Origin of the sequence: Reichenbachiella sp. 5M10 (genome assembly GCF_002742335.1) — a bacterium.
GTDB lineage: Bacteria > Bacteroidota > Bacteroidia > Cytophagales > Cyclobacteriaceae > Reichenbachiella.
This window is the reverse complement of sequence record NZ_MDGR01000007.1, coordinates 2,984,700-3,042,370: the sequence shown is the minus strand read 5'-3', so window position 1 is coordinate 3,042,370 and position 57,671 is coordinate 2,984,700. Positions and strand designations below refer to the sequence as shown.

General features: G+C 44.9%; 50 protein-coding genes and 3 tRNA genes (2 of these 53 cut by a window edge). 33 read left to right on the top strand and 20 right to left on the bottom strand.

Going from position 1 to position 57,671, the window contains the following annotated elements; translation table 11 throughout:
- The 3 genes from BFP72_RS12195 to BFP72_RS12185 all read left to right on the top strand — a co-directional run.
- Window positions 1-2,918, top strand: the 3' portion of a protein-coding gene (locus BFP72_RS12195) for a translocation/assembly module TamB domain-containing protein (protein WP_099599399.1). 2,137 nt of this gene lie to the left of the window's left edge; 2,918 of the gene's 5,055 nt are visible here — the last part of the coding sequence; its start codon lies beyond the left edge, outside the window; its stop codon occupies window positions 2,916-2,918.
- Window positions 2,915-5,167 (top strand): BamA/TamA family outer membrane protein, encoded by a 2,253-nt coding sequence (locus BFP72_RS12190; RefSeq protein WP_221406511.1) that lies wholly within the window; start codon window positions 2,915-2,917, stop codon window positions 5,165-5,167. The genes BFP72_RS12195 and BFP72_RS12190 overlap by 4 nt, the downstream gene beginning before the upstream one ends.
- Before the next feature lie 78 nt (window positions 5,168-5,245).
- Window positions 5,246-5,845: a ribonuclease HII gene (locus BFP72_RS12185; RefSeq protein WP_099599398.1), complete on the top strand. Its 600-nt coding sequence runs from the start codon at window positions 5,246-5,248 to the stop codon at window positions 5,843-5,845.
- A 373-nt stretch (window positions 5,846-6,218) separates the two neighbouring features.
- On the opposite strand, the gene hppD is transcribed toward BFP72_RS12185, so the two are convergent.
- Together hppD and BFP72_RS12175 are read right to left on the bottom strand one after the other, a co-directional pair.
- Window positions 6,219-7,346 carry a 4-hydroxyphenylpyruvate dioxygenase gene (gene hppD, locus BFP72_RS12180; RefSeq protein WP_099599397.1) on the bottom strand — a complete coding sequence of 376 codons (1,128 nt, stop codon included), beginning with the start codon at window positions 7,344-7,346 and terminating at the stop codon, window positions 6,219-6,221.
- The gene (locus BFP72_RS12175; RefSeq protein ID WP_099599396.1) at window positions 7,343-8,593 is read right to left on the bottom strand and encodes a Glu/Leu/Phe/Val dehydrogenase dimerization domain-containing protein; all 1,251 of its coding nucleotides are present in this window, start codon (window positions 8,591-8,593) and stop codon (window positions 7,343-7,345) included. The genes hppD and BFP72_RS12175 overlap by 4 nt, the downstream gene beginning before the upstream one ends.
- 170 nt (window positions 8,594-8,763) lie before the next feature.
- Here BFP72_RS12175 and BFP72_RS12170 point away from each other — a divergent pair, with 170 nt between their 5' ends.
- The 3 genes from BFP72_RS12170 (at window position 8,764) to BFP72_RS12160 (ending at window position 11,459) form a co-directional block, all read left to right on the top strand.
- Window positions 8,764-9,228, top strand: coding sequence for an Lrp/AsnC family transcriptional regulator (locus tag BFP72_RS12170; RefSeq protein WP_099599395.1), 465 nt, complete (start codon window positions 8,764-8,766; stop codon window positions 9,226-9,228).
- Between the two features lie 2 nt (window positions 9,229-9,230).
- Window positions 9,231-9,911, top strand: a complete 681-nt coding sequence (locus tag BFP72_RS12165) for a nitroreductase family protein (protein WP_099599394.1) — start codon at window positions 9,231-9,233, stop codon at window positions 9,909-9,911.
- A gap of 96 nt (window positions 9,912-10,007) precedes the next feature.
- Window positions 10,008-11,459: a PAS domain-containing sensor histidine kinase gene (locus BFP72_RS12160; protein ID WP_099599393.1), complete on the top strand. Its 1,452-nt coding sequence runs from the start codon at window positions 10,008-10,010 to the stop codon at window positions 11,457-11,459.
- A gap of 4 nt (window positions 11,460-11,463) precedes the next feature.
- Here BFP72_RS12160 and BFP72_RS12155 read toward each other — a convergent pair whose 3' ends face one another.
- Window positions 11,464-13,509, bottom strand: a complete 2,046-nt coding sequence (locus BFP72_RS12155; protein WP_255397207.1) for an OmpA family protein — start codon at window positions 13,507-13,509, stop codon at window positions 11,464-11,466.
- 216 nt (window positions 13,510-13,725) lie between these two features.
- Here BFP72_RS12155 and lon point away from each other — a divergent pair, with 216 nt between their 5' ends.
- From lon to BFP72_RS12125, 5 genes are all read left to right on the top strand, one after another.
- A complete protein-coding gene (gene lon / locus BFP72_RS12150; RefSeq protein WP_099599392.1) occupies window positions 13,726-16,176 on the top strand; it encodes an endopeptidase La in 2,451 nt (816 codons plus the stop codon).
- A 23-nt stretch (window positions 16,177-16,199) separates the two neighbouring features.
- On the top strand, window positions 16,200-17,213 hold the full coding sequence (porQ, locus tag BFP72_RS12145; RefSeq protein ID WP_099599391.1) for a type IX secretion system protein PorQ: 1,014 nt from the start codon (window positions 16,200-16,202) through the stop codon (window positions 17,211-17,213).
- 1 nt (window position 17,214) lies between these two features.
- A complete protein-coding gene (gene hslU / locus BFP72_RS12140) occupies window positions 17,215-18,603 on the top strand; it encodes an ATP-dependent protease ATPase subunit HslU (RefSeq protein ID WP_099599390.1) in 1,389 nt (462 codons plus the stop codon).
- A 24-nt stretch (window positions 18,604-18,627) separates the two neighbouring features.
- On the top strand, window positions 18,628-19,515 hold the full coding sequence (locus tag BFP72_RS12135) for a bestrophin family protein (protein WP_099599389.1): 888 nt from the start codon (window positions 18,628-18,630) through the stop codon (window positions 19,513-19,515).
- 291 nt (window positions 19,516-19,806) lie between these two features.
- Window positions 19,807-20,352, top strand: coding sequence for a dihydrofolate reductase family protein (locus BFP72_RS12125; protein WP_099599387.1), 546 nt, complete (start codon window positions 19,807-19,809; stop codon window positions 20,350-20,352).
- 6 nt (window positions 20,353-20,358) lie between these two features.
- Here BFP72_RS12125 and rsmG read toward each other — a convergent pair whose 3' ends face one another.
- The 3 genes from rsmG to BFP72_RS12110 are packed head-to-tail and all read right to left on the bottom strand — an operon-like array spanning window position 20,359 to window position 22,683.
- Window positions 20,359-20,985, bottom strand: coding sequence for a 16S rRNA (guanine(527)-N(7))-methyltransferase RsmG (rsmG, locus tag BFP72_RS12120; protein ID WP_099599386.1), 627 nt, complete (start codon window positions 20,983-20,985; stop codon window positions 20,359-20,361).
- A gap of 4 nt (window positions 20,986-20,989) precedes the next feature.
- Window positions 20,990-21,598, bottom strand: a complete 609-nt coding sequence (locus BFP72_RS12115; protein ID WP_099599385.1) for an RNA polymerase sigma factor — start codon at window positions 21,596-21,598, stop codon at window positions 20,990-20,992.
- Window positions 21,589-22,683: a glycosyltransferase gene (locus BFP72_RS12110; RefSeq protein WP_255397206.1), complete on the bottom strand. Its 1,095-nt coding sequence runs from the start codon at window positions 22,681-22,683 to the stop codon at window positions 21,589-21,591. Before BFP72_RS12110 ends, BFP72_RS12115 begins: the two co-directional genes overlap by 10 nt.
- A gap of 81 nt (window positions 22,684-22,764) precedes the next feature.
- Between BFP72_RS12110 and tgt the strand changes: the two genes are divergently transcribed.
- Genes tgt through BFP72_RS12095 form a run of 3 tightly spaced genes read left to right on the top strand, consistent with a single transcriptional unit; the run spans window position 22,765 to window position 25,905 of the window.
- Window positions 22,765-23,895, top strand: coding sequence for a tRNA guanosine(34) transglycosylase Tgt (gene tgt / locus BFP72_RS12105; protein WP_099599384.1), 1,131 nt, complete (start codon window positions 22,765-22,767; stop codon window positions 23,893-23,895).
- 7 nt (window positions 23,896-23,902) lie between these two features.
- The gene (locus tag BFP72_RS12100) at window positions 23,903-24,985 is read left to right on the top strand and encodes an LptF/LptG family permease (protein ID WP_255397205.1); all 1,083 of its coding nucleotides are present in this window, start codon (window positions 23,903-23,905) and stop codon (window positions 24,983-24,985) included.
- Window positions 24,982-25,905, top strand: coding sequence for a DMT family transporter (locus BFP72_RS12095; protein WP_099599383.1), 924 nt, complete (start codon window positions 24,982-24,984; stop codon window positions 25,903-25,905). The genes BFP72_RS12100 and BFP72_RS12095 overlap by 4 nt, the downstream gene beginning before the upstream one ends.
- A gap of 349 nt (window positions 25,906-26,254) precedes the next feature.
- Here BFP72_RS12095 and BFP72_RS12090 read toward each other — a convergent pair whose 3' ends face one another.
- The 4 genes from BFP72_RS12090 to BFP72_RS12075 are packed head-to-tail and all read right to left on the bottom strand — an operon-like array spanning window position 26,255 to window position 29,570.
- Window positions 26,255-28,165: a CocE/NonD family hydrolase gene (locus BFP72_RS12090; RefSeq protein ID WP_099599382.1), complete on the bottom strand. Its 1,911-nt coding sequence runs from the start codon at window positions 28,163-28,165 to the stop codon at window positions 26,255-26,257.
- A 9-nt stretch (window positions 28,166-28,174) separates the two neighbouring features.
- Entirely contained in the window at window positions 28,175-28,549 is a 375-nt protein-coding gene (gene crcB / locus BFP72_RS12085) for a fluoride efflux transporter CrcB (protein WP_185123727.1), read from the bottom strand.
- Entirely contained in the window at window positions 28,546-28,983 is a 438-nt protein-coding gene (locus BFP72_RS12080) for a hypothetical protein (RefSeq protein WP_099599381.1), read from the bottom strand. Before BFP72_RS12080 ends, crcB begins: the two co-directional genes overlap by 4 nt.
- Complete coding sequence (locus tag BFP72_RS12075; protein WP_099599380.1) at window positions 28,980-29,570, bottom strand: ACP phosphodiesterase; 591 nt, start codon at window positions 29,568-29,570, stop codon at window positions 28,980-28,982. Before BFP72_RS12075 ends, BFP72_RS12080 begins: the two co-directional genes overlap by 4 nt.
- Before the next feature lie 67 nt (window positions 29,571-29,637).
- Between BFP72_RS12075 and BFP72_RS12070 the strand changes: the two genes are divergently transcribed.
- Entirely contained in the window at window positions 29,638-30,033 is a 396-nt protein-coding gene (locus BFP72_RS12070) for a hypothetical protein (RefSeq protein ID WP_099599379.1), read from the top strand.
- On the opposite strand, the gene BFP72_RS12065 is transcribed toward BFP72_RS12070, so the two are convergent.
- On the bottom strand, window positions 30,023-32,110 hold the full coding sequence (locus BFP72_RS12065; protein ID WP_099599378.1) for a ComEC/Rec2 family competence protein: 2,088 nt from the start codon (window positions 32,108-32,110) through the stop codon (window positions 30,023-30,025). The genes BFP72_RS12070 and BFP72_RS12065 overlap by 11 nt on opposite strands.
- A gap of 47 nt (window positions 32,111-32,157) precedes the next feature.
- Window positions 32,158-33,102, bottom strand: coding sequence for a PhoH family protein (locus BFP72_RS12060; protein ID WP_099599377.1), 945 nt, complete (start codon window positions 33,100-33,102; stop codon window positions 32,158-32,160).
- A 73-nt stretch (window positions 33,103-33,175) separates the two neighbouring features.
- Here BFP72_RS12060 and BFP72_RS12055 point away from each other — a divergent pair, with 73 nt between their 5' ends.
- The 3 genes from BFP72_RS12055 to BFP72_RS12045 all read left to right on the top strand — a co-directional run bounded on the left by BFP72_RS12055 (window position 33,176) and on the right by BFP72_RS12045 (window position 34,441).
- Complete coding sequence (locus BFP72_RS12055) at window positions 33,176-33,958, top strand: S-adenosyl-l-methionine hydroxide adenosyltransferase family protein (RefSeq protein ID WP_099599376.1); 783 nt, start codon at window positions 33,176-33,178, stop codon at window positions 33,956-33,958.
- Window positions 33,955-34,245, top strand: a complete 291-nt coding sequence (locus BFP72_RS12050) for a putative quinol monooxygenase (protein WP_099599375.1) — start codon at window positions 33,955-33,957, stop codon at window positions 34,243-34,245. The genes BFP72_RS12055 and BFP72_RS12050 overlap by 4 nt, the downstream gene beginning before the upstream one ends.
- A 114-nt stretch (window positions 34,246-34,359) precedes the next feature.
- Window positions 34,360-34,441: transfer RNA gene (locus BFP72_RS12045), tRNA-Leu, on the top strand.
- A gap of 252 nt (window positions 34,442-34,693) precedes the next feature.
- Here BFP72_RS12045 and BFP72_RS12040 read toward each other — a convergent pair.
- From BFP72_RS12040 to BFP72_RS12030, 3 genes are all read right to left on the bottom strand, one after another.
- Entirely contained in the window at window positions 34,694-35,578 is an 885-nt protein-coding gene (locus tag BFP72_RS12040; RefSeq protein ID WP_221406442.1) for a transposase, read from the bottom strand.
- An 80-nt stretch (window positions 35,579-35,658) separates the two neighbouring features.
- Window positions 35,659-36,000, bottom strand: a complete 342-nt coding sequence (locus BFP72_RS12035) for a transposase (RefSeq protein WP_255397137.1) — start codon at window positions 35,998-36,000, stop codon at window positions 35,659-35,661.
- A gap of 217 nt (window positions 36,001-36,217) precedes the next feature.
- On the bottom strand, window positions 36,218-37,264 hold the full coding sequence (locus tag BFP72_RS12030; protein WP_099599374.1) for a sensor histidine kinase KdpD: 1,047 nt from the start codon (window positions 37,262-37,264) through the stop codon (window positions 36,218-36,220).
- A 218-nt stretch (window positions 37,265-37,482) separates the two neighbouring features.
- Between BFP72_RS12030 and BFP72_RS12025 the strand changes: the two genes are divergently transcribed.
- The 4 genes from BFP72_RS12025 (at window position 37,483) to BFP72_RS12010 (ending at window position 42,939) form a co-directional block, all read left to right on the top strand.
- Window positions 37,483-39,279, top strand: coding sequence for a M14 family metallopeptidase (locus BFP72_RS12025; protein ID WP_099599373.1), 1,797 nt, complete (start codon window positions 37,483-37,485; stop codon window positions 39,277-39,279).
- A gap of 73 nt (window positions 39,280-39,352) precedes the next feature.
- Window positions 39,353-39,880 (top strand): glutathione peroxidase, encoded by a 528-nt coding sequence (locus BFP72_RS12020; RefSeq protein WP_099599372.1) that lies wholly within the window; start codon window positions 39,353-39,355, stop codon window positions 39,878-39,880.
- 218 nt (window positions 39,881-40,098) lie between these two features.
- Window positions 40,099-41,994, top strand: coding sequence for a molecular chaperone HtpG (htpG, locus tag BFP72_RS12015; RefSeq protein WP_099599371.1), 1,896 nt, complete (start codon window positions 40,099-40,101; stop codon window positions 41,992-41,994).
- A gap of 105 nt (window positions 41,995-42,099) precedes the next feature.
- Window positions 42,100-42,939 (top strand): toxin-antitoxin system YwqK family antitoxin, encoded by an 840-nt coding sequence (locus BFP72_RS12010; RefSeq protein ID WP_255397204.1) that lies wholly within the window; start codon window positions 42,100-42,102, stop codon window positions 42,937-42,939.
- Between the two features lie 52 nt (window positions 42,940-42,991).
- Here the strand turns inward: BFP72_RS12010 and BFP72_RS12005 are convergent, their stop codons facing one another.
- On the bottom strand, window positions 42,992-44,401 hold the full coding sequence (locus BFP72_RS12005) for an aldehyde dehydrogenase family protein (protein ID WP_099599370.1): 1,410 nt from the start codon (window positions 44,399-44,401) through the stop codon (window positions 42,992-42,994).
- A 192-nt stretch (window positions 44,402-44,593) separates the two neighbouring features.
- On the opposite strand from BFP72_RS12005, the gene BFP72_RS12000 reads away from it, so the two are divergent.
- Complete coding sequence (locus BFP72_RS12000; RefSeq protein ID WP_099599369.1) at window positions 44,594-45,388, top strand: hypothetical protein; 795 nt, start codon at window positions 44,594-44,596, stop codon at window positions 45,386-45,388.
- Window positions 45,389-45,505: 117 nt separating this feature from the next.
- On the opposite strand, the gene BFP72_RS11995 is transcribed toward BFP72_RS12000, so the two are convergent.
- Entirely contained in the window at window positions 45,506-48,436 is a 2,931-nt protein-coding gene (locus tag BFP72_RS11995) for a DEAD/DEAH box helicase (RefSeq protein ID WP_099599368.1), read from the bottom strand.
- Between the two features lie 177 nt (window positions 48,437-48,613).
- Between BFP72_RS11995 and BFP72_RS11990 the strand changes: the two genes are divergently transcribed.
- Window positions 48,614-51,022, top strand: a complete 2,409-nt coding sequence (locus BFP72_RS11990) for a bifunctional UDP-N-acetylmuramoyl-tripeptide:D-alanyl-D-alanine ligase/alanine racemase (protein WP_099599367.1) — start codon at window positions 48,614-48,616, stop codon at window positions 51,020-51,022.
- Here BFP72_RS11990 and BFP72_RS19215 read toward each other — a convergent pair whose 3' ends face one another.
- Both BFP72_RS19215 and BFP72_RS11985 read right to left on the bottom strand, forming a co-directional pair.
- Window positions 51,023-51,178: a hypothetical protein gene (locus BFP72_RS19215; RefSeq protein WP_158233388.1), complete on the bottom strand. Its 156-nt coding sequence runs from the start codon at window positions 51,176-51,178 to the stop codon at window positions 51,023-51,025. It abuts the gene before it with no gap.
- On the bottom strand, window positions 51,175-51,840 hold the full coding sequence (locus BFP72_RS11985) for a tetratricopeptide repeat protein (RefSeq protein ID WP_099599366.1): 666 nt from the start codon (window positions 51,838-51,840) through the stop codon (window positions 51,175-51,177). The genes BFP72_RS19215 and BFP72_RS11985 overlap by 4 nt, the downstream gene beginning before the upstream one ends.
- 58 nt (window positions 51,841-51,898) lie before the next feature.
- Here BFP72_RS11985 and BFP72_RS11980 point away from each other — a divergent pair, with 58 nt between their 5' ends.
- The gene (locus BFP72_RS11980; protein WP_099599365.1) at window positions 51,899-52,396 is read left to right on the top strand and encodes a PaaI family thioesterase; all 498 of its coding nucleotides are present in this window, start codon (window positions 51,899-51,901) and stop codon (window positions 52,394-52,396) included.
- A gap of 239 nt (window positions 52,397-52,635) precedes the next feature.
- On the opposite strand, the gene BFP72_RS11975 is transcribed toward BFP72_RS11980, so the two are convergent.
- A complete protein-coding gene (locus BFP72_RS11975; protein ID WP_143520055.1) occupies window positions 52,636-52,977 on the bottom strand; it encodes a DUF6249 domain-containing protein in 342 nt (113 codons plus the stop codon).
- 76 nt (window positions 52,978-53,053) lie between these two features.
- Here BFP72_RS11975 and BFP72_RS11970 point away from each other — a divergent pair, with 76 nt between their 5' ends.
- From BFP72_RS11970 to BFP72_RS11935, 8 genes are all read left to right on the top strand, one after another.
- On the top strand, window positions 53,054-53,659 hold the full coding sequence (locus tag BFP72_RS11970; RefSeq protein WP_158233387.1) for an RNA polymerase sigma factor: 606 nt from the start codon (window positions 53,054-53,056) through the stop codon (window positions 53,657-53,659).
- A gap of 12 nt (window positions 53,660-53,671) precedes the next feature.
- A complete protein-coding gene (locus BFP72_RS11965) occupies window positions 53,672-54,118 on the top strand; it encodes a hypothetical protein (protein ID WP_099599362.1) in 447 nt (148 codons plus the stop codon).
- A 99-nt stretch (window positions 54,119-54,217) separates the two neighbouring features.
- A tRNA-Gly gene (locus tag BFP72_RS11960) sits at window positions 54,218-54,290 on the top strand.
- A gap of 116 nt (window positions 54,291-54,406) precedes the next feature.
- A tRNA-Leu gene (locus BFP72_RS11955) sits at window positions 54,407-54,490 on the top strand.
- A 407-nt stretch (window positions 54,491-54,897) separates the two neighbouring features.
- Entirely contained in the window at window positions 54,898-55,590 is a 693-nt protein-coding gene (locus BFP72_RS11950) for an NUDIX domain-containing protein (RefSeq protein ID WP_099600769.1), read from the top strand.
- Between the two features lie 105 nt (window positions 55,591-55,695).
- Window positions 55,696-57,150, top strand: a complete 1,455-nt coding sequence (locus tag BFP72_RS11945) for a nicotinate phosphoribosyltransferase (RefSeq protein ID WP_099599361.1) — start codon at window positions 55,696-55,698, stop codon at window positions 57,148-57,150.
- Complete coding sequence (locus tag BFP72_RS11940) at window positions 57,137-57,526, top strand: hypothetical protein (RefSeq protein ID WP_099599360.1); 390 nt, start codon at window positions 57,137-57,139, stop codon at window positions 57,524-57,526. Before BFP72_RS11945 ends, BFP72_RS11940 begins: the two co-directional genes overlap by 14 nt.
- Window positions 57,501-57,671: the beginning of a phosphoribosyltransferase family protein gene (locus BFP72_RS11935; protein WP_099599359.1), read on the top strand. The gene runs 588 nt beyond the window's last position; only the first 171 of its 759 coding nucleotides appear in the window; it begins with the start codon at window positions 57,501-57,503; its stop codon lies beyond the right edge, outside the window. Before BFP72_RS11940 ends, BFP72_RS11935 begins: the two co-directional genes overlap by 26 nt.

Genomic DNA, 57,671 nt, shown 5'->3' with positions numbered 1-57,671 from the left:
AACTCAAAGTCATGGCCGTGCTCGATGCTACAGATATGATGCTGGATGCTTCGATATCCGATGGCTTAGTGGTCCATGAATTAGAGAGTTACCCTTTGGGAGAGTTTGTGATACAGGCTCAGCTCACAGATGACTCGACCAAGCTCAATGTACAAAGTCAAGTACTGCAAGGTAACCTCCAATCCAATGCAAGACCAGAGGATTGGATTGGAGCAGTGCAACGGCATCTTGCCAACTACATGGGCGAAGACCGTGATACGACGGGTGAGCAGGGAAAGGTAGCGCTGACACTGGACCTACGCGTCGAAGAAACTCCGATGCTCTTGAAGGTGCTTTTGACGGATTTGGAAGAGCTAGATCCTGTGGAGATGCACTTGTCGTTTAGCGAAGACTTACAGCAGTTGGATGCTCAGTTTTCGGTACCATATGCGCACTACCAAGAAATATCTATAGATAGCCTGGAGTGGGAGCTGCATTCGGACCAGAGGGGATTGGATTTTCGGCTTGGGTGGAGAGAGATCGCCATGTCCCCCTTGCTTATTGATCGCACGCAATTGGTAGGACATACAGTGGACGGTCGGTTGCTCCTAGAGCTCAATGCCTATACGGAGGATGAGCTGCTGATGCACATCGGTTCAGAACTAACGAGAAATGGAGATACCGTGTCTTATCACATGAACCCAGATGGCCTGCTGGTCAACCAACAGGTATGGTCAGTCCATCCCGACAATGCCATTTTGATGGGAAATGGCTTTGTAGATTTTTCTAACTTTATCCTGACTCAGGATCAGCAGCAGGTAGAGTTGACGTGTGGGTTTGCCGATGTTGAAGAAGAGCATGTGGGGGTTCGGTTGGACGGGTTCAAATTGTCATCTATATCCAGTTATCTCTCGGGAGGAGAAGAAACTCTTGCCCAAGGACTCATGAGTGGTGATGTGGTACTGGTCAATCCATTTGCCGACAAGGCCATGCTGGCAGATCTTCGTATCGATCGATTGCAGTTTTTGGGTGCTGCACTCGGTGTGCTGACCCTGCAAGGAGAATCCAAGACTGCCAAAAACTACGACTTTGCACTAGCTCTCAAGGGAGACAGTGTGGATGTTGGCTTGGTCGGAGATTACCATGCGACGAATCAAGGACCAGAGATGAACCTTGCTTTGGAGATACGAGAGTTTCAGGCGGGCTTGTTGACGCAACTGTCCGGAGGTACATTGACTGATGCGAGTGGGGTTATCACAGGAGAGGCACGGTTTAGAGGGACGGCTCAAGCTCCAGACTATCGGGGCGATCTTCGGTTTGATCAGGTGTCGGTTCGGGTGGATGCTTTAGATGCTCGATTTGAACTAGAGCATGAGTACATTGATTTTGACACGGAGCGCATCAATCTCAACCGACTCACTCTTTTGGACGAAAAGAAAAATGCAATCCAGTTGAGTGGATTTGTTCGGACTGAGGACCTGACCAATCCTCAGTTTGATCTTCGCATACAGGCAAAAGACTTTCATGCTTTGAGTTCCGAAGAAGGGGATCATGACTTGTTTTATGGTCGCGTCAATTTGGATGCCGCCCTGACGGTCAAAGGTGATCTGAAGGTGCCTGTTGTGCGTGGTGAGATTCATGTCAACGAGGGGACCGACCTGACAGTCATTGTGCCAGAGTCCGAAGTAGAGGTCAAGGAGCGCGATGGGGTAGTGCTCTTTGTCAACAAGTCTGATCCGGATGATATACTCACACGTGGAGGTGGCGAAGAGCAAGGAGGAGTGACTGTCAAGGGCTATGATGTCAATGCGACCGTCACCATCAACGAGAAATCTAGCTTCAAAATTGTCGTCAATGAACAGACCAATGACAATCTCGAAATCTCGGGGAGGGGTGACTTTAATCTGTCGCTCTCTCCGAACGGCCGTACGTCGTTTACGGGCAGGTACGAGATCAATGATGGTCGATACAAAGCTAGTTTGTACAATCTGGTGACCAAGGAGTTTGAAATGGCGCCTGGTAGTAGGATCGTATGGAAGGGTAATCCTCTCGATGCGGAAGTTGATATACGAGCCATTTACAAGGTGACAACTTCTGCAGCGCCCCTGATGGCCAACAAGATCTCAGGGATGTCCACGGAGTCTGCGAGTATCTACAATCGTCGCTTGCCATTTTTGGTCTATCTCAATGTCCAAGACGAATTGCTCAAACCTAGGATTTCGTTTGCATTGGACATGCCCAAAGACGAGCAAAGTGCACTTGGAGGCGAGGTGTATGGCCAAGTCAAACAGCTCAATGAACAGGAGGAAGAGTTGAATAAACAGGTGTTTTCGCTGCTGGTATTGGATCGGTTCTTTCCTGCATCGGGAAGTGATGGGAGCAGTGGAGGGTCTGCGGCTATTGCCAGAGAAAATGTATCTAAGGTGCTCTCCAGTCAGCTGAACCAGTTTTCCGACAAGGTGACGGGGGATTCTGGACTCGAACTGGAGTTCAATGTGGATAGCTACAGCTACAATCAAGGCAACGGCACTGAGAGTCGTACAGCCTTGGGGATAGATGCCCAAAAGAAATTTGCGGACGATAGGGTGATAGTCAAAGTAGGAGGAGATGTGAATATTCAAGGCAAGGAGCAGGAAGGGCAAGGCTCTCCTTTGATTGGGGATGCTAGTGTCGAATATCTGCTGACCGAGGATGGGGTCTATCGAATCAAGGGTTTTGGAAAGGATGAGTTTGATACTGTCATCGATGGACAGTACTACGTGACGGGGATTGCCTTTATTTACAACAGAGAGTTCAATGAGTTTAGCGATCTCTGGAAGAAACAGGCCGAAAAGGAAGGGATAGATTTGGAGAATAGGGAGCAAGATGAAGCAGGAACTCAAGAAAAATCTAAGGGCAAGGATGCTACTTCGAAAACCAAGACGAAAAAGAAAAAGTGAAGCACAAGCGATGGATATATATCAGTAGTATGATTGCCGTATGCCTGCTCGGCAGCTGTACTGCACTGCGCTATGTGCCCGATGACGAACAGCTGTATACGGGAGGGGAAGTAAAGCTACACATGGCGGAAGGGGAGAAGAAACCCAAAGGGCTAGATCGTGAGCTAGCAGAGCTTCTACGCCCTCGACCCAACAAGAAGATACTGGGCAGGCGCGTGGGCTTGACCGCTCATTATCTGGTGGAGCAGGACAAGGATGATTTTCTCGTGCGATTCATCAACAAGAAGATTGGAGAGGAGCCTGTCTACCTATCCGATGTGGATGTGTCTCGGACGATAGAGCTGATTGACAACAGACTGGAAAACAGGGGGTACTTTGGCAATGTCATCGATAGTGAAGAGAAAGTGGGCAAACGAAAGGCACGGATGAGCTACACCGTACAGACCCAGAGACCCTATGTGCTCAAGGACTACACCCTGAGTACGGATTGTTTGCCGATTTATGAGGTGATCCAAGAGACAATGGAGGAGACACTGTTGGAGTCGGGTTCGCGCTTTGATCTGTATGTCTTGACGGCAGAGCGAGAACGCATCGATACTTACCTCAAGTCCAAAGGCTATTTCAATTTTAGTCAGAATCTTCTGATTTTCGAGGCGGATACCAATCAAGTTGGAGACAAGGAGTTCAATCTCTATCTGAGATTGAAACGAGACGCTCCCTATGCTTCTTTGGTGCCGTATCAAATCCGTAGCTTGGAAGTCTACCCACAATATGTGATTGATGACAAGAATGCTGAGATGGATACAGTCTTCTTGGATAGTACGTTGTACATTCAAGAAGGAGTGTTTTTCAAGCCCAAACGGTTGAAAGATCATATTGTGCTCCGTGAGGGGCAGTGGTACAATCCTCAAAAGTCTAAGTTTACCAGTCGGAGACTTTCTTCACTCAACACCTACAAGTATGTCAACATTGATTTCATCGAGCAGCCGATAGATAAAACCGACGCTCAGGGCTATCTCGATACGAAAATCTACCTCTCACCTTTGAGCAAGCGATCATTGCGAGCCGAAGTGCAGGCCGTGATGCAGTCCAACAATTTTACCGGTCCGGCGTTGTCTTTGACCTATGGCAACCGAAATCTATTTGGTGGAGGGGAGAAATTGAATGTCTCGGCTTCTGTAGGGTACGAGGCACAGATTCTCAACGGTAGTGACGAAGGGTTGACCAGTGCACAATTAGGGCTCAATGCAGAAGTTATTTTTCCACGCTTGATTTTTCCGGGCAATTTCCAAGGGAGGTTCAGGTATTCGGTACCCAAGACAAAAGTCGCTACGGGCGTGGATTATTTGGATCGGAGTAGCTACTACCGGTTGGTGTCCTATCTCAATACCTTCGGGTATACTTGGAGAGGCAATCGTCGAGTCAGGCATCAGATCAATCCGATCAGTATCAACTATGTCAATTTGATTCATGTCAGTGAGGAATTTCAAGAGATTTTGGATGAGAATGCTTACCTCAAGGGTAGTTTTGAACAGCAGTTCATCGCTGGGTTGACCTATCAGTTTGTGTACAACGAACTCGTAGATTCTGAAGATTCCAATGCCCTCTTGCTCAAGCTAAATGTAGATGTAGCAGGCAATACAATCAATCTATTTGAGCCTGGAGAGGAGTTTATAGGCATTGCTTATGCGCAGTATGCCAAAGCTGATATTGACTTGCAAAATCACTACCGCTGGGGCCGCTCCAATGTCCTAGTGGGGCGTGTCTTTGCAGGGGTGGGCTATGCCTATGGCAACTCGGTGACCTTGCCTTATTCCAAGCAATATTTTTCGGGAGGCCCCTATAGCGTACGTGCATTTAGGATTCGTTCGTTGGGGCCGGGGACCACCAGTCCCGATGATTTCAATACCGACTCTTTTTTTGATCAGACCGGAGATATACGGTTAGAGGCCAATGTAGAGCACCGATTTCCGATTGTGTCCATCCTCAAAGGGGCGTGGTTTGTCGATGCAGGCAATGTCTGGTTGGTCAGAGACAATCCGGATTTGCCTGGGGGCAAATTTACCGCCAAGTTCCTCGATGAGTTGGGAGTCGGGGCTGGTGTAGGACTCAGAGTAGATATACAAGGGTTCGTGATTCGGCTTGACTGGGCCACTCCCCTCAAAGATCCGACGTTACCCGTTGGAGACCGTTGGACTTTTGATCTTCGAGATTCCATTTTGAATTTTGCCATCGGTTATTCCTTCTAAATGAGGGGGGACTGTCGTTCTCCCAATTCATGATTTCTGTTCATCTTTGTCCCTATTCAAAGAATATGCGTTCAATTCATGCTATTAGCTTATCATCAAGAAAATACTATAGAAGCAGGCTGTGACGAAGCGGGACGTGGTTGTCTTGCGGGCCCTGTAGTGGCTGCAGCAGCCATCATGCCAGTGGATTTTAGTCATGCTGTACTCAACGATTCTAAACAGCTCTCGGCCAAGAAGCGCGAAGCACTGGTCGATGTGATCAAGGATGCAGCCATCGCATGGGGAATAGGGGTCGTGGACAATGTAGAGATCGATGAGATCAATATCCTCAACGCATCGTTTTTGGCGATGCATCGGGCGATTGATCAGTTGAGTGTGCGACCTGAACTGCTGCTCATAGATGGCAACCGGTTCAATCGCTATCGGGATATTCCCCACGAGACGATGATCAAGGGAGATGGGCGCTTCTATTCGATAGCTGCTGCATCGGTACTAGCCAAAACTCATCGGGACGACCTGATGACTCAGTATGCGCTACAATATCCGCAGTACGGGTGGGACAGAAATGCAGGATATCCTACCAAGGCACATCGTGCTGCCATCAAAGAATTTGGGTCTACTCCCCTTCATAGACAGAGCTTTAGGTTGCTGCCAGAACAACTCGAAATTTTCGATTAGTACCTAATAGTAGGTAGATTGGTAGTCAATTACTTGTATTTGAACGAAAGGGTTAGAATTAATCAAGTTCTGTACTTATCTTAGTTGGACTTAATGAAAGTAGAATCCTCATGAAGTGTTTATGTGAAGGTCAAAAATTCACGAAAAATGTTGAGAGAAGCCCCTAGCTTCTCTCTTTTTTTGTCTACTTGAGAGATAGTAGACCACTTCGTTGTTCAAAATTCGTGACTGTCTTTATTTACAATAACCACCTATGAGGTAATGTTTAAATAATTGGGATAATGAATACCGAATGCTCAATGTCGAATATTGATTTTTATCTTCGGAAATACCGGCTGAACCCAAAACTTAGCATTCTCCTGAGGGAGATAATTTAGAGTGTACCTCTCAGTTCTTGTTCTCGTTCGATGGCTTCAAAGAGCGCCTTGAAATTGCCTTTGCCAAAGGATTGTGCGCCTTTTCGTTGAATGATCTCGAAAAATACCGTCGGTCTTGGTTCTACAGGCTTGGTGAAAATCTGTAACAAGTAGCCTTCGTCATCTCGATCGATCAAGATGCCCAATTGGCGCAGTGGTTCTAGGTCTTCGTCGATCTCTCCGACGCGTTCGAGTACTGTCTCATAGTAGCTGTTGGGGACCTGTAGGAATTCTACGCCTCGGTCTCGCATGGCAGTGACCGTCTCGATGATGTTGTCGGTGGCTACTGCGATGTGTTGCACGCCAGGTGCGCCATAAAAATCCAGAAACTCTTCGATTTGGGATTTTTTCTTACCTTCAGCTGGTTCGTTGATCGGAAACTTGATACGTCCATTGCCATTGCTCATGACTTTGCTCATCAGAGCGGTGTATTCAGTAGAAATGTCTTTGTCGTCAAAGGAGATCAACTGTGCAAACCCCATCACCTCGGTATAAAAATCAACCCATTGGTTCATTTCTCCCCACCCGACATTGCCTACCATATGGTCGACGTACTTGAGTCCCGTAGTACTTGGCCGATAGGGGCTGTCCCAAGCTTGATACCCTGGCAAGAAAGTGCCTCGATAATTTTTGCGTTCGACGAAGTAGTGTACCGTCTCGCCATAGGTATGGATGCCGGATAGTACTACTTCGCCGTGCTCGTCTCGACGTGTTTCGGGAGGGAGGTAGGGTTTGGCTCCCCTACGGACTGTTTCTTCGAAAGAGTAGGTCGCGTCATCGACCCATAGCGCGACTACTTTGACCCCATCACCATGTGCATCGATGTGTCGTCCGATGGCGGTTCCCTTGACTAGGGGCGAAGTGAGGACGAGTCGAATTTTGTCTTGTACCAGCACGTAGGATTCGCTCTGTTTGTCACCCGAGACGAGCCCACGGTGTGCGAGAGATTGAAAACCAAAAGCCGTCTTGTAAAAGTGTGCAGCCTGTTTGGCATTGCCGACATAAAGTTCGATGTAATCTGTACCGTTGATAGGTAGGAAGTCTTCGGCTTCCGTGAATATTTTTTCGATTGTTTGTGTTTTCATAACATGGGGATTTTGGGTTGAGGGATCAATTGAGCCAGTGAGTTCTCAAAAGCTGTATTTGTAAGACCAATTTTTGTTTTGTTGTGGTGATGGATTTTTTCCAAGGCCTTGTAGATGGTACGGGAAGTGTCTTCGAAGATCGCTTGGTCCGAGAGGTTAGCTTTGCCCTCCATGAAATAAGCAAAGACACGGGCCATACCGCAGTTGGCGATGAAGTCAGGAATCACCGAGAGATTTTGATCGGCATATTCGCTGATTGGACCGTAGAAGATTTCTTCATCGGCAAAGGGGACATTAGCCCCACAGGCGATGAGCTCTAGTCCCGAACCGATGAGCTTGTCTATATGGATACGTTGCAACAGTCGCGATGCGGCTGCCGGAATAAAGATGTCCGTGTCTAGGTGCCATATGCGATTGTCTGTTTCTTCGAACGAGAGCAAGTCAGGGTGTTGTAGTTGATTACCTTTTTTGTTTAGAAATAGCTCTTTGACCTCAGTCTTGCTGAATCCTTGAGGTTGGATGAGTCCGCCTTCTCGGTCTATGATCCCTACGATCTTGGCTCCTTGGTTAGCTAGGTAGAAAGCCGCAGCTGCTCCTACATTGCCCCAGCCTTGGATCGTGACTCGTTTGTTGGCAAGATTGCCACCCCATAGCGCGTAGTAGTGGACGATACTCTCTGCTACGCCAAATCCAGTGATCATGTCTGCGACTGTAAATTTTCGGCTAGGCGAGGGGGAGTATTGTGCTTCATCAATGACTTTGATGACGCCATGACGAAGCTGACCGATTCGGTTGATTTTGTCCGCTTGGTTGGGTTGGAAGTGCCCGTTGAATACCCCCTCTTGTGGGTGCCATAGCCCATTGGTCTCTGTGATAGGGATGACTTCTAGTATCTCATCGATGTTGAGGTCGCCTCCTGTGCCGTAGTAGTGTTTGAGCAGGGGTTTGACCGCTGCGTACCAGCGCTCTAGTACTTGCTGCTTTCGTGGGTCATTGGGGTCAAAGTTGATGCCTGACTTAGCACCTCCTATGGGTGGCCCTGAGATGCTAAATTTGATTTCCATAGTTTTGGCTAGAGATTCTACCTCGTTGCGGTTGAGTCCTTTGCGCATGCGTGTGCCTCCTCCAGCTGCACCACCACGTAGGGAGTTGATGACTACCCAGCCTTCAGCGTCCGTTTCGTCATCGTGCCACTCGAATATCACCTCCGGGCGTTTGCTTTCAAACTGTTTTAGCAATTCTTTCACTGTTCCTTTCTTTTGTAAAGGATAAAAGTATTTATTTGTGTATAATGACAGTGTTTAATTCTTTGTTTATAAGTAGAAATAAGAATTAACACATTCTTTATGTATGTAAAACGAACTAATATTCTTTTACGTGAAATGAAACTGAGGTTTGGGGTAATAAAATTCTAACAATGGCACTTTTAGACGAAGTAGATATCAAAATGCTGGATATTTTGCAGCGAGAGGGTCGCATCACCAACAAGGCATTAGCCGAAAGGCTGGGGCTGTCCACCACACCTGTGTTTGATCGGATGAAGCGATTGGAAAAAGAAGGTGTGATCAAGCAGTATGTAGCCCTGATCGATCAACGAAAGATTGACAAGAAGCTGACTGTTTTTGTGTTCATTTCACTCAAAAACCATACGAGGTCCTATTTGGATAAATTCATTGGGGAGATGAACGAATACCCAGAGGTACAAGAATGCTACCATATAGCGGGGGATTTTGATTACATGCTCAAGATCGTGAGTCGAGATATCGAGTCGTTTCAAGCATTTATTTTGGCCAAACTTTCGGTCAACTCCAATATCGCTCATGTCAAGAGTCAATTTGTATTGTCCAAAAACAAGCATACCACAGCCTTTAAAATAGATTGAATATGAAAACCAAAGACATCAATGGGTTTACACATGTAAAATATGCAGCAGATCACTATACTGAAGAGGAAATGTTGCAGCGCAGTGAGGCTTTCTATCAGTGGATTGATAGAAGACGTAGTGTACGGGAGATTTCAGACCGTTCGTTTCCCAGACAGGTTCTGGATCAGATCATCTTGGCAGCCTCTACAGCTCCCTCAGGAGCACATAAGCAGCCTTGGACATTTTGTGTGGTGAGCAATCCGGAAATTAAAGCCAAGATTAGAGAGGCATCTGAAAAGGAAGAAAGAGAGAGCTACGAGTCCCGGATGAGTGAGCGATGGAAGGATGATCTCAAGCCCATCGGAACGAACTGGCACAAGCCGTTTTTGGAGAAAGCACCGTATTTGGTGATCTTGTTTAAACGGGTCTATGAACTGGACTCGGAAGGCAAGAAAATTAACAACTACTATGTCAACGAATCGGTGGGGATCGCCGCTGGGATGTTCATCTCGGCAGTTCATCATGCTGGCTTGGTGACACTGACGCATACACCGAGCCCGATGAATTTTCTCGCAGACATCTTGGGTCGACCAGCCAACGAACGGGCCTACTTGGTGCTACCTGTAGGCTATCCTGATGCGGACGTGTACGTACCAGACTTCAAACGCAAGCCTTTGGACGAGGTCTGCGTGAACTATTGAGTCGGGAATAGCAAGAGCTGTGGTGGTGTGAAGACTCCCGTATCTTCTTTGATTTATTGATTTAATCCACTAGATTTTGTCTTTTAGGAGACAAGCATGAGTTCGGAAAAGCACCTATTGGATCTAATCAATCATAGTCATGACCGTTTGTGGTCTTATGATCGTGACTTGATTTGTTTGGTAGTCAACGAGGTGATGCGTCAAGATTATCAATTGGCGTTTGGTGAGGCTTTGAAGCCAGGGATGCATGTACTGGACCATGTTCCTGAGCCGCTGTGTTCGCAGTGGGAAGCGAGGTATCGCAAAGTTCTAGACGGAGAAACACAGGTGTTTGTCGAGCGCTTCGATATGGAAGGTATTCCCGAGTATATGCAGGTCACCATCGTGCCGATTATAGAGGGTGGACAAATCATTGGCGGAGCTTGTACTTCTCGCAACATGAGTGAGCAAAGGCGCGCAGAGATCAAAGTTTTGCAGAATGAAGCCTACCTCATCGCGCAAATAGAAAACACGACAAATCCTATCTGGTCCGTAGATCGAAATTATCGACTATTGACCATCAACAGCGCCATGAATCAAGGGTATTTGGAGGCTTTTGATGTGGATCTGAAAGTGGGAGACGATATTGTCAGTTCGATACCAGAGGGGTTAGGTATTCGGGATAGTTGGAAAGAAAGATACCAAAGAGCTTTGACTGGAGAGCGCTTTTCGGTGATCGAAGAGTACGATGTGTATGAAGAGCCTGTTTTTGTGGAAATATCGTACAACCCTATCCGGGTGGGAGATGAAATTTTGGGTGTAGCCTGTTTCAGTCAGGATATCACGGCCATTCGAAACTCTGAATTGGCATTGAAAAAGGAAGTAGAAACCAAAGATAAATTCTTCTCCATAATTGCCCATGACCTGCGTGGGCCAGTGGGTAATATTCGTGAATTGGTCAAGTTGCTGACCTCTACTGATGCTGCGGTTTCGGTAGAGCAAAAGAAGCAGGTTGTTGCTCATCTTGAGAAAACATCGATTCATGTCTATGAATTGTTGGATAAGTTGCTGACTTGGGCTCTGTCTCAGCAGAAAATGGTTCAAGTGAGTCAAGAAAAAGTCAATGTGGCGGAAGTCGTAGAGGAGAGTATCAGAGCCCATCGATCGAGCGCCGTGTCCAAAGGGGTGTCTACTATCGTACACGTCGATCCCAAGGTGGAACTGGTAGCCGACAAGCGGCTCCTGATGAGCACGATCGCTAATATCTACAACAATGCCGTCAAATACACTCAGGAGCAGGGTCGAGTCACGATCGAAATGGAGGATCGTGGAGCTTATTATCAGTTTTGTGTCAAGGATACGGGAGTAGGGATGAATGCAACTCTCTTGAAGACGCTCTTTGATGAGTCAGAAATGCAAACTCAACCAGGAACCAAGAATGAAAAAGGGACTGGGTTAGGTTTGTTGCTCTGTCAGGAGTTTATCAAACTCAATCAAGGAGAGATTTGGGTAGAAAGTGAGCCTGGAATAGGGAGTTCATTTTATTTCACTATCCCCAAATCCGATTGATCCACTAATCAAAGTCTTCGTCCGTCAATTCGTCAACTGTTTTTTCCTGGAGAGGTTTGGCTGGACGGTAGATTTCAAATTCGACGCGTCGGTTGAGATTGTGTTCGTCTTGGTTTTGATCCTCTATGATGGGTTTGTCACTACCAAAGCCTTCTGCAATGACACGATCACCTGCCACCCCTCCGAACACCACGATGTAGTCTCGGATAGTATTGGCTCGATCGATGGAGAGTTGTAGGTTGAAATCATCTGTACCGAACTTGTCCGTATGTCCTGAGATCTTGAGGAAGAAGTCTGGGTTGTCGTACATGAAATTGACGATCTTATTGAGGTCCCCATACATTTCACTTTTGAGGTGAGCGAGTCCTGGGTCAAATTCGATGGATTCGAATTTGACCCGGCTGGCAATGTGGTCTGTCACTTCGTCGAATCTCGCAGGCCCATCGAGGTAAAACATCTCCTCGATTCTGAAAAATTCGTCTCCTTGGATCACAAGCAGATAGTTGCGATTGTTGATCAAGTCAAATTCAAAAGAACCATCAGGTTTGAGGTACTTTGGAGAGACTTCTACTCCTTCGTCTAGGTCAATCACTGATACAATCCCCGTAAAGGGCTTGCCAGTCAAAGAGTCCGTCAAGGAACCTGATACACTAGTCTGTGCTCCGGGTTGTGCTTCCATAGGTAGAGGAAAGGAGTACAGGTCAAGGAGGTTGAGGTCGTTTGTGGCGGAGCGCGCGTAGTAGAGGTCCTTGGATTGTGAATCTATGGTGAAGTAAAATTCACTTCCTCGACCATTGACGAGAGGACCGATGTTGATCGGTTCGCTCCACGCTCCCTCTTTGTGGTACGACTTGTAGATGTCAAATTCTCCGAATTTGTAGAGCTGGCCATTAGAACTAAAGAACAATACTTCAAATTCGGGATGATAGAAAGGGCTTACTTCATTTTTTCGAGTGTTGATGACTGGTCCGAGGTTTTGTGCGGGCATCCATTCTCCGTCATCATTTTTGTACGTGTAGTAGATATCCGAGAGTCCAAACCCGCCGATGCGGTCCGAGGCATAGTAGAGGGTGTCTTCGGTATGGGAGAGTGATGGGTGTGAATCCCAGCTGATGCTGTTGACTTTGGTGCCTAGATTTTGGATATCCGTCCAAACACTGTCCTCGTTGAGCGTAGCGACAAAGAGATCACAGTTGCCCAGCCCCTGTGGGGAGCCACAGCGAGAGAAATAGAGAGTCTTGCCGTCTCGACTCAGACAGGCCGATCCTTCATTGTAGTGGGTGTTGATTTGTGTGAGATCGGTACTGAGCTCCCAGTAGCCATCTTGTTTACGGCTGATGAATAGGTCTTCATTTTTGATGAAATCCAACCCAACACGGCGTTCGTTTCGCTTGGAGGTGAATATTAATACACTGTTGTTGAGTCCGATGGATGGGCCATAGTCTGCATGTCTAGAGTTGATTTTTCTTCCCATGTTGAGCAGTACGCCTCTAGGTGGGCGAATGGTGTCGATGGCTTTGCGATGTTCGACGAGTTTGTAGTAGTAGTCTAGAGGAACAAAGTTTTCAGTTTCTTGCGTGTTGAGTGAGTCATAGTAGAGTTCCAGCTCTTCGATTTTGATGTTGTTGTGATGGTGTCGAAGCACGAGCTTGTAGAGAGAGGTCGCTTCTTCTTCTGTGCCATAGATCTCTGTCAATTTGGCTAGTCTCCAAATCCAGTACGTGTCCACGTAGAAATTTCTGATGCCAAATTTTTGGACATAGGATTGAAGTGCCGGGTAGAGTTTTTTCCAGTCTTTGTCTGCTTCCAGTTTTTGTATTTTTTGAAGCTCTGTCTTGTCATAATAGTCATTGACTCTGTTGATGTTTGGGAAGTTGTAGATGTTGAATTCCCACTCTGAACTGAGGGTGTCAATGTCTGTAATTGCCTGATTGTCTTGCTTTTTCTTTAGTATTTGGCCTTGGGAAACGAGAGAGAATCCTAAGGTAAAAAAACTCACAAAGGCGATTGAAAGAGAGAGGTGCTTATTGATAGTTTGGAAACTATTCACGCGTTTTTGATTATGACTATTTGGTGATCTACTTCGTGTATCATAGCTGAATATCAAAAGTAATGCAGCTGATCTTCTTAACGAATGATTTGCTGGATTAAATCTATTTACTTTGGCATAGCGCTTGCAACTTATGTGTATCTTTAAAAATATGGTATAAAATTGATTTTTTATGCCATAGTGACAGGCAAGTGAAGTTTTATGAAACAATATAATATGTTTTCAACAAGCATACTTTCAGATTTGGCAGAGGAGGATTCAGGGGATTTGATACCATTGGATTTGACAGGAGATGATTCTGAAATACATCAAGAGGATTTACCAGACGATTTACCTATACTGCCGCTGAAAAATGCGGTGTTGTTTCCTGGTGTAGTGATTCCGATCACTGTAGGGAGACAAAAATCCATTCGGTTGGTCAAAAAGGCATACCGTACCAATAAGATCATAGGAGTGACGGCTCAGAAAAATCCGCAAGCAGAAGATCCGAAGGAAAAGGAGATATACAAAGTAGGGACAGTAGCTAAGATATTGAAGATGTTGGTTTTGCCGGATGGCAATACGACCATCATCATTCAGGGCAAAAAGCGTATGTCGATAGAGCAGGTGGTACAAGAAAATCCCTATATGACGGCTAAGGTCAAGTTGCTCGAGGAAAATTTTGAATCTGGTGAAGAGAGTCTGACTACTGCGATTGTACATTCGCTCAAAGACTGTGCAAAGAAGATTCTCAAGCTCAACCCAGATATCCCGAAGGAAGCTCAAGTGGCATTAGAAAGTATAGATAGCTTCAGCTTCTTGACGCATTTTTTGTGCTCCAACATCAACACGGATGTCAAAGACAAACAAAAATTGCTCGATATCAATGACGGTACCAAGCGTGCGGAGCTGTTGCTACAGTATATGCTCAAGGATATTCAGGTACTCGAACTCAAACATGAAATCCAAAACAAAGTCAATACAGACATAGATCAGCAGCAGCGCGATTATTACCTTCGGCAGCAGATGCGTGTATTGCAGGATGAGCTAGGGCAGGGGAGCCCAGAGCAAGAGCTGGAAGATTTGCGTGAGCAAGGGATGAAGAAAAACTGGCCAGTGGAAGTTGCACAGCATTTTCACAAAGAGCTAGACAAAATATTGCGCATGAATCCAATGGCTGCCGAATATCCAGTAGCTATGAACTATGCTGAGCTACTCGTAGAGCTGCCTTGGAACAATATGTCTGAGGATAATTTTGACTTGAAACGTGCCAAAAAGATTTTGGATCAGGATCACTTTGGCTTGGAGAAAGTCAAAGATCGTATCATCGAATACTTGGCGGTGAGAAAGTTGAAAAATGACCTGAAGGGGCCGATTTTGTGTCTATTTGGCCCTCCAGGTGTGGGGAAAACATCTCTAGGTAAGTCTATTGCAAAGGCTCTCAATAGAGAGTATGTGCGTATGTCTTTGGGAGGTGTACATGATGAAGCAGAGATACGGGGACACCGCAAAACATATATTGGTGCCATGCCTGGCAAGGTGATTCAGAATATCAACAAGTCAAAAGTATCCAACCCAGTTTTCGTACTGGATGAGATAGATAAACTGTCATCGGATATGCGTGGAGACCCCTCTTCGGCACTGCTCGAGGTATTGGACCCAGAACAAAACAATGCATTCAAGGATAATTTTCTAGAAGTAGAGTATGACCTGTCGAAGGTGCTTTTCATTGCGACAGCCAACTCACTGGATACTATTCAGCCTGCACTGCGTGACCGAATGGAGATCATTGAGATCACTGGATATACGATGGAGGAAAAAGTAGAGATAGCCAAAAAGCACCTCTTCCCAAAACAACTCGAAGAACATGGGTTGAAGCCTTCGGATCTGATGATTGACAAACGAGCAATTGCCAAAGTGATCGATGACTATACACGTGAGTCCGGGGTACGTAATCTCGAACGAAAGATGGGGAAAATAGTGAGGGATGCTGCCAAATCTCTCGCCATGGAAGAGGAGTATCAAAAGAAAGTAGACAAGGACCAAGTGAGACGAATTTTGGGAGCGGAGGTATTTGACAAAGAACTCTACCAAAACAATAAATTGGCAGGGATTGTGACAGGTTTGGCTTGGACTTCTGTAGGTGGTGAGATATTATTCATCGAGTCGAGTTTGAGCCGTGGCAAGGGTAAATTGACGCTCTCGGGTCAGCTTGGGGACGTGATGAAAGAATCGGCAATGACTGCCCTTTCTTATTTGAGGTCCAATGCAGAGGCTTTGGGGATCAACTACAAGACCTTTGACAACTATGATCTTCATGTGCATGTGCCTGCGGGTGCTGTGCCAAAGGATGGGCCGTCAGCGGGGATTACAATGTTGACATCTTTGGCTTCTATGTATACCCAGAGAAAAGTGAAGGACAAACTGGCTATGACAGGTGAAATCACGTTGCGCGGCAAGGTGCTGCCTGTTGGAGGGATCAAGGAGAAGATGCTAGCCGCGAAGCGTGCAGGGATCAAGGAGATCATTCTTTGCAGCAAAAACCGCAAGGATATTGATGAGATTGACGAACGCTACGTCAAGGGGCTTACCTTTCACTTTGTAGAAACTGTGGATGAAGTGCTGGATATTGCACTATTGCCACAGCGTGTAGAGCAACCGATGAAGTTTGAGTTTACGGATAAGTAATTCGGTACCTGAGACTATATAAAATGAAAAGACCTGCTTTGATTCTTCTATTCGTGTTTCATGCAGGCCTTTTATATGCTCAGCGGGGAGGGACTTCCTCGTTTGAGTTTTTGAATTTGCCCGTCGGTGCGCGAGTGGCAGGACTGGGAGGAGTCGTGATATCTTCCACGGCAGAGGATGTCAATTTATTTTTGTCCAATCCAGCACTGTTGGATTCTGCCAATCACAATCATGTGTCATGGAGTCACCTGAGTTATTATGCAGACATCAAGTACAATACGTTTAGCTATGTCTGGAACAACAAGAGGATTGGCCCCATAGGGATTGGTGTACAGCACATGGGTTATGGAGATATCGAACGCTTTGACTTGGTAGGCAACTCAATCGGGAAGCTCCATGCCAATGAGACTGCGGTGGTAGTGTCTCATAGTCGGACTTTAGGGGCGTTTTCTCTTGGAGCCAATTTGAAGTACATCCATTCAAATATTGACACCTATGGAGCCAGTGCACTGACCATGGATTTAGGAGGGACTTTTACTCACCCAGAACGAGAGTTACAAGTCGCATTGTTGTTCAAAAACATGGGCGTAGTGCTCTCAGATTACAGTGGCACGTCGAATTCGAACGTGCCGTTTGATGTGCAGATTGGCGCTACTTTTAAGCCAGATCATATGCCTTTTCGTTTTTCGGTGACGGCTTACAATTTGGGAGTCTCCGATTCAGGGTATTATGATGTGGATTTTTCGGAAGAAGAGCCGGGGCTTGTCGACGAGGTTTTTCGACACATCAATTTTGGGACAGAGGTGGTTATTAGTCAAAATTTTCAATTGCGCGTAGGATACAACCATCTAATTCGAAAGGAACTTGGAGATCCCGATCGAGCAGGTATCACTGGGTTTTCGATGGGAGCCATGCTGCACATTAAAATGTTTGAATTTTCTTATACCTATACCACATATCACGTAGACAGTGGTAGGAGTTATTTTACCATCACCAGTAACCTAAATAGAGTATTTCATAAAAAATCAATTATATAAGATGTTGTCAACAGAACAGTACTTAACACCAAAACAAATCGTAGCAGAACTAGATAAGTACATCATTGGTCAAAATGATGCGAAGAGAAATGTCGCGATAGCTCTTCGTAACCGATGGAGGAGAATGAACGTCAAGACCGAGCTGCAAGGGGAGATCGTACCCAACAACATCCTAATGATCGGAGCAACAGGAGTAGGGAAGACAGAAATCGCCAGACGTTTGGCCAAAATCGCCGATGCTCCTTTTGTCAAAGTGGAGGCCTCTAAATTCACAGAGGTGGGCTATGTCGGGCGGGATGTAGAGAGTATGGTGCGTGATCTGGTCGAGCAGGCGGTGGCTTTGGTGAAGAATGCCAAAAAAGAGACAGTAAGAGAAAAGGCAGAGGAAATTGTAGAAGGAATCATTTTGGATGCACTCATCCCTCCAGTAAAAAAGAAAACAACCTCTGTGGCAGGTCTAGAAGAAAATCACACACCTGTAGACGATGAAGAACTCAACGAAAGAACCCGGGAGCGTTTTCGCGAAAAAATAAAGAATCGTGAGTTGGAGGATCGCAAGATTGACATCAGTGTCAAACAAAATGCCAACCCAGGTATAGGTATGATTGGAGGAGGGCAGATGGACGAATCGTCAATGATGAATATCCAAGAAATGATCGGCAATATGATGCCTCAAAAAGCCAAAAAGCGCAAAGTGACTATCGCCGATGCTCGAAAAATCTTAATGGAAGAAGAGTCTTCACGATTGATTGATATGGATGAGGTCAAAGACGAAGCAATTGCTAAGGCAGAAAATACAGGAATCATCTTCATCGATGAGGTAGATAAGATTGCCGTAGGAGCGTCCAAAAAGGGAGGGCCAGATGTGAGCAGAGAAGGGGTTCAGCGCGACCTACTGCCTATCGTAGAGGGGAGTGCTGTCAATACCAAATATGGTGTGATCAATACAGACCATATCTTGTTTGTCGCAGCAGGTGCTTTTCATTTTGCCAAACCGTCAGATTTGATTCCAGAGCTACAGGGTAGGTTTCCGATTAGGGTAGAGCTCGAAAATCTAACCAAAGGTGACTTTGTCCGCATTTTGAGTGAACCCAAAAATGCTCTGACCAAGCAATATGCTGCATTGATAGGAGCGGAGGACGTAGAGATTACTTTTAGCGAAGAAGCTGTCGAGGAAATTGCATCCATAGCTTTTGAGATCAATGCCGAGATTGAAAATATCGGCGCAAGGAGGTTGCACACGGTGATGAGTCGTCTGCTCAACGATATTTTGTTTGATATCCCAGACAAAATAGGACCCAATGCCAAGATTGTGATAGACCGAACCAAAGTGCAGGAAAAACTCAGCGGTATGGTAGAAAACCGTGACCTGAGCCAGTACATTTTGTAACATACGAAGACCAAACGCTAAGCCATGCTGATCAAATACCGTATTCCTTTTAAGTATATCATTAAGTTGGCCTATATGGACGCCATCATTGTTTTTTTTGTGTCTGTAGTGGTTTTTTACTTTATACGGTATCATGATTTTCCGATCATACCTATCAATATCCCGGCTTTTATGGGTACAGCGATTTCGCTACTGCTGGGTTTCAAACTCAGTCAGTCCTATGATCGCTGGTGGGAAGCACGCAAAATATGGGGCGCCATCGTCAACAGTTCCCGTACACTGACGGTACAGTTGCTCAACTACCACCAAGATAAGCAGTGCGAACAGACAGAGCGCATGGCGCTACGGCAGGTGGCATGGGTTCATAGTTTTGCACAGAATCTCCGGGATGAGTCTCCGCTTTTTCGCATGGAAAAGTACCTCAGTGCAGAGGAGCTAGCACAGTACGCATGGCACAAGAACGTGCCTCTCGCTATACTCAACGAGCAGTCCGCGGATTTGCGTCGTATGCTGGATGATGGCAAGGTTAATACCTTCCAGCAAATTCAAATCGATCAAACGTTGGTGAGCTTGTGCGACAGTATGGGTAAGGCAGAGCGGATCAAGAATACTATCTTTCCTACAGCTTACCGCTATTTTTTGCACATGTTTATTTACCTATTCATCGTGCTGCTGGCGGTATCTCTGGCAGAGGTAGATCGTCTTTGGGAGATACCTATGCTGGTATTGATCTCTTTGCCGTTCTTTTTGCTAGAGAAAACAGCGAAGTTTCTTCAAGATCCATTCGAAAATCGTCCCACCGACGTATCAGTGACCTCTATAGCTAAGACGATTGAGACCAATATCAAGCAACTACTTGGTCGTCAGGATCTACCCGAGCCACAAAAACCGGAAGGATTTTATGTGATGTAAGAGTCGTACGCACGGATTGAGTGTTGTTTGTCAATTCCAGTCAGTTAATGTTGATTCATCTATTGGTGATTGCCAGTATTGTTTGGAGCGGATATCCAAGGATAGATTGGATCATGGACACTGCCTTTTTGAAAAATGCCAAGCTTAAAGATTTTGGGTTTGATCTATATGTTGTTTATTTGGTATGGGTAGGAGTTGTCCTGACGCTGTATCCGTTGTGCAAGAAGTCTCGAGATAATAGAGCGGAGAACAGGGACAAGTGGTGGTTAGTTATTTGTAATTGAATTGGATATGGCTGAAAGAAAGTTGATACTCTATGTGAGCATGAGTTTGGATGGGTATTTGGCAACTGAGGACGATGATTTGTCCTGGTTGGATATAGTGGAGCGTGATGGGGAAGATTATGGCTATGCTAGAGTCATGGATGGTGTAGATACCTATTTGGTAGGGCGCAGAACCTACGAAAAAGTACTAGATATGGTAGGGCATTTGCCGCAGGCAGAGAAGATGGAGTGTTATGTGATCACCCGTCAGGAGCTACTCCCAGAGAAGAACATCATCTTTTACAACGACGATATCGAGCATCTGATTCAAGAATTGAAAGGAGAAGAGGGCAAAAACATCATATGTGATGGAGGTGCTGAGATCGTGCAGTTGCTGATGAGGCACGGACTCATCGATGAGTATATCATCTCTATTATTCCTACGCTATTGGGTAACGGCAAGCGGTTGTTCAAAGGTGAAGTGATGCCACAGGATGTGGCGCTGATCGATACCACGACTTTTGAGTCAGGGTTGGTACAGTTGCATTATATCAAGGTAGAGGGAGCTTTGTAGTGTGCTTCATTGCTTTTCTACGTAGACAACCTTCTTCGTTTCGAAAAAATCTTCGCGGAAGTAATCTGTCAAATCATAGAGTTTGAAACGGAGTTTGGACTCTTTCATTTCTTCTCCTAAATCCCCACCCTTCAGGTATAGAATGCCATTTTTGAGAGAGTGTTTGGACTCTTTTTTGATTTTCCCTTTTGTCCATTGGTAGAAGGGCTTCATGCGTGTGACGGCTCGGCTCACGATGAAATCGAACTGACCAGAAACTTCTTCAGCTCTGCCATGTATGCCTTGTACATTGGTGAGGCCGAGTGCTTGGGCTACTTCATTCACAACCTTGATTTTCTTGCCTATACTGTCCACTAGCACGAAGTTACTCTCGGGGTAAAGGATGGCGAGAGGTATACCTGGGAATCCTCCGCCTGTACCTATGTCAAGGATGTCTGCCTCAGGCTCAAAATCCATGATTTTGGCGATTCCGAGCGAATGCAGGACGTGACGAATGTATAGTTCTTCGATGTCTTTTCGAGAGATGACATTGATCTGTCCGTTCCATTCTCGGTAGAGAGGATCGAGTTGTGCGAACTGCTCCTTTTGTACTTCCGAGAGTTTGGGGAAGTATTTGTTGATATGTTTGAGCATGGCCCTAGATGTGTTGCTTTTTGTCTTTGACTAGATCGTACATCAACTCACGAGCACGGTGGAGTTGTGCTTTGACAGTGCCTAGTGGTGCGTCCAGTGTCTTGGCAATCTCGTCATAGGAGAGTTCGTCGAAATACCTCAAGCGTACGAGACGCTGATATTTTGGAGGTAATTTGGTTACAAACATCTGCACTAATTCGATTTTTTGATCTTTGATTGTTTCTTCTTGGGGATTGAGGTTGTTGTCTTCTACATCGATGGTCACAGATTCCCCTCCATCGTCAGTGAACGAGGTGTTGAGGCTAAACGTCTTTAATTTTTTCTTTCGGATAAAATCAATCGTGTTGTTGGTCGCAATACGAAACAACCAAGTACTGAAGGTATAGTCTTTTTTGAATTTGTGAAGGTTCTTGAAGGCTTTGGCGAAAGCCTCAATAGTCAAATCTTCGGCATCATCGGTGTTGCGGATCATCTTCAATATCATATGGTAGACGGGACGCTTGTAGCGATCCATGAGCTCAGCAAATGCCTGCTCGTCTCCTTCATTGATCGCATGATCGATGAGTTTAAAATCTTTTAGTGCCTTTTCGGAAAATTGCTTTTTTACTTCCATTGAACCTTCTTAGTGAATATCGCGATGCTTCCTGTTATTGTCACGTACGCGACGTGAAAAATATCAAGAATGGGTACAAGCCAACTATTCATACGATCTCCAAACTTTTTGGATGTGAAATAATTTAGATTGATCAATATGACCCATCTAAAAAGGAGTACACCACCGAGTATCTCGTATAGATTGGTTTGTGATGCTAAAATAAACAAAGACAACCAATAAAGCAGGTTGCAGAGATTTTGCAAGCCCAAGAGCAATTTGTCTTTTGTTTTGTAATATTTGCTTACGGAGAAATGTCTTAGTTTTTGTTTGAAATAGCTGCTCCACTTTTGTTTGGGAACGGAAAACGTCAGCGAGGCTGCACCGACCACTACGTGTGTGTTTTTTTTGTGGGCCAGTTGGTTGACGAGCAAGTCATCATCTCCACCGGTGACGTGCTGGTATTTGTTGAATCCCTTGTTTTCCAAAAAAGTTGATTTGCGGTAAGCCAGGTTGCGCCCGACTCCCATGTATGGATTGCCTAGCTGTGCCCATGAGATGTAGTTGACTGCAGTGAGTAGGGTTTCGTAGCGGATGTATTGATTGAGAAAGCCCTTGGCACGGGAATAAAAGGATACCCCAAGAGTAAAGTCTGTGGATGGTAGGAAACCCTGTGTCATTTGTTGAATCCAACCCGATGAATTTGGCGTGCAATCCGCGTCGATAAAGAGCAATATTTCGTTTTTGGCTGCTTTTACACCCAAGGTAATGGCGTATTTTTTTGCATTGATATGGTCGTGCACTTGGTCAACTCGAACGTTTTTGAGGCGGTCGTTTTGTGCCTCTAGCATATAGTCATAGGTGTCGTCATCAGATCGGTCATCTACGACAATGACTTCAAAATCAGGATGATTTTGATCGAGTAGGATGGGTAGGAGTGTTTTGAGATTGTTGAGCTCGTTGTGCGCACAGACAATGACTGAGACGGGTTGTACCTCGCTTGTCTGAGAGGTTTGATAGGTGGTGATTTTGACCCAGGCCAAGAGCCAGTATATGGAAAGGATAAAGGTGCTGCCTAATAAAATGGCCTGGAAAACTTCGATCATAGCTGTCAATTGTCAATTGGTTGCAAATATGCGCCAGTGCGTAAACTTAATAGGAGAATTCGGCATATTTTTGCAGCGTTTATGGATTTTAAGTTAGAAGCAACAGACGGGAAGTCAAACGCTAGAGCGGGAGTGATCACTACGGATCACGGGCAGATCGAAACACCGATTTTTATGCCCGTAGGGACAGCAGGAACGGTCAAGGCCGTGCATCAGCGAGAGCTCAAAGAAGATATCAAGGGAGAAATCATCTTGGGAAATACATACCACTTGTATCTGCGTCCTGGGCTAGAGGTCATCGAGGCGGCAGGTGGTCTGCACATGTTCAATGGGTTTGATCGTCCTATGCTCACAGATAGTGGAGGGTATCAGGTGTATTCGCTCAAGCATAGACGAAAGATTACGGAAGAAGGGGTGAAGTTTCAGTCACATATCGATGGCTCTAGGCATCATTTTACTCCCGAGTATGTGATGGATATCCAGCGTACCATAGGAGCGGACATCATCATGGCGTTTGATGAATGTACGCCGTATCCCTGTGATCGTAAGTACGCAAGGGAGTCGATGGAGATGACGCATCGATGGTTGAAGCGCTGTTGTGACCGGTTTGACGAGACCCAGCCAAAGTATGGTTACAGTCAAACCTTGTTCCCTATCGTACAAGGGAGTACCTACCACGATCTTCGGGAAAAATCTGCAGAGACGATCGCTTCGTTTGGGCGTGAGGGCAATGCCATAGGAGGGTTGTCTGTCGGAGAGCCTGCAGAGATGATGTACGAAACTACAGACTTGGTTTGTGGGATTTTGCCTAAGGACAAACCACGGTACCTGATGGGAGTAGGAACTCCAGAAAATATATTGGAGTGTATCTCGCTCGGTGTGGACATGTTTGACTGTGTGATGCCAACCCGCAATGCCCGACACGGCTTGATCTATACCTCAGAGGGGATCATCAATATCAAGAATAAAAAATGGGAGAGGGATTTTTCACCGCTTGATCCCAATCTTGGTGGATACGTAGATTCGGCGTACACCAAGGCGTACGTACGTCATCTGATTCATAGTAGCGAGGCGTTGGGCGCACAAATCACAAGTGTCCATAATTTGACGTTTTATTTATGGTTGGTCAAAGAGGCACGAAAACACATCAAATCGGGCAGTTTCTCGGCATGGAAAAATGCTATATTGCCCAAAATTTCAACAAGACTTTAAGGTACCAGTGAAAATCAAACTACTCGACAAGTATATCTTCAAGAAGTTCATGACCACATTCGTCTTTGTGGTGGCACTACTGGTGGTAGTTATCGTGGTGATAGACTTTACGGAGAAGAATGAGAAGTTTATCAAAAATGAAGTGCCGACGGATTTGATTGTGTATTACTACATGAGTTTTATCCCGTGGATTGCCAATTTGATTGCACCGATTACGGTGTTTATTGCGACAGTACTCGTGACTGTAGGGATGGCAGGCAAGACTGAGATTGTAGCGATTCTTGCTGGAGGGATTAGTTTTCGTCGGATGTTGTTGCCGTTTTTGGTTGGGGCGATATTGATTGCCTTGACGACATTTTATGTCAACGGTTGGATGATTCCTAACTCCAATAAGTATCGAATTGCATTTGAAGTAGAGTATCTCAAGAAGCCTTTTTATTTCAACGAACGAGACATTCATTTTAAGATCGGTCCCGAAGAGTATCTTTACCTGCAGCGCTACAACAATCGCTCGGAAGTAGGATACAAGGTTACATTGGAGCAAGTAGTGGGTACGCAAATGCGTCAGAAACTCACCGCTAAGAAGATGACTTGGGACGATTCGTTGGAGCACTGGGAGTTTCGAGATTGGGAGTTGAGAGTGATTGGAGAGTTCGAAGAGGAGTATAGTAAGGGCAAGCAGATGGATACTGTACTAGCGATCACGCCGGAGGATTTCGACAACAAGTATCAGCTCAACGAAACGATGAACCTCAATGAACTCAACGAACATATCGCCATGCTCAAAGACCGAGGGGCAGATGATGTGGAGGTTTATGAAATTGAAAAATATATTCGATATATGTTGCCATTTACGGCAATAATACTGACGATGATGGGGGTGTCCGTGTCGGCAGAAAAGTCTACTAGAGGAGGTGCTGGTTTCAAGATCGCACTGGGTTTCTTGATTGCCTTTGTATTCATAATCCTGTTTATCTTGGTGAAGGCCATCGCTGAAGCAGGGTCGATGAATCCAATCGTGGCGATATGGATCCCCAATATGATTGGAGCAGTGGTGACCTTGATCCTCTATCGATTAGTCCCCAAATGATACAACAAAATACACCTCTCAAAGCCTATATGCAGCTCCATTTCATTGTCTTGATCTGGGGAGCTACTGCGATTTTGGGCAAGCTGCTGACCATTAGCCCGTTGGGCGTGGTACTTTATCGAACCCTCATTGCGACGGTGGGAATATACCTTATTGTGTATTTTCGTCGAATAGATTACCGCTTGCCACGGAAGGAATTGATGCAAATCATTGCAACGGGCATATTGATAGCAGCGCATTGGGTGACTTTCTTTTTGGCTGCCCGTCTCTCCAATATTTCGATTTGTCTCGCTGGGATTGCCACGACTTCCTTTTGGACAAGCTTCATTGATCCTATCGTCAACAAGAGGCCAATCAAGTTTTACGAGCCCTTGTTGGGAGTGCTTTCAGTAGTCGGAATAGTAATTGTTTTCAATTCATCTTTTGATCAATATCTAGGCTTATCGGTAGCTATTCTTTCTGCGATACTGGCTTCTACCTTTACAGTGATCAATGGTAGATTTATCGCCAAGCATAATCACTATACCATTTCGATGTATGAGATGCTAGGAGCATTTGTGACTACTCTCGTAGTGGTCGTCATAGTCAGTACGCTAGGAGGAGAGAGGTGGATGGACCATGTTGTATTGCATGACATGGATTGGCTGTATTTGATGGTGCTTGGCGTGGTATGTACAGTGTTTGCCTATTCGCTTGGGGTGAAACTGATGAAGCAACTGACGGCCTTTTCGATCAATCTTACAATCAATTTGGAGCCGGTTTATGGTATTTTGATGGCTGTCATTTTGTTCAAAGATGACGAGCATATGGGCGATGAATTTTATATAGGTACTGGGATCATCATAGTATCTGTACTACTCTATCCACTTGTACGTAGATGGGCTAGAGATCGAAATATGGATACGGATATACTTCAGTAATTGCGGAGAGAGGAAACTAAGTAATTCCTGTACTCATCTAAGAAATATGAATGTTCATCGAACAGATCTTTGGTTTTCGTTGAAAAAACCGCTACTTTATACTTAGAAATTTCCAAAAACCAAACTGACTTAATTTCTTAATGAAAAGCCACTCCATCGAGTGGCTTTTTTTGTGTCAGTTGCTATTGGGTGAAGTGATAGAAAACCTGAATTTTTATGAATGGTTTTGTGCTGGTGATACAGTCGTGTGTTTGTGGCCTGAAATCAGAAAGTAGTTTTAGAATCAATCGAAAGGGTTCTCTATGACAAAGACTGTCATAGAGAACCGTCGGGTAGTACAATTGACGTCTTATTCCTCTTTGAGTATCCCAATTTTTATAAAAGAGGGATTGATACCTGATCTACCAATGTAATGTTTGGCTGTCACAAAATCCTCTTCTTGGGCCTCAAATATGTTGTCCACGTAGGTCTGAGGGTTGATGTCCATCAATGGAAACCATGAGCTTTGGATTTGAACCATGATACGGTGACCTTTTTTGAATGTGTGAAGCACGTCTTGCATAGGTAACTCGATGGTTTCATCTCGCTTTGGGGTGAATGCTTCGGGTTTTTCATAGCTGTTGCGGAACCTCCCTCGAATGGCCTCACTACGTACCATTTGGTGGTAGCCATTCATCATCTTGTCTGGCTGATGAGGAAACGGAGCGTGATCATTGGGGTATACGTCGATGAGCTTGACAACCCAGTCTGCTGCTGTTTGATCTGTTTTGACGATCAGATTGGCAGTGATAGGGCCAGCGATCGTGAGGTTCTCCTCGAGTGGTGCGGTGACATAGTAGAGGACGTCATCTCTGACGATTACGAAGCTTTGGTCCTCAACCATGTATTCCTTTGGGATACGTAAATTAGGGTATTGTGTGAACGGGACAGGGTGCTTTGGGTCACTTTGGAAAATGTCGACTCCAAACTCATTGGCTTCAGGTGGGGTGAAGGATAGTTCGTTTTTCTTTCTGAAGTAGAGTTTGGTGTATTCCAGGTTTTTTGGAGGCCATTCGTCAAATTTTTTCCATTCGTTGGTTCCCGTCTCAAACATGATAGCTTCAGCCAAATCAGCTTCTCCTACTCCTTTGAGGTGCTTTTGAAAAAATGGAGTCAATACTTCATGGTTGTAGAAAGTAGAAGTTTTTTCACCGAAATATACATCTCCAAGAAAATCTCCTTCGCTACGTCTCCAACCTCCATGGCTCCAGGGGCCCATGATGAGGGTGTTGGTTGTCTTTGGGTTGTTTTTTTCCACCGCTTGATAGATGTTGAGAGGACCGTAGAGATCCTCTGCGTCATACCAGCCTCCGACAGTCAGTACAGCACAGTTGATGTTGCGCAGGTGGGGTAGGATACTGCGAGATTGCCAGAATTCGTCGTAGTTTGGGTGACTGATGACCTCATTCCAAAAGGGGATGCTGTCGTGAAGATATAGCTCATTTGCTTTGGAGAGAGGGGTCATTTTTTGATAAAAATCATAGCCATCCTCTGTTTGGAAATCAAACTGTGGAGCCCATGCGGTGGTAAGACTGTCTCTTGGTACACCAAAGAAAGAAAAGAACCAAAAAGTGTGTGAAGGGAAGAATGCACCATGGTGGTGAAAGTCGTCGAAGAACCAGTCAGAGATCGGTGCTTGTGGAGAGACTGCTTTGAGTGCTGGATGCGAGTCGATCATGCCTGCTGCCGTATAGAATCCAGGGTATGATATACCCCACTGACCTACATTCCCATTGTTTTGGGTGTTGGCGAGTAGCCACTCGATCGTATCGAAAGTGTCGGTGCTTTCGTTGATGCGGTGCCCGTTGACTGTGCCTTCGTGTGGTGTCATGTTGACAAACTCCCCCTCTGACATGAATTTGCCTCGTACGTCTTGGTAGACGAAGATATATTTGTCTCGAGTCAATTCCATATTGGGGCCTAGGTCTGGACGGTAGTCTTTTTTTTCCGTCCCGTAAGGGGCTACCGAGTAAGGGGTCCGAAAGAGGATGATTGGGTAGTCATCTCCATCTATAGGTGTATAGATGGCTGTGAATAGCTTGGTGCCGTCGCGCATAGGAATGCTGACTTCTTGTTTTTTGTAGTTGTTCACGACGAAGAGCGAATCCTCGTTGCTTCGTTTGGGGATGTAGGTTTCGGTTTGTGTCTCGCACGAGGCGAAAAAAAACAGCGTGAGTCCGAGTAGGAGCAGGGGTTTGAGGAGATGATGATATGTGTTCATAGTTTGAGTTTATGCAATGAATAATCTACCAAAGTGCCAGCCCATCCAGGCGGCTAGGATACCAAAGAGTAAGCTACCTCCCATGTAAAGGAGTGCAGTGCTGTAGTTTTGATTGAGGAGGAGGTTGAGGTTTTCGATTCCAAAGGTAGAGAAAGTAGTGAAGCCACCGCAGAACCCAGCCGTGAGAAAAAGAAAGTAATCCTGACCAAGTTTGGTGGAGAAGTGCACCAGCATCCCTAAAGCAAAGCAACCCAAAAGATTGACAGCAAGGGTGCCGGAAGAGGTAAATCCAGGGATCCATCGTGTGACTACATAGACGATCAAGAAGCGGCATATGCTGCCCATGAATCCTCCTAGTCCCACGAAAAGTGCGGATTTGATCATTCTTCCAGTTTTTTGAGTTTCCTTTTCATGTAGCGGAGGACTTTTTCAAACTCGGTATTTTCTTGTTTGCTCAAGCCAAACTGCTTGCCGGATTTAAGACGCCAGATCACTTCCTCGTATTGACCACCGTAAGTTTTGATTGTGCTGTAGCTCCATTTTTCAATGTCTTTGGAGTCGAACTTGATCCGTTTCAATTGGAAGGGTATATGAAGGTCGAACTTCTCCTTGCTGATTCGCATGGTTTTTAGACCGGTGAGGACTTTGATGAGTACTACGATCCCGATAGGACCAGAAGTGTAGATCAAGATGTACCAAGCCATTTTGCTTTCGGCTTCTTCGATACTAAGAATGCCATAGAGCAATAGCCCAAAGGCTATGGCAAGGAAAATGGAAATAGAGATGAGCGTATTGGTTTTGGGTTTTGATATGATCATTCCGCTTCTAATTGAGCGGTAAAAATATGGATATGATGGATAATTTCGTCGAAAAATACAGCAAATTCTTCTTCCAATACATCCATGTCACGTTTGAGTTCGGTGATGGCATGTTCCATGCCAGACTCGTAGGGCGTGCGTTTGGCCATTCCACTTAATGCCGCGTGTAGCCCTTCTTCGAATTGGTAGTTGTACAACCAGTCGCCTCGTGACATGTGGTAGAGTAGGTAGTTGGCTTTGTCCGGGATCAGTTCTCGATGATCCGAAAACAAACGGTAGTACCTAGAGGTAAATTCTTGTAGAGGCTCGTCAGAGTATTTACTCCAGTTTTTGGCGAGCAGATGATCATAGTACATGTCCATGATGACTCCCGAATAATGGCGGTATGCAGATAGCCTTCTTTTGCCCTGGCGTACAAGCGAATGCTGGTCGGTAAAAGAGTCTATCTCTCTGTGTATCAGTATGCCTTTGCGGATGTCGGTCTCGTAATTGTTCAGTTTTTTTCCTTTGACAAAATCAGCTATGACGTTGCCTATGGCGACTTTTTCGTCTCCAAATGAAAGGAAGATATGTGCGAGATAATTCATTTGTGCGCTTAATATAAAGCTTTTCACTTGATTGGTTATATTTGTGAGGAAGCATAAAAATCAGATCATGTCAAACATTCACCTCAACATCCTCATACAGCTCGCTAAAATAGATGGCGTAGTGGTACAAGAAGAGATAGATCTCATCAGGGAGGTGGGGATAGCTAATGGCATGACAGAGCGCGAAATCATGGATTGTTATGAGATGGAGTTTACTTCTGACGATTTCAGTCATGTGAGCGATGATGAAAAATACGAGATGATTTATTCGGTAGTGCAATTGATGAAGATCGATGGAAAATTGTACAACGAAGAAATCAAGTATTGTGCGAAAATGGCTGCCAAGTTGGGGTATGACGAAAACGTACTGTTCGAGCTTATGCTCAAAATCTATGCAGACCCAGACTTGTGTGCAGACAAAGATTCTTTGAAAAAGCACATCCAAAAGTACCTTATATCTTAATTCGACAAGCACTTTGACTCATAGAATGGTACGATACCTCTAAGTGCTCGGCTTCATTTTCTAAGTTTATCAAATTTATTTTACTGTTGGTATTGGAGAGGATGACTGTGTCAAACTCGATATACTCCATCAGGCTCTCGATGGAGTAGCAGGCGTTTTCTTCGAGTATGAGGTAGTCACAAGTGAGTTTTTTATGGATGTGACTAGGCTCATACCCTTTGGTGAGAAAAAGGAAATGCTTGCTGCCCCATACCTGAGCGTAGATACCTGAGTCGATCTGATGCAGGGTTTGTCTGATGAGGGATGGCTCTCTTAGTGGGGGGAGGTGTGAAGCAAGTCGGTTTGGGTTGATTTGGTAGGACGCTAAGGACTGATCACGGATCGTGTCTAGCGCAAAGGCTCGTACATGAAGACCATTGATTCGGTCTACTAGGCGGTTTTGACGTGTATGATAGAGTAGGATCTCGTGACGATGAGCTTGTTGATACAATTGAGAGCAGCCTAGCAGAGAGAGTGTGCATAAGAAGACAGACAATACGACGATGGCTTTGAATTTTCTGGTTTCTAACCCCAGAAATATGCAGACGATGGTAGCATAGCAGAGTACGGTTTGCCAGCCAGTGAGATACAGCCATTCTTTCAGACTGCCTGGGAGCCAATAGATCCGGTTTACGACCCAATTGAGACCCCATATGGTGTGTTCGATGAGAGCTCCAGGCCAAGCGGAGGGGAAGGTGCTTTGCACTACGAAGAGTAGGATCCCTTCGCTCATGATCAAAAAAGCGGCCGGGATCACGAAGATATTGGAAACCAAAAAGTAGTTGGGGAATTGATGGAAATAATAGATACTAATCGGAGCGGTGGCGATTTGTGCAGCGATGGATACCGAGGTGAGTGTCCAGACTTTGTCCCATAGCCAATACCTTGATGACCATAGAGGGTAGATTTTGTTGTAAATGTACAGGATGCCAATCACTGCGAGGTAGGATAATTGAAACCCTACAGAGAATATTTGGTTCGGATTAGCGACCAATAGGATGAAAGCGGATACAGCGATAGAGTTGTAGATGTTGCTGTCACGGTCTAGGGCTTTGCCAAAGATGATTAGACTAAACATCGTGACAGCTCGAAGGATTGAAGGAGAGAATCCTGTGAGAAGTGCATAGAGCCACAGCACGGCTATGCTGACGGCAGGCAAGATGCTTTTTTTGAATACGGCCGATTGGATCGGTCGAAATAGTAGTAAAACAAGAAAATGGATCACTCCTACATGTAACCCGGATACAGCAAGGACATGCATCGCTCCTACTGCAGAGTAGGCGGACTTAGTCTCTCCGTTCAAGCGGTCTTTGATGCCCAGAAGTAGGGCCAGTGCAATGCCTTGTTCTTCGTGCTCTATGACCGAATGGGTGATTAGCTGTTCGAAATAAGTCCTAAGACGGTAGACTGCAGTCAGTAGAGTGTGGCCTTGATGAGTCCGTAGGGTGCGCAGGTCTTTTAGGTCTACAAACTGTTGGAAATGAATACACTGTAGTGCCATGTAGTGTGCATAATCAAACTCGTAGGGGTTGTTGGGTGGAGAGATCCGAAAAGGTGATCCAGAGATCAGTACCAAGTCACCATAGTTTAGTTGCATACTGGGTAGTGAGTCCCGCTTGACGTAGAGTTGTACCATTTCGCGTTGAGAGACCAAGGAAGTGTCGGTTAGTAGGGAGCGACTTTCTACCTGGTAAATGTCGTATTTTTCTTTGCGAATCGGATAGGATTGGATGAGGGCAGTGTATTGGCGTGTTTCTGAAAACTGGGAAGTGCTTTTTTCCGTCAAGGGCACGTTGTATTGCCAAAACCGAATGATTCCCATCCCGAGGATCAATAGCAGTAATCCATGACCTACAAGCGGGTGGCTTGATGGTGTGAAGCGGTAAATGAAGGCAAACAAAATAAACAGTCCAACAACGATACAGAGGAGGTGATTGGATTCAAGTAGGAGTGGGACTTGAGAAGCGAGTAGCAGACCTGCGATCCAAAAGAGGCAGATTCGGACAAACGGAATGGGGGACCAAGCGAACAGTTTCATGACGATGAAATGCTGCTGGAGTTAAAATACGAAAAATAGTTGAAAGACTATGCCTTTATTTCAGATTTGTCATATGCTTCGATGATGGATTTGACGAGTTCGTGTCGGACAACGTCTTTGCCATCCAAGGTGATGAACCCGATACCCTTCACGTCTTTGAGGATGTCGATGGCTTCTCGTAGACCAGATTTTTGTTTCGAAGGGAGGTCTACTTGTGACATGTCACCGGTGATGATTACTTTGGAGGAAGGTCCCATCCGTGTAAGGAACATTTTGATCTGCATCGGCGTGGTGTTTTGAGCTTCGTCGAGTAGGATGAAAGCATGGTTGAGTGTACGTCCTCTCATGTAGGCCAATGGCGCGATTTCGATGACACCATTCTCCATGTAGTAGCGTAGTTTTTCGGAAGGAACCATGTCATGGAGGGCGTCATAAATAGGCCGGAGGTAAGGGTCGATTTTTTCTTTCAGATCTCCTGGTAAAAAGCCGAGGTTTTCGCCTGCTTCTACAGCAGGTCGGGTGATAATGATTTTTTTGACTTGTCGATCCTTGAGAGCTTTGACGGCCATAGCGACCGAGATATAGGTTTTGCCTGTACCCGCAGGCCCGATAGCAAATACGATATCATTCTTTCTCGAGCTTAGGACCAGCTTTTTTTGGTTTTGAGACTTAGGAGCGATCTTGATGCCACGTGTGCCAAACACCAAAACATCACTCTCATCCTCTCCGAATACATTCGTTTCACTGTTGATGAAGGAGGTGATGTTGGTCTTTGTGATCTTGCCAAATTTGTGGTAGTGATCTACCAAAGAGTTGAGTATTTCATTGATCTTGATGATCTCTGGTGCGGCACCTTGAATGGTGATTTCATTGCCTCTAGAAATGATCTTTGACTTAGGAAAAGCAGCTGCTAATTCTTCAATGTTTTCATTCTCTATGCCGAGGAATTCGGTCAATGGAATGTTCTCGAGGGTTATTATTTTTTCTACCAAATGAAATACCTAATTTGCAGTCAATTTATATTTTTGTCTAGACAAATTAAATGATTTTTTCCCAATAGCATCTATGGCCATCGTAACTTTTCTTTCTGATTTCGGGCTTTCGGATCATTACGTGGCAGCAGTGAAGGCGAGTGTGTTAAGGGAGAATCCTCAAATTATCATTGTTGATATTTCGCACCAGATTCAAGTAGGAGATGTTGGCCATGCTGCACATTTGTTGGCCTCTGTTTTTCGGGATTTTCCGATAGGGACGGTGCATCTGATCGGGGTGTCCAACAGCAACTCGAAACAAGCTAAGAATGTGGTGGTTTTTTTGGAAGGACACTATTTTGTTGGAGATGATTCTGGGATATTTTCATTGCTGAGTGAACAAATGCCTATGGCTATCATGGATGTCAATAGTGAAAGTCCGATCCAGACGGTCTTTGCAGCAAGAGATATCTATGGGCCAATAGCGGGAAAGTTAGCCAGTGGGGCTGAGTTTCATACGCTCGGGGTGCCGCTGGAGGATATCAACCTCTTTATGCCTACGCGTGCCAAGGCTACCAAACAACAGATTGCTGGTAATATCGTGCGAATCGACCATTATGGGAATTTAGTTACCAATATTCTTCGGGAAGATTTTGAGGCTATTTTACGGATCAATAAAGAATGTCCTTTTGTAGTGAATTTTAGGAGAGAGAAAATAACCCGTATCAACCAGAGTTTTTTTGAGGTCGGCCCTGGGGAGTGTTTTGTGTTGTTCGATTCGATGGGACGCTTGCAGATCGGGATTTTGCAAGGTCACGGTGCAGAGCTACTCGGGCTTTTGGTCAATGATCAGGTGTTTATAGATTTTCAGATATGATTGTACGGTTGGTGACATTGAAAATTGCCCCGGATCGTGTGGATGATTTCTTGGCGTTGATTGCAACGTACCGGATAGAGATTGGAGGAGCAGAAGGGTGCTCGTTTTTAGAGATTTTGGAGGATGAGAGCGAGCCAGGAGTGTTTGTGACGCACAGTCATTGGGAAGATGAGAATGCTCTCAATCGCTACCGTCGTTCGGAGTTGTTTGGTCAAGTATGGCCAGCGATCAAGTTATTGTTAATCGACAAGCCCACGGCTAGATCTTTCCAAAGAAAAATATTTTAGATGAATTTCATTTCAGTATTGTTTGAATAAAAAACTTTAAATATGTTTGCGTCCCGTTTGAAAGAGAGCGGGCCATTCCGCAAGATTTTGTAGTTATAGAATCGCAGATAATATGCCCAGGTGGCGGAATTGGTAGACGCGTTGGTCTCAAACACCAATGGCTTAGGTCGTGCCGGTTCGATTCCGGCCCTGGGTACTTTTTAATGATTAAAGCCTTGTAAATCAACGATTTGCAAGGCTTTTTTCGTTTTACGCAAGTTATAGCTCAAGTTAATTTCGTTCAATTTATTAGGTGATGGTTGTAAATGAAGGATCAGTCTGTAAACTTGGGGGATTGAAAAAATCAGGATCAGTCTGTATTTCTGGGGGAGAGATGATGGATCACTTCGTTATTCAACGATTCAATGTTCAAAACGGATCAGTCTGTAAACTTGGGGGATTGAAAAAATCACGCATAAATTTTAGATAGTCTGTAGAGGAAAAATTCTACGTTTTGAACACCTCTGAATTGAGATCTAAAGGCCTTGATCTTGGCATTGAAAGATTCTGCTGACGCATTGGTACTTCGATGATCAAAGAAATTGAGAATACTCTGATAGTGGTTTTGTATTGTTCTGGCCACTGTGTTGAAGGACTTGAAGCCTGCCTTTTCTACCTTGTCATACCATTGAGCCAAACGAGTAAATGCAACTCCTTTGACCTTGCTACTTTGATAAATGTAAGCGAGTTCTCTTGAGAGTTTGTAGGCTTTTTCCAGTGAAGGATAGTGTTTGAAGAGTATCTCTGCACGGTGGACTTGTGAGACAGTCCAGTTGTGTTCGCTTTTGAAAAGCAAGTACCTGCTTCTAGCCAAAAGTTGCTTCTCTGTATCGCCATTTTCGAGTCGATGGGCAACATAAGACTTACCTGCTTCACGACTCAATTCAATTTCTTTATTTTCCTGATCGATGGCTTCCCATCTGTAAGCAATGCGCATTTCTTGTACCGCATCATAGGCCAATTTTTGAACATGAAAGCGGTCTGTTACTAACTGGGCTTTTGGAAAGCTGCGTCTAACTATTTTTTCCATGCTAGCAGCCATATCCAGTGTGACTTCTTGGACTTTGCGCCTTAAAGTACTGTCAACTTGCTTCAATACCGCGTTTACTTGCTCACTATCAGTTCCTTTGACCAAAGCAACTAAGCTACCTTTCCTTCCTTTTGCTGCTTTATTGGTCACAATTGTATAAAGCTCTCCTTGTGAGAGAGCAGTCTCATCAATACTTAAATGAGTGCCCATGTTTTCGGGGAACAATATCCAATCAGAGGCGTGCTCCCGTTGAGGCCATTGCATGAAATTGCTCAAATAGAAGACATATTGGTGTTCGAGTTGCTTACTATTGAGATGAAATAGTTCGGCAACCAGCTTGCAGCTTATAGGCTTGGAATCCAGGAGTTCCGTTTTAAAAAAAGCGCGAATTCCTCTGTCATCCGCGTACCTGTTGCTACCATTTTCCAATCCCTGCTTACATTTTTGCCAGTATCCTCATTGAGCCACTTCCTACGCTTGATCTTAAGATAGCAGGGCTTGCCGCGAAGAGGAAAATCTTGAATGGAAACCTCATCAAAGAATCCTTTGGAGGTCAATTTATCTCCTTTGAACTGCTGAGGGTGGATATTCTTCTCTTCCAAATAAATGAAATACGTTTTGTCCTTTAGCCTCATGGACACTACTTCGAAATAATCCAACATACCCTCAGGTAATAATAGACTCAATAACTCCTTTTCCAATGCTTTTTTCTAGCAAAGAAAATTAATTATGACTTATTGCCCCCCAGAAATACAGACTGATCCTTCAAAACTCGATATTGTTTTTGTGATGAGGTCAATATGTATTTGAAAGCAATATTTGAATGACTGCAATGTCTAATTTCCCTTCAATTTTCATAAGTTGATTCAGTTTGCTTTTCTGTAATATCAATTCATCCGTTACTTAGGAGGTGGGCAAGCTGATTGTGAAAGTTGCTCCTTGATTTGGTCCGTCACTCTGGGCGGTGAGTGTGCCGTGATGCTTTTCGGTCAAGGTACGGCTGAGGTAGAGACCTAGCCCCGTTGTAGGTTCGTTGTGCGTCCCTTTCTTTTTTTCTTGGGTGAATTTGTCAAAAATAGTTTCTGCCTTGGATGGGATAAATCCCATGCCATAATCGCGTATACTAATGACGAACCTGTCTCTGTCGTGGTGGCCTGTGATATCTACTATTCCGTTGTCTGTAGAAAATTTGATCGCGTTGGTCAGAAGGTTGCGGAGGACGTGAGCAAATAGTTCGGGGTGAATCAGGATGAGATCAGATTTGTCTATTTGGACATTGAATTTAATTTTTTTTGAAGAATTGGCACCTCTGAGTAGATCGAGCTGCTGGAGGACAAAGGCTTCTGCCGGGGTGGTGGATTTGTGGCCGGGATCTATGGTGAAGTTGCTGGAGCGGATGATGTGCAGTGTATCTTCGATGATCTGAAGTGCGTGATCCCCTGACTGTAAAATGAGCGCAGTGTACTCGTGTGCTTCGTGAATGTCGTCTGTGGATTGGATGACTTCAGCCATACTAACGATAGCAGATACAGGGCTCCGGAGGTCGTGAGTGATCATGCTGGTATAGTTTTGTCTTTCGTCGGCTAGTGCTTTGACTTGGGTCAAGGTTTGAGAGATGTTGACGAGTAGTTGTCCTGCTTCGTCCTCATAGTTTTGAGGTAGGGGACTAAAGGATTCTTTTGCTTTGAATTCCTCCATGGCTTGGGCGGCTAATTTGATAGGAGCCAAGAGTTTGGTCAAGAGGATAGCGGTGATGACCAAAGCCACTACTGTGAAGCTCAAGATCACCAAAAGGACGAGTGTTGGATTGATTTCATCCTGAGGGGTTTTGAGAATGTAAATCACTGCCGCTATCAGTGGGATGTGTGTGCCGATAAATGCGACGAGTAAAAATTTTTGAACATAGGATCTCTTGAATCCTAGTTGGTTGATGGTTTGGTATACGTTCATTTTCCTACAGGTTGACTTGGAGTGAATATAGATGATTTTGCTAAGTGAGCAAGTTTCTCGTTAGGGTATCTTTAGGTAGGGCTAGGGGGCTGTGTACATGGCCTCAAACATGTTTGGCCTTGAGTTGATTGGACTGTGAAAGTGATTTGTGTCTGATATTTCCATCCAAAATATTCTCGCACTACTTTTACAGCTGCATTCACATAACCCTCATACGTATGATTTCATTTCTTAGAATAATTTTCGCGGCATGTCTGCTGCTACAGTATAGTCTATTTGCTCAAGAGGTATTGCCGCCTGTGCAACCTTGGAGTGGTTCGAGTTTGGAGCTAGTTGCTGATAGCAGTAATCCTTGGATTACGCCTAGTGAAAAGACCAAGCTAACCGAGACCCCGAATTATGAAGAAACCATGCAGTGGATACATCGCTTGGTGGATGCGTCTCCCTTGCTCCGAATGGAGGTCGTGGGAGTGAGTGAGCAGCAACGGGAGATTGTGATGGTCATCGCTTCATCGGACCGGCGAACTGCAGCGGCTGATTTAAAAGCCAGTTCCAAGCCTTTGCTGTTGGCGCAAGCCGGAATCCATGCAGGAGAGATCGATGGCAAGGATGCAGGCATGATGCTGCTGCGTGACATAGCTTTTGGGGGCAAAGAAGGACTACTTGACAAAGTCAACTTCCTGTTTGTGCCAATACTCAATGTCGATGGGCACGAGCGTGTCACGGCTTATAGTCGGGTCAATCAGAGAGGTCCCAAGCAAATGGGCTGGCGTACCAATGCGCAAAATCTCAACCTCAACAGAGACTACAGTAAATTGGAGACTGCCGGTGTGCAGTCTGTCGTACAAGTGATCAACAACTATGATCCAGACCTCTATGTGGACCTGCATGTCACTGATGGAGCAGACTACCAATATGATATCACTTACGGTTGGGCAGGGGAATCGGGGTTTTCTTTGTATAGTGCACAATGGTTAGATACTGTTTTCAAACCTGCGATGAACACAGCTTTGAGTAGTCAGGGGCATATCCCTGGTCCGCTCATGTTTGCATTCAACGACCGGGATTTTAGTGAAGGCAATACTGAGTTTGCTTTTAGTCCACGGTTTTCGGAGACCTACGGAGATCTCAGGCATACGCCGAGCATCTTGGTCGAAAACCACTCACTCAAGCCATATGATCAGCGTGTCTTAGGGACGTACGTGTTTTTGGAGGAGGCACTCCAGTTGATGGCACAATACGGCAAATCGCTCCAAAAGAAACGTATCAAAGATCAGGCTGTGCGTTTGGATTCTGTGACCTTGGCCTATGAGCTCAGTCCGTCTCTAGAGGATTCGATGACACTACTGGGGATCAAGTCTCGCATGAAACCCTCGCAGATTACAAATGGAGAATACATCGCATGGACCGGTACTCCTGTCACGGAGCAAATTGTTGTGCGTCGAATGAACAAGCCTGCCAAAGTCGTCAAGATGCCTCAAGCCTATTGGGTCCCAGCCGAGTGGCAGGCAGTGATAGGTAAGTTGCTGGATCACGGTGTGCAAATGGAGGTGTTGACCGAGTCTCGTTCAGTGCAAGTCAGTAGCTATGTGCTGGATGAGTTTACGATGAGTTCGGTGCCTTTCGAAGGGCACGTGCGATGCGGAGACTTCTCTCATCATCGTGTCACTTCGGACAAAACCTACCGGAAAGGAAGCGTACGTGTCACGACAGATCAACCCTTGGGCGCATTGGTAGCCCTGTTGTTGGAGCCAGATTCACCCGATAGCTTCTTGCAGTGGGGGTATTTTCATTCCATTTTTTCTAGGACAGAGTATATTGAAGAGTATGTGATCGAGCCCATGGCAGAGCAAATGCTGGCAGAGGATGAAGAATTGGCTCGTCGATTCGCTGAGAAAAAGGCCAAGGACAAGGAATTTGCCGAATCCCCTCGTGCCATCTATGCGTGGTTTTATGCTCAATCTCCTTATTATGACGAAGCGTGGAAGGTATATCCGGTCGCTCGGGAAGAATGATATTTGGTGACGAAGCTTTACAAAACTCCCTATACAACGGTTTACTTTATTTTACTGTACTAAATTTAGCGTCATGAAAACATTGCTGATTACCTTATCGATATTATTTGCTGCCACGGGCATGGAGTCTGCTTTCTACAGTTTTAAAGTCAATGCGCTAGACAGTGATCAAGTGATCGACTTTGCGTCTTTCAAAGGGAAGAAGGTCTTGGTGGTGAATGTAGCTTCTAAATGTGGTTATACTCCGCAGTATAAAGACTTGCAGGCTTTGGCCGAAAAGTACAGCGAGACCCTCGTGGTACTGGGTATGCCTTGCGACCAATTTGCAGGACAGGAGCTGGACTTAGAATCGTCCATCAAGCAGTTTTGTACGGATAAATTTAACGTGACCTTCCCAATGACGACTGTCATAGAAGTGAAAGGAGACGATCAACACCCCGTCTATGCCTGGCTGACACAAAAATCGGAGAATGGTCAAGGGGACTACAAGGTTTCTTGGAATTTTAATAAATTTCTGGTGGACGAAAAGGGTCAGCTTGTTGCATATTTCCCGTCAGGAGTCAAGCCTCTCAGCTCGGAGATTACTCAATATTTGGATTGATACTGTCCGTACTGTTGGTGGCCGCTGCGATAGTTTGAGCGAGATATAGCAAGACTGTCCGATATCTGCATTCCATTTTGACCGACTTCTGACAGTCTTTCTTCTGTATGCTGTCATCCTGTCACAGGATGGCTAGGGTTTGGGGTTTGGAATGAGTTTTGCCACAGAGCGATTAGATTTTTTAAGATTTAATCAAATAGCAAAAACATACATTCATCATGCAAGAGAAAGGTAATATTTCGATTCATACCGAGAATATTTTTCCAATCATCAAGAAGTTTCTGTACTCGGATCATGAGATCTTTTTGAGGGAGTTGGTTTCAAATGCCGTAGATGCATCGCAAAAACTGAAACAACTATCTGGGATCGGCGAGTTCAAAGGTGAACTCGGAGACTTGAAAGTAGAAGTAAGTTTCGACGAAAAAGCAAAAACAATCACGATTAGTGACCGAGGTATCGGGATGACCGCTGAGGACATCAAAAAATACATCAATCAGATTGCATTCTCTGGCGCGACAGAGTTTGTGGAGAAGTACAAGGACAAAGGAGATGAGCAGCAGATTATCGGTCACTTTGGGCTGGGTTTTTATTCGGCTTTCATGGTGGCAGAGAAGGTCGAAATCAACTCTCTCTCTCATGTGGAGGGGTCTGAACCTGCACGATGGATCTGTGACGGGTCGACGGAGTTTGAGATCAGCGCTGGTGACCGAACCGAGCGAGGTACAGACATTATTCTACATGTCAATATGGAGGATTCTGCTGAGTTTCTCAACGAAGCAAGACTCCAAGGTATCTTAGACAAATACTGCAAATTTTTGCCTATTGAGGTGCAGTTTGGTCAGAAAGACAAGCAAGTAGAAGACGGCAAGGATGAGGATGACAAGCCGAAATACAAAACGGTCAAAGAGGATAATATCATAAACAACCCTACTCCGCTGTGGACCAAGTCTCCAGCGGATTTGAAAGATGAGGATTATTTGGCCTTCTACAGAGAACTTTATCCTTTCTCTGACGAACCTTTGTTTTGGATTCATCTCAACGTGGATTATCCGTTCAATCTGACGGGTATATTGTATTTTCCTAAAGTGAAAAATGACTTTGAGATGCAGAAGAACAAGATTCAGCTGTATTCTCGTCAGGTATTCATCACAGATGAGGTCAAAGATGTTGTGCCGGAGTTCTTGATGCTCTTGCATGGTGTGATCGACTCACCAGATATCCCACTCAATGTATCGCGTAGCTTCTTGCAAGCCGATGGGAATGTCAAGAAGATCAACTCATACATCACCAAGAAAGTGGCCGACAAGTTGAATGACTTGTATAAAAAAGACCGCAAGGCTTTCGAAGCAAAATGGCCTGATATTGGGTTGTTTGTGAAGTATGGTATGCTCAGTGATGAGAAGTTCTATGACAAGGCCAAGGATTTTGCCTTGCTCGAAAATGTAGACGGTGAATTCTTCAATTTTGACGAATACAAGACCAAGACAGAAGCATTGCAGAAGGACAAGAGTGATAACCTGGTCTACCTCTATGCGACAGACCCTGCCAAGCAGCATACCTTCATTCAGTCTGTGAAGAAGAAATCATATGATGTCTTGAAGATGGATGGCCCATTGGATTCTCACTTTATTGGGACGCTGGAGCACAAGCTTGAAAAAACACAGCTCAAGCGTGTAGATGCCGATACCGTAGACAAACTCATCGACAAAGACGAGAAAATCGATTCTGTACTCTCTGATGAGGACAAGGAGGCCGTCAAGGCTCTTTTCGAAACGGCCATCAACGACAAGAACTCTACTGTAGCTGTGGAGTCTCTCGCTTCGGATGAGATGCCTGTGATTGTGACCATGCCGGAGTTCATGCGTCGAATGAAGGACATGCAGCGCCAAGGTGGTGGTGGTATGATGATGATGGGAGATATGCCTGATCAATACAACGTAGCGATCAATGCGAACCACCCTCTCGTATCGAAAGTACTGTCTACAGATCAGGAGGATAGCAAGCAGAAATTGGCGAGACAAGCTTATGATCTGGCGCTGTTGTCGCAAGGGCTGCTAGAGGGAGAAGCTCTCACGCAGTTTATCAACAGATCGATCGATATTTCTGCCGAATAAGCAGATCGAAAGAAAGCGAAGAGGCTGTTGCAAAAAGCGGATTGTCGAGCATACGACTGGAATCGTTTTTGTAGCAGCCTCTTTTTTTATTAATATAGCACAACGATGCAAAGAATAGTAACTCTTACCGGATGGTTAGGCCTTGGGCTGAGTTTGATGATTGGCACGGGCATGCCTGGTTTCGCACAGGAGTATGTCAGTGACGAAGATCTGCTAGAGACACAGTATGAGGCACCGTTGACAGTGGATTTGGATGCTGAAGAAGAGGAGCGCGAGATAGTGCTCAAAAAGAAGAAGCCGAAGCGAAATGTTTATTTTGGTAAGAAAACTAGAAAGGGATTTGCTCGTACTGGTTTTGGGCGCAGCGAAGTACTAGAGTTGTTTTCATACCTCAAGGTCTATGAGGAACCGGTGCCTTATGTGCGTGACGTGTATTGGTATGACTTTAGCAAACGCAAGATCGTCAAATCACGAAAGATAGACAAAGACAACGCAGGGATACTGCATGGGCCCTATCGCAAAATGTTGGGGGATCAGATGATAGAGGAGGGTATCTTCTATATGGGAGTCAAGCACGGACGGTGGTCCACCTGGAACAAACACGACATCCTTCAAAGTAAAGAGAAATATTATAAAGGATGGCCCAAAGAGTCAATGGTGGCTTATCACAATCGAGAGACAAGAGAGCTCAAGGAGATTATTCCGGTTCATTTCGGGGAGCGAGAAGGCAACTACTACGCGTTTCACGAAAGTGGTAACTTGGCTGCATACGGTGAGTTTCAGTTTGATCACCGTGTGGGTATCTGGAGAGAGTACTATGATCAACGGAACCGACGAAAACGTGAAATAGTCTATTCCAAGGATCCATTTGATGACGAGTTTGTGCCTTATATCATCCGTGAGTGGGACGATCATGGCAAATTGATTTACGATCGTTCCAAATAGTGTACAGACCCGATAAGTTCGATCCTCCTCTTCAAATCGATCATTTTTCTTTCTAGATAATTTTGGTCATCCATGCCAGTAGCCATCGTTTGATGGGGCTGAGAGGAGGGTAAAAAAGCATTGCTGTGGTCCAGCCGACGCGTTGTTTGAGCACTGGTTTTTGGTTGGAAAACTCGAGAAAACCAAAATGCCCGTGGGATTTGCCTATGCCGCTGTGATTGACCCCACCAAAAGGCAGGTTGGGGTGAGTATACTGGATCACCACGTCATTGATGACTAGTGAGCCTGAGGATGTCCTGTTAGCGATGGTTTGCTGTGTCTGCTTGTTTTGTGAAAACAAGTAGAGAGACAGGGGCTTGGCTTGGGTATTGATGTGATCGATGATGGGGGCCAGGTTGGTGTAGGCTCTTAGTGGCATGATTGGGCCAAAGATCTCTTCATTCCATATGCGTGCACTATCGTCGATATCACTGAGCAAAGTGGGCTCGATGAAGAGTTTAGATGCTTTATGATCACCTCCTATTAGTGTTTTTGCTCCTTTGTCTAGCGCATCGTCTAGGATCTCCAGGAGTCGGTTGGTCTGACGAGAGTTGACGATACGAGAGTAGCTGGACGAGTGTTCGAGTCCCACTGATTCGGGATCAAACATGTGCTGGATGTGTTTTTTGCTTGATGCGACGAAGGTATCGAGTTTGGACTCGTGTACGAAGATGTAGTCGGGAGCGATACAGGTTTGTCCGTTGTTGGAGAAGCGACCCCATGTGATTTTTTTTGCAGCATCTTCAGCATCGGCACTTTCATCGATGATGACGGGTGACTTGCCGCCGAGTTCGAGCGTGACCGACGTGAGGTGTTTTGCAGCAGATTCCATGACGATCTTGCCCACTGTCGTGCTCCCAGTGAAGAAGATGTGGTCGAAGGGTAAGGAAAGCAATTCTTGTGTTTCTTCTACTGCACCCTCTACCACAGTGACGGTATTGGCATCATAGAGTTCTTCGATCATTTCTCGTATGAGCAGCGAGGTGGCAGGCGTGTTTTCGGAGGGTTTGAGGATGGCGGTGTTGCCAGCGGCTATGCAAGAAACCAGCGGACAACACATCAACTGGAAGGGGTAGTTCCAGGGGGCGATGATGAGACAGCGTCCCTTGGGCTCGTATTGGATGTGAGAGACCGTACCCAAGTAGGTTAGTCCAGCACTTACACGCTTGGCACGACTCCATTCATTGAGGTGATGCAGTGCTTTGTTGATTTCACCCGTGACCGGAAAAATCTCGGTAAGGTCTATGTCATCGATGCTTCGTTTGAGATCATGGTGTAGGGCTTTTCTGATACGGTCTTTGTGGGTGAGTATCCATGTCTTGAGTTGGAATAGCCTCTCTTTTCGCTCTTTGATGCTTTCGGACCTGAGTTCAAGCGATTTGGCCAGTTGGTTTTCGAAGAGAAGTTTGATAGGAGTAGACATGGTAGCAAGGCTTTTTTTGTGTCTTATGCAATATAGTCGGATTCAGAAAAAGAGAGTCAAAAACGGTATGGAATAGCGTAAAGAGCTGTGATTAGGTGATTTACGTATAGATTTAATCTTTTTAATTGATTAATATTGTCTTAACATTAAGGTAATATACGGTGTTTTTACCTTTCAGATCATCAAGAATTTATGAAGCCCATAGCCAAAATCGTAGGAATTGTACTCTTCATGCTGCTCTCACAGCTTGAAGGTGTGTACGCGACTATTCCGACGGGGGAGACCAAGTTGGGCCTTTTCATTCGAGATGATTTTGACGAGTTTACAGTGGAAGAGTACGCTTCCTTTGAAGCGCGCTACATTGATATGCTTGCCAAGTTGAAAGAGAAAGATGAGATGATTCAATCTGACGAAGTGTTTTTGAAGCATTTGTTTTATAAGGTACATCGAAAATTTCTCAAGGTCTATGAGAAACAAGCGCTGTTTAGTGAGATTTTTCAACAGAGCGGTAAGTACGATTGTGTGACAGGTTCGGCATTGTTGGCTCTATTTCTAGATGATTTGGGGTACAAATATCATGTGGTTGAGATGGATTATCATGTGTTTTTGATTGTAGAATCAGAGGGGAAGGAATTCTTGATGGAGGCTACCGACCCACTCAATGGTTTTTCGGCGGATGCCAAAGAAATAGAGGAGCGATCTGAAATTGTCCGAATGGATGCCAAACGTATCAACGAAGAATTGGCATTGGCTGGTGTGTCGAGTGATTTTAGTATGGGCAAACCCAATAAAGTTTCTATTATTGAGAATTATGTAGGGATGAAGGAGTTGGCAGGGTTGCATTATTACAACCAGAGCCTTAAAGCCTTCAATGCCGAAGATCTACGCACGGCGTATCAATACATTGTGATCGCTCAAGGGATCTATCCTTCCAAAAGGATCAAGAACGCCAGTTCTTTCATTTTTGCGATGGCATTTTCCAACTGACCATTTTCTGTGGTTATAATTGGTGACCAAAGCATGCGTTTTTTATCTTTTTCAAAAACTATCCAGCTGATAGTATCAGGAGTCTTGGTATGTATAGGGACTCTCTCTTTCGGTGGGTTAGTCCAGTAGACCAACCAAGTCGTCTTTTGATAGATTCTTGACAAAACTTTCTTCTGTGGTAATCAGGTCAGAGGCTAGGCGTTTTTTGTTTTGCTGTAGATGCATGATTTTCTCTTCCACGGTGTTTTTGGTGATGAATCGATAGGTGAATACTTTGTTTTTTTGGCCTATTCGATGAGCTCGATCGATAGCTTGAGCTTCGATGGCGGGGTTCCACCAAGGGTCGAGCAAGAAGACGTACTCCGCTTGGGTGAGGTTGAGCCCAAGTCCACCTGCTTTGAGTGAAATCAAAAAAACCTGAACACTCTCGTCCTTTTGAAATGTTTCCACTTCCTTTTGACGGTCTTTGGTCGCACCATCGAGGTAAGCATATTTGATCCCTTGATCATCGAGGTACTTCGAGACAATCTTGAGGTGCTTGACGAATTGTGAAAAGACTAGGATTTTGTGATGCTTGTTGATCGCATTGTCAAGCATGAAACTTATATCTTCGAGTTTTCCTGAGTCTCCTTCGTAGCTTTCGTCGGATAGCCTAGGGTGGTTGGCTATTTGTCGTAGTTTGGTGAGCCCTTGTAGGATCATGAACTGTGACTTGCCTATACCGCCTTCATCGATTTCTTTCATGATCTTGTTGCGGTACGACGATTTTACTTTTTCATAGGCTTCCTCTTGTTCAGGAGACATCGTGCAGTAGCGTACATTCTCTATTTTTTCGGGTAGGTCGGTAGCTACTTGTGACTTGTTTCGTCTGAGTAGAAAGGGTTTGATGATCGAGTAGAGCTTTTGCGTGCTTACTTCATCTTTTTTCTTCTCAATAGGTAGTTGGTATTGTTTCTTGAAAAAGGACTTGGTGCCCAAGAGGCCAGGATTCACAAAAGACATCTGTGACCAAAGATCCATGGTGGTGTTTTCTATGGGAGTACCGGTCAAGATCATTTTGCTGGTCGAGTTGAGGTCTCGTACACATTTGGAAATGATCGATTCTGGGTTTTTGATCACTTGTGATTCATCCAAGATGATGTAATTGAAATGGAACTGCTGTAGCAAATCAATGTCCTGTCGTATGATGCCATAGGAGGTCAGTACGAGATCGTATTGTGCGAATTTTTTGGTGTCTTTGTCTCTTTTGACTCCAGTATAGTTGAGTATTTTCAGTTGGGGGGTGAATTTTTCTGACTCTTTCTCCCAGTTGTATATCAGTGATGTAGGCATTACAAGTAGACTAGTGCCTGCTTCTGCTTCGCCATGTACTGACTGAAGGAGTGCCAGGGTCTGGACCGTCTTACCCAAGCCCATGTCATCGGCGAGACAGCCTCCTAGACTGTATGACCGCAAAAAGCGCATCCAGTTGTATCCCGCTTTTTGATAAGCGCGAAGCTCGCCTTTGAAGCCCTGAGGCATTTCGAAATCTTCGATGTGATCAAAGTCTTGCAGTTTTTGCAACTTTCCTTTGAGTGTCATCTGTGCCAGATTAGACTCAGTGAGTTCTTTGACCAACGAGATGTGGTGTTTTTGGAGTTGCAGTTCTTCTTCTTGCCCTTCGTTACTAAACGCCATGAGTTCCGAATATTGGTCAAACCAACTGTCCGGAATCACAGCAATCTCTCCGTTGGGTAGTTTGATTTCTTTGACGTTCTTGAGGATGTAGTTTCGGATTACTTTGAACGGGATCTCGAATTCCCCAAACTTGACGACAGCATGGATGTCAAACCAATCAATATTTTCTTTAATTTCTACAGTCATCTCTGAGGTGCCGATGAAATATTTTTTGACGCTTTTGCCGTTTTGGATGAGGTTGATCCCAGCATCTTCGAGGTATTTTTTGGATTCGGCGATCCAAGAGAAAGCTTGTCCCAACGGGACAGTAGATTGAGAGGACTTGAGTGGTAGTCCAGAGTCTTGCAAAAAGTCGATGTAACTTTTCTCTTTTTCTAAGTCTCGTTTGATACGGTAAAATGTATAGTTGTCCTCTTCTTGTTCGACATGGACATTGACTGCTTTGGAGTGATCTGCTTTGTATTTGTGTTCTCCATACTGGAACTTGAGTTCAAAGAGTATCTTGCTTTCGGAAATTTGTTGGGCTGACCCATTGGCTCCAAACAATTCCAAGGACTGTCCATTGGTACTAGCTAGCTCCGAAAAATAGAGGGTAGGCTGCAACGAATGGTTTTCGGTTTTGATCTCAAAGCCTTTGGCATATACGTCAAACGAAGCAACCAACGGTGCGACAAATTTGCGGTAGTAGTTGTCCTCCAATTTTCGCGGTACGGCAATGAATTTCTTGTTGAGAAAGGGCTTGAGTTTGTTGGCGTCTACGTTTTTTTGGAAGCTGTAGAGCTTGTTTTCAATCACGATAAAGGCAGGGTCGTTGCATAGGATGTAGGCTCCTTTGTATTGAAATTCGATTTTCTCGTCTCGGTGTTTGATGGTCGGGAAGTAGTGTGTATTCTCTTCGTTTCTACGAAAGTGAAACAAAACAGAGGCCTCATCCTCCAGTACTTCGATTTCTTTCCATGCTGGTTCTCCGTCATTGCCCATTTCAAATAGACGCTTGCCCTTGAGCAAAGGCATGATTTTGGCCCTGCGTCGCTCGATGTGGGAGAGGATTTGTTCTTGCTTGGTTTCATCTCCCGATTTAGGGTCGAATGTTTTGAGCAAGTATTCGTCCGGCTTGACTTTTTTCTTTTCGAAGTGCTTGACAACCGTGTCGGGTTGCATCGAATCCATGATCTTGATCAATTCATAATCTGCCTCATTCAACCCGTGATCAAACTCCTTGGCGTTTTTCGAGGAGATGTTTTGATGAGAGAACGTGAGCCGACCTTCTGGATCGAGTTGAATCACAAAGGACTCGAAGAGGTATCCCAGGTATTGGTGCTCAAAAAGCGTATATATCAGTTGAAAAGGTTCGTTCGGAGAGACTTTCATCTACCAGCAATCACGTTGAAAAAAATACAAATCACGTTGGATTCAATCTTGCAATTTAGTCCAAAAACTGAAACGAAAAAGCATAATTTGCTAAAATGTAGGGGTCGGTATTTTTAATATTTCCTGTTAAATTGGGTGGTGAAAACAGAGGAGTACTGATCGCAAAATTGTGACTATATGAGATTCAACGACCTAGAGAAAATATGTAAAGGAAAGATTGTTCATCACGCTCAAGATGCAGAAATCAAGGAGCTCGTGACGGACACACGCAACATATCCATACGGTCTGGAGTGTTGTTTTTTGCGATCGAAGGTATCAATCATGATGGTCATGGATTCGTGCAGGATGCATACGATCGTGGTGTTCGTTGTTTTGTGGTCGAAAAAGAAGTCAAGCTCCCTTCGGATGCCAATGTCCTCGAAGTGCGGCAATCCTTGTTGGCGATGCAACAGATCGCTGCAGACCATCGATCTTATTACAACTACCCCGTGGTGGGCATCACAGGGAGCAACGGCAAGACCATCGTCAAGGAGTGGTTGGCCCAAATGCTTGGTCACCAATATGGAATTGTCAAAAGTCCCAAAAGTTACAATTCCCAATTGGGAGTACCACTCTCGGTGTGGCAAATGTCAAGTCAGCATAATTTGGCAATATTTGAGGCAGGCATCTCAGAATGTGGTGAGATGAAGCGTTTGGAACGAATCATTCGGCCGACACTTGGAATTTTTACCAACATAGGAGAGGCACACAACGCTGGGTTCCAATCTCTGCAAGAAAAGGCCAACGAAAAGGCCATGCTTTTTGCTGCATGTGATACTGTGGTGTATTGCTCGGCCTACCCTGAGATTGCTCAGGCACTCCGAGAGCATACTTCTGATAAGACAAAGTTGGTTGCTTGGTCAGTAGTACCTCGAGAAAGTAATACATGGCAGGTGCAGGTCGAAGAAGCTGAACTCACGTTGAAGCTTCGGTTTTCGGACCCCGCTTCGGTGGAAAATGGTCTGCACTGTGCGGTCATGATGCATGTGCTTGGTTTTGGGGTAGACATGATACAGACGAGACTTGATACCTTGTCTTCGGTCAAGATGCGACTAGAGATGAAGCAAGCAGTGAACCGATCCTATGTGATCGATGATACTTACAACAACGACCTGTATGGATTGGAAGTCGCTTTGGATTTTCTACATCGTCAGAATCAGAAGAATAAAAAGACCGTGATTCTCTCGGATTTGTACCAAACGGGACTGCCTCCAGTGGCACTCTACAAACGCATCGACGATTTGCTACGTAATCAAGCTATCCATCGGTTGATAGCTGTGGGGCCAGAGATCAGCAAGGCCAGGGATTTATTTCATACGCAGGCGGAATTTTACGACTCGACTGATCAATTACTGGCTGCTAATATCAGCGTTCAAGATGAGATTGTATTGGTGAAGGGTGCTCGTGATTTTCAGTTTGAAAAAATCGTCGAAAAACTGGAGTATAAAGCTCACGGAACTGTCCTCGAAATCAATATGGAGAGCCTGACCAATAACCTAAATAGCTACCGAGCGAAATTGCGACCAGAAGTCAAAATCATGGTGATGGTGAAGGCATTTGCTTATGGAGGAGGGAACTTTGAAATTGCCAACCTTTTGCAATTTCACAAGGTGGATTACCTCGGTGTAGCCTATACAGATGAGGCCTTGGAGCTTCGTAAAAACGGCATACATATTCCTATTATGATCATGAATCCCTCATCCGATTCGTTTCGGTTTTTGAAAGAGTATAACCTAGAACCTGAGATCTATTCTCTTGAGCAGTTGATTGATTTTTTGGATTATTTCGAAGGAGTAGATGCTTTGCCTGGTATTCACATTAAACTCGAAACAGGGATGAATCGTCTGGGTTTCAAAGAAAATGAACTCAAGCGCTTGTCAGAGATCCTCAAGCTACACAAGAAGCTGAAGGTGAAGAGTGTTTTTAGTCACATGGCGGGTAGTGAGGATCCGCGTCATCGAGATTTTTCGTTGCAGCAGGGCAAACGGTTTGATGAGATGAGTACAAAGCTAATGGAGTCACTATGGTACAAGCCGATGCGCCATATTGTCAATACCGCGGGGATTGACAACTATAGAGAATTTCACTTTGACATGGTGCGATTAGGAATTGGTCTCTATGGATACGACCCAGTGATGGCCGAGGAGAAGAAATTGCAGACAGTGGGTATACTCAAGACCCACGTCTCACAAGTCAAAGAAATAGCTACAGGTGAGTCCATTGGGTATGGGCGTTTGGGCTTTGCCCAAAAGGATATGAAAATTGCAATCGTACCGATAGGATATGCCGATGGTTATATTCGGGCCTTTGGCAATGGTGTAGGTCAAATGACCGTCCAGGGACAGCGTGTCTCTACGGTTGGTAATATATGCATGGATATGACTATGCTTGACGTGACAGGAGTCAATGTGCGCTCAGGAGAGGAGGTGATTGTGTTTGGAGAGGATCCTACCATCAAGGAGTTGTCCTCATGGATAGGTACGATCCCTTATGAAATACTCACCAACATCAGCCAGCGTGTAAAACGAACGTACGTCTCTGGCTAATCAGCCGCCACAGCCCATTAGTTTTTTGAAATCCAAGTCAGGAAGTCCACCTCTGTCGTTTTCTGTGGAGGAGGTGTCTTGGAGAGTCGTCGGAGGGGTGGGCTTTGATTTCTTTTGTTCCTTATCCTTTTTTTGTGTTTCCTTATCCTTTTTCATGGGCAGTATTTGTCTATGTATTTTTGGGACATGGTGCTGCCTAGGTCTTTCGCTTTGTGGAAATCCAGACAGGCTTGTTCCAAGTCGTCTCTGTGCTTATACGCGAGAGCCCGGTTGTGGTAGGCATACATATAATCTTCTTTGAGTTCGATTACTTTGGAGAAGTCGTTGATCGCAGAACGGTACATGCCTGCGGAAAAATAGGCATTGCCCCGGTTGTAGTAGCAGTTGACAAGGTCTACGGGTATGTCAGAATCATCGTTGCTTCGGATGGCGTTGCTGTAGTTATTGGTCGCCTCGATATAATACTCCATGTTGAAGTAGATATTGCCAGCTAGGTAGTACATGTCTGCTTGGCCAGGCGCGAGAGCTAGGGCTGCTTCTACATTTGTTTCTGCCTCGGACAATCGGTTCAGTTTCATGAGTGCAGTAGCACGTCCGACATAGGAGTCCGCATTTCCGTCGTAAATGGCTATGGATTTATTGAATTGTTCGAGTGCTTGGCCATAGGATTGTCGATTGATCATGTCCCACCCGTTGGAGTTGTATTGTTTACTGCTGTTGTAGTCCGTTTCGTCCAGTACTTCCTCTTGAGCTTCTGCGTGATAAAACGTCAGCAATGTTATCATGCATGCAACTACCCCAATGTATCTCCGTCTCATAGCCTTTTCTTTTTTGAATAGGGTTTAAATTAGCAAAAACAATTAACCCGACACTACGATGAGTGAACAAATTCGAAAAAAGTACTTTCAAGATTTTATGCCCGAGAACGTCTGTTTTGGTTGTGGAACGAGCAATGCAGACGGGCTGCATGTCAAGAGCTACTGGGAGGGCAGTGAATCTGTCTGTCACTGGGACTCACAGACCAAATATCACGGATGGGCAAACTTGATGAACGGAGGGGTCATGGCTACATTGATTGACTGTCATTGTATGTGTACCGCTATGGCCTATGCCTATCAGGAAGAATCGCGAGAGCTAGGTTCCTCGCCTGAGTATCGCTATGCCACAGGAACTCTCTCTGTCAAATACCTCAAGCCTACCTCCAACAATGATACTGTCGAGTTGCGTGCTCGAGTATTAGAAGTTAAAGGCAAAAAGACAGTTTTGAAGTGTGATTTTTATTGCCTGGGTGAGAAAACTGCCGAAGCAGATGTGGTGGCTATTCGCGTTTTTGACAGCAGTCAAAGTGCAAAAGGGAATCTGTTCAAGTCTTGATAGAGGGAGGTGAGCCAGTTTGTGCTTCTACATGTGCTGCGCATGATCGAGCAAAGGAGAGAGGACTGATCTTGTCTTCGCGGGGGCTGTGCTTGACTCTTGCTCATAGTACTAGATTTTAGACCAGAGCTGAGTTGTATTCTTTGGTCTAAAATCTAGCGTTTGACTATTTCGCATCTGGATTGGCTTGAAAAGGCGGAGCGAAGTTTAAGCTCATGATGCTTTTAGGTTTTGGTGGGTTAGTTTTTTTCTTGCTTGTCTCGGAATTTTTGTTCAACAAAATAAGAGATAAAAAGTCCTGACCCTCCAAAGATCATGAGGCAAGAGAAAATCCCGACTTCTTCGGATACTATTGCCGCAGTACTCAATAAGTTGCCTACTAGGATGCCTACTCCAGCGCCGATGAGGAGTAACCCTATTTTGATGGCGGGGAAAGTAATAGTCTTGCGGTTAAAGATATTGGCGTCTCCACCTTTTTCGATAAGAGCCAAGCGTTCGTCGTTCATGAATTTTCGTACGACGATCAGTACACTAGCAATAGAGAGGAATAGGACGACGGGGATTATTATTTCTTCGTTCATGTTTTTTGAATTTTGATTTCACCCATAGGACAGGAGAAGTGTATAGGCGGTTACACTGCGGAGAAATTATTTTTTAGTGTGTAACTTGACTCATGGAGCTAGCGTCCAACCCAACGTGAGTCAGCAAGTAACGGATCATCAACTGGTCGAACAGATCAAGAAAGGAGACAAGGAGAGTTTTACTCTACTGGTCAACCGACACAAGCGCTATGCGCTGACTATTGCGAGCCGAATCTTGCTAGTAGATGAGGATGCTGAGGAGGTAGCGCATGATGCGTTTGTCAAAGCGTACTTGTCATTGTCTCGATTCAAAAGTGAAGCGAAATTTACGACTTGGTTTTATCGTATAGTTGTCAATCTCGCGATCAGTCGTGTGCGGAAAAGGAAACTGGATACCGTAGAAATACAAGAAGCTCACCATCACCTAGCGGTATCGAGTGACGATATTATGGAGCAGCAAGACAAGCAATTCTACCTCAACCGTGCCATTGCGGCGTTGAGTCAGGACGATCGACTGATCGTTACGTTGTATTACTTGGATGAACTCGATATGGAGGAAGTAGCGGAGATATCGGGTTTTGATAGAAACAATCTGAAGGTGAAGCTCCATCGTGCCCGAAAACGACTAGCGAAGACACTTCAATCAATCATGCCTCAGGAGATAGAGTCAATTGTTCAGTAAACCATCAAGGAAATGAAAAATACATCAAAATCATACCTCAGTAGCAATGCGGACATGGATCGATTGGATCAATGGATGCGTTCTTTGACTTTGCCCGAAGCGGGTCTAGGATTTACGCAAGAAGTCGTCGCGGCAGCTATGCTTGCCAAAAAACGGCAAATAAGCAGGCGAATATTGATGGGTGTACTGTTGTTTATACTGATGGCCGGGACGCTTTGTGTGTGGGCTGTACAGGATGGCTCGTCTCTCCAGCTTTCTCCAGATGTACTCCATTTGGTTTCATGGCTGTCTTTTGATCTTTCGATAGATTGGAATGGGTTATCATTTACGGCTTTCTTGATTCTCGAGGGCGTATTGTTTCTGTTGATGATCGAAAAAGTAACGAGCAGTTACATTGAATTGACACAATGGAAGGCAAGGAAGAAAAAGTTGACAGTGGAAAATTCAGATACTCAATAGCTTAGAAAATACTTGCTAAAATTTATAATACAAGTCTTGAATAAATGAAATAGCTGCCTATCTTTGCACTCGAATTTAGTCAAACGGACTAAGAAACAAGCGAAAGTAGCTCAGCTGGTAGAGCGCCACCTTGCCAAGGTGGAGGTCGCGGGTTCGAACCCCGTCTTTCGCTCAATTGAGTGTGAGAGTGTATGTGAGTGAGAAGGTGCAATAGCATCGCGCATACACTTTTTTTGTATCCAATCCGTTCTTATTTTTCTACTCGGATACAACCTACACCATGATACTGCCGGAGTGGTGGAATCGGTAGACACGCAAGACTTAAAATCTTGTGACCTTCTGGTCGTGCGGGTTCAAGTCCCGCCTCTGGCACATTGAAAATCAACTATAGATATGGTTGATTTTCTTCTTTTTAAGCCATTCGATTTTTTCAATACACAGGGCTATAGAGGAGCTGTCAGTCAAGGGATAAGGAATTAATATTCGGTATTGAGTATTCGATATTCAATGTTCCGATGCTGCAGATATTTCTTGTGTTTTATGCAGGGTGGTTGTTTCTCAAAAAAAACAATAATGAATATCGGACAGTGAATCTTGAATTGTGAAGTGATTTTCGATCTCTCGCCGTAAAACCTAAATAGAGACTGATTCTTCAATAGGTGGTGGTCTAGAGAGAATTGCGCACCGATATTTTTTTATTTCATACAATTTTGCCTCATTGTTTCTGATTTGTGTTGATAATACGCAAATTGAAGGTGGTTTGTAAAATGACCTTGTTTATGGATATGACAAATATCAAATTGACGGTGGACGCAGTGGTTTTTGGCTATGAAGACGGCCTTGTTTCGGTCTTGCTGGTCAAGCGAAAATATGAGCCTTACCAAGGGGCGTGGGCTTTGCCTGGAGGTTTTGTCAAGAGCGAGGAGTCCTTGGAGTCGGCCGTACAAAGGGAGTTGCAAGAAGAGACGGGGGTCAAGATCAATTACCTCGAGCAGTTGTACACCTTTGGAGAGCCGACCAGAGATCCGCGAGGTAGAGTGGTATCAGTAGCGTATTTTGGTTTGATTCGGCCGGATGCATTTCGTATAGCTGCTGATACGGATGCCGAAGAGGTGCAGTGGTTCGATATCAATGACCTGCCCAACATCGCCTTTGATCATGCAAAGGTACTTCTGACGGCCATCTCCCGTTTACAAGGCAAAATGATCTATGAGCCGATAGGTTTTGAGTTGTTGGATCAGAAGTTCTCATTCTCAGATCTAGAAAAACTGTATTCAAGTTTGTTGGGGGTGGAGTTGGATAGAAGGAATTTCAGGAAGAAGATCCAAAGTTTCGGTATACTGGATGAGCTCAACGAGACGGCCTCCAAAAGCACAGGTAGACCCGCAAAACTATTCCAGTTCAATCAGAAGAGGTATTTTGAACTGAAAAAGGAAGGAATACTTTTCGATATTAAATCAATAAATAAATAGGAGTTTATACTTTGTGTAAAAAAAACGCAAATATTGTTTGGGGTATAAATGACGCTGTATTATGTTTGTGTCATTATTACGCAAACAACCAATAAACATACGACAATGAATGCATTATTATTAACAGATGGGTACAAGACTGGGCATCACCAGCAATACCCTAAGGGGACCGAGGAGGTTTATTCTAATTGGACGCCACGCAGCAATAAATATGCTCCAAGTGGTTGTGAAAAAGTATTGTCATTTGGTCAACAATATGTGATCCAGTGGTTGCATGATTATTTTCAAGACCATTTCTTTTCACGACCCAAGAGTGAAGTTTGTGAAGAAATAAGGAAGGAGTTGTCTCTATATTTGGGTACGGATTACGATGTGACTCATTTTGAGCAGCTGCATGACTTGCAGTATTTGCCGATTCGTGTCAAGTCACTGCCTGAGGGGGTTGAAGTGCCAGTTCGTGTACCTATGCTGACTGTTGTCAATACGGAGAAGGAATTTTATTGGGTGACGAATTTCTTGGAGACTATATTGTCTACGATGCTGTGGCTACCGATGACTTCTGCGTCTATCGCATTGAGATACAAGCGAATATTCAAGCAATGGGCAAGCCTGACAGATCCTGATAATCTCGGGTTTGTTGATTTTCAAGGGCATGACTTCTCTATGAGAGGAATGGGTGGATTGCAAAGTGCAGTCGCTTCTGGAATGGGACACGCCAGTGTGTTTTTGGGTTCTGATACCTTGCCTGTGATCAGTGGATTGAGGCAATACTATGGAGCGGAGGGTTTTGTAGTTGGCTCTGTCAATGCCACTGAGCACTCTGTGATGTGTGCAGGGACCAAGGATGATGAAATAGGAACTTTTAGATACCTGATGCAGACATATCCTACAGGGATTCTGTCTGTGGTCAGTGATACATGGGACTTGTGGAAAGTCGTCACGGAGTACCTGCCTGCACTCAAGAAGGAGGTATTGGCTAGGGATGGGAAACTCGTCATACGTCCTGATAGTGGTGATCCAGTCGATATCATCTGTGGGGAAAGCCGAACATTGGGAGGGCAGACTGCCATGGGGCGAGGTGTAATCGAAATTCTTTGGGATGTGTTTGGAGGAACTACCAATGCCCAAGGATTCAAGGTTCTCGATCCTCATATCGGAGCGATTTATGGAGACAGTATCACCACCGAGAGAGCAGAGCAGATATGCCAACGTCTACATGACAAGGGCTTTGCAAGTACAAACGTAGTACTAGGCATCGGCTCTTTTACATACCAATTCAATACACGGGACACCTATGGTTTTGCGATGAAGGCGACTTCTGTAGTAGTAGATGGTGAGCGAAGGGAGATATTCAAAGATCCAATCACAGATGATGGTGTAAAGAAGTCTGCGAAAGGACTAGTGAAAATTGATAGAGTAGATGGGGAATATGTCCTTGTCGATCAAGTCACAGAAGCAGAGGAGCGTGAAGGTGAACTACGAGTGATCTATGAGAATGGTAGATTTGAGCACTCTGTCACCCTACAGGAAATAAGAGATCGAGTCAATGGATGTCTTTGAATTTGATTATTACGATAGGTTACGAAGAGATTACCTACAGCATGGTAGTCTTTTCGTAGCATACGATTATGACAATACTGTTTTTGATTATCACGATTGGGGGATCAAGTATGATAAAATTGTGGATCTATTGCGTGTATGCAAATCACTAGGGTTTACCTTGATTTTGTTTACTGCCAACGAAGGAGAGCGATTGGAAGGGGTCAAGGAGGATTTGAATGCCCGAGGTATTCCATTTGACCTGGTCAATGAAAACCCTTTGACGAACACGAGAAAAATCTATTACAATGTTTTGCTAGACGATAGAGCTGGACTATCCGAAGCGTACCAAATGCTAAAAAGACTGACAGATGAAATACGAAGTAAAGAAGTTTAAAGACGGACAGGTGACAGCCAAAATCACTGAAGGGGGAGATTTAGATGTCAAAATACGAGGCAATAGTTATGAAGACTTGTTTCGTGTAGCGACCATCAAAGAGGCTTGGGATGCTGATTACACACTCCATAAAGGAGCAGTGTCT

What these genes read in the sequence shown, in the direction of transcription:
- hslU (WP_099599390.1), top strand. Translation starts at nt 17,215, where the DNA reads ATGTTGTCAACAGAACAGTACTTAACACCAAAACAAATCGTAGCAGAA.
- BFP72_RS12080 (WP_099599381.1), bottom strand. Translation starts at nt 28,983, where the DNA reads ATGATCATATCAAAACCCAAAACCAATACGCTCATCTCTATTTCCATT.
- BFP72_RS12075 (WP_099599380.1), bottom strand. Translation starts at nt 29,570, where the DNA reads ATGAATTATCTCGCACATATCTTCCTTTCATTTGGAGACGAAAAAGTC.
- BFP72_RS12165 (WP_099599394.1), top strand. Translation starts at nt 9,231, where the DNA reads ATGAAAACCAAAGACATCAATGGGTTTACACATGTAAAATATGCAGCA.
- BFP72_RS12170 (WP_099599395.1), top strand. Translation starts at nt 8,764, where the DNA reads ATGGCACTTTTAGACGAAGTAGATATCAAAATGCTGGATATTTTGCAG.
- BFP72_RS12000 (WP_099599369.1), top strand. Translation starts at nt 44,594, where the DNA reads ATGAAGCCCATAGCCAAAATCGTAGGAATTGTACTCTTCATGCTGCTC.
- crcB (WP_185123727.1), bottom strand. Translation starts at nt 28,549, where the DNA reads ATGATCAAATCCGCACTTTTCGTGGGACTAGGAGGATTCATGGGCAGC.
- tgt (WP_099599384.1), top strand. Translation starts at nt 22,765, where the DNA reads ATGGATTTTAAGTTAGAAGCAACAGACGGGAAGTCAAACGCTAGAGCG.
- BFP72_RS12010 (WP_255397204.1), top strand. Translation starts at nt 42,100, where the DNA reads ATGCAAAGAATAGTAACTCTTACCGGATGGTTAGGCCTTGGGCTGAGT.
- BFP72_RS11995 (WP_099599368.1), bottom strand. Translation starts at nt 48,436, where the DNA reads ATGAAAGTCTCTCCGAACGAACCTTTTCAACTGATATATACGCTTTTT.
- BFP72_RS12095 (WP_099599383.1), top strand. Translation starts at nt 24,982, where the DNA reads ATGATACAACAAAATACACCTCTCAAAGCCTATATGCAGCTCCATTTC.
- BFP72_RS11980 (WP_099599365.1), top strand. Translation starts at nt 51,899, where the DNA reads ATGAGTGAACAAATTCGAAAAAAGTACTTTCAAGATTTTATGCCCGAG.
- BFP72_RS12185 (WP_099599398.1), top strand. Translation starts at nt 5,246, where the DNA reads ATGCTATTAGCTTATCATCAAGAAAATACTATAGAAGCAGGCTGTGAC.
- BFP72_RS11940 (WP_099599360.1), top strand. Translation starts at nt 57,137, where the DNA reads ATGGATGTCTTTGAATTTGATTATTACGATAGGTTACGAAGAGATTAC.
- BFP72_RS11985 (WP_099599366.1), bottom strand. Translation starts at nt 51,840, where the DNA reads ATGAGACGGAGATACATTGGGGTAGTTGCATGCATGATAACATTGCTG.
- BFP72_RS11975 (WP_143520055.1), bottom strand. Translation starts at nt 52,977, where the DNA reads ATGAACGAAGAAATAATAATCCCCGTCGTCCTATTCCTCTCTATTGCT.
- BFP72_RS12040 (WP_221406442.1), bottom strand. Translation starts at nt 35,578, where the DNA reads ATGCAATGGCCTCAACGGGAGCACGCCTCTGATTGGATATTGTTCCCC.
- BFP72_RS12030 (WP_099599374.1), bottom strand. Translation starts at nt 37,264, where the DNA reads ATGAACGTATACCAAACCATCAACCAACTAGGATTCAAGAGATCCTAT.
- BFP72_RS12115 (WP_099599385.1), bottom strand. Translation starts at nt 21,598, where the DNA reads ATGGAAGTAAAAAAGCAATTTTCCGAAAAGGCACTAAAAGATTTTAAA.
- BFP72_RS12025 (WP_099599373.1), top strand. Translation starts at nt 37,483, where the DNA reads ATGATTTCATTTCTTAGAATAATTTTCGCGGCATGTCTGCTGCTACAG.
- porQ (WP_099599391.1), top strand. Translation starts at nt 16,200, where the DNA reads ATGAAAAGACCTGCTTTGATTCTTCTATTCGTGTTTCATGCAGGCCTT.
- BFP72_RS12135 (WP_099599389.1), top strand. Translation starts at nt 18,628, where the DNA reads ATGCTGATCAAATACCGTATTCCTTTTAAGTATATCATTAAGTTGGCC.
- htpG (WP_099599371.1), top strand. Translation starts at nt 40,099, where the DNA reads ATGCAAGAGAAAGGTAATATTTCGATTCATACCGAGAATATTTTTCCA.
- rsmG (WP_099599386.1), bottom strand. Translation starts at nt 20,985, where the DNA reads ATGCTCAAACATATCAACAAATACTTCCCCAAACTCTCGGAAGTACAA.
- BFP72_RS11965 (WP_099599362.1), top strand. Translation starts at nt 53,672, where the DNA reads ATGAAAAATACATCAAAATCATACCTCAGTAGCAATGCGGACATGGAT.
- lon (WP_099599392.1), top strand. Translation starts at nt 13,726, where the DNA reads ATGTTTTCAACAAGCATACTTTCAGATTTGGCAGAGGAGGATTCAGGG.
- BFP72_RS12070 (WP_099599379.1), top strand. Translation starts at nt 29,638, where the DNA reads ATGTCAAACATTCACCTCAACATCCTCATACAGCTCGCTAAAATAGAT.
- BFP72_RS12005 (WP_099599370.1), bottom strand. Translation starts at nt 44,401, where the DNA reads ATGTCTACTCCTATCAAACTTCTCTTCGAAAACCAACTGGCCAAATCG.
- BFP72_RS19215 (WP_158233388.1), bottom strand. Translation starts at nt 51,178, where the DNA reads ATGAAAAAGGATAAGGAAACACAAAAAAAGGATAAGGAACAAAAGAAA.
- BFP72_RS12090 (WP_099599382.1), bottom strand. Translation starts at nt 28,165, where the DNA reads ATGAACACATATCATCATCTCCTCAAACCCCTGCTCCTACTCGGACTC.
- BFP72_RS11950 (WP_099600769.1), top strand. Translation starts at nt 54,898, where the DNA reads ATGGATATGACAAATATCAAATTGACGGTGGACGCAGTGGTTTTTGGC.
- hppD (WP_099599397.1), bottom strand. Translation starts at nt 7,346, where the DNA reads ATGAAAACACAAACAATCGAAAAAATATTCACGGAAGCCGAAGACTTC.
- BFP72_RS12125 (WP_099599387.1), top strand. Translation starts at nt 19,807, where the DNA reads ATGGCTGAAAGAAAGTTGATACTCTATGTGAGCATGAGTTTGGATGGG.
- BFP72_RS12110 (WP_255397206.1), bottom strand. Translation starts at nt 22,683, where the DNA reads ATGATCGAAGTTTTCCAGGCCATTTTATTAGGCAGCACCTTTATCCTT.
- BFP72_RS11945 (WP_099599361.1), top strand. Translation starts at nt 55,696, where the DNA reads ATGAATGCATTATTATTAACAGATGGGTACAAGACTGGGCATCACCAG.
- BFP72_RS12050 (WP_099599375.1), top strand. Translation starts at nt 33,955, where the DNA reads ATGATTGTACGGTTGGTGACATTGAAAATTGCCCCGGATCGTGTGGAT.
- BFP72_RS12160 (WP_099599393.1), top strand. Translation starts at nt 10,008, where the DNA reads ATGAGTTCGGAAAAGCACCTATTGGATCTAATCAATCATAGTCATGAC.
- BFP72_RS12020 (WP_099599372.1), top strand. Translation starts at nt 39,353, where the DNA reads ATGAAAACATTGCTGATTACCTTATCGATATTATTTGCTGCCACGGGC.
- BFP72_RS12065 (WP_099599378.1), bottom strand. Translation starts at nt 32,110, where the DNA reads ATGAAACTGTTCGCTTGGTCCCCCATTCCGTTTGTCCGAATCTGCCTC.
- BFP72_RS11990 (WP_099599367.1), top strand. Translation starts at nt 48,614, where the DNA reads ATGAGATTCAACGACCTAGAGAAAATATGTAAAGGAAAGATTGTTCAT.
- BFP72_RS12055 (WP_099599376.1), top strand. Translation starts at nt 33,176, where the DNA reads ATGGCCATCGTAACTTTTCTTTCTGATTTCGGGCTTTCGGATCATTAC.